Source organism: Zhongshania sp. R06B22, assembly GCF_040892595.1.
Lineage (GTDB): Bacteria > Pseudomonadota > Gammaproteobacteria > Pseudomonadales > Spongiibacteraceae > Spongiibacter > Spongiibacter arctica.
Map to the genome: position 1 here is coordinate 1 of NZ_JBFRYB010000002.1, position 54,801 is coordinate 54,801.

General features: G+C 49.9%; 66 protein-coding genes (1 of these 66 only partly in view). 56 read left to right on the plus strand and 10 right to left on the minus strand.

Annotated features, from left to right (window positions below; all coding sequences use genetic code 11):
- From AB4875_RS15875 to rplQ, 29 genes are all read left to right on the plus strand, one after another.
- A partial coding sequence (locus AB4875_RS15875) for an EF-Tu C-terminal domain-related protein (RefSeq protein WP_497023482.1) occupies positions 1-383 on the plus strand: 383 nt, incomplete at its 5' end.
- A gap of 239 nt (positions 384-622) precedes the next feature.
- Positions 623-934 carry a 30S ribosomal protein S10 gene (rpsJ, locus tag AB4875_RS15880; RefSeq protein WP_008248372.1) on the plus strand — a complete coding sequence of 104 codons (312 nt, stop codon included), beginning with the start codon at positions 623-625 and terminating at the stop codon, positions 932-934.
- 123 nt (positions 935-1,057) lie between these two features.
- Positions 1,058-1,702 carry a 50S ribosomal protein L3 gene (gene rplC, locus AB4875_RS15885; protein ID WP_368377099.1) on the plus strand — a complete coding sequence of 215 codons (645 nt, stop codon included), beginning with the start codon at positions 1,058-1,060 and terminating at the stop codon, positions 1,700-1,702.
- Positions 1,703-1,713: 11 nt separating this feature from the next.
- The gene (rplD, locus tag AB4875_RS15890; protein ID WP_368377100.1) at positions 1,714-2,334 is read left to right on the plus strand and encodes a 50S ribosomal protein L4; all 621 of its coding nucleotides are present in this window, start codon (positions 1,714-1,716) and stop codon (positions 2,332-2,334) included.
- The gene (gene rplW, locus AB4875_RS15895) at positions 2,331-2,627 is read left to right on the plus strand and encodes a 50S ribosomal protein L23 (RefSeq protein ID WP_368377101.1); all 297 of its coding nucleotides are present in this window, start codon (positions 2,331-2,333) and stop codon (positions 2,625-2,627) included. The genes rplD and rplW overlap by 4 nt, the downstream gene beginning before the upstream one ends.
- A gap of 17 nt (positions 2,628-2,644) precedes the next feature.
- A complete protein-coding gene (gene rplB, locus AB4875_RS15900; protein WP_368377102.1) occupies positions 2,645-3,469 on the plus strand; it encodes a 50S ribosomal protein L2 in 825 nt (274 codons plus the stop codon).
- Positions 3,470-3,507: 38 nt separating this feature from the next.
- Positions 3,508-3,783, plus strand: a complete 276-nt coding sequence (gene rpsS / locus AB4875_RS15905; protein WP_008248348.1) for a 30S ribosomal protein S19 — start codon at positions 3,508-3,510, stop codon at positions 3,781-3,783.
- Between the two features lie 25 nt (positions 3,784-3,808).
- A complete protein-coding gene (gene rplV / locus AB4875_RS15910; RefSeq protein ID WP_368377358.1) occupies positions 3,809-4,147 on the plus strand; it encodes a 50S ribosomal protein L22 in 339 nt (112 codons plus the stop codon).
- 14 nt (positions 4,148-4,161) lie between these two features.
- The gene (gene rpsC / locus AB4875_RS15915; RefSeq protein ID WP_368377103.1) at positions 4,162-4,836 is read left to right on the plus strand and encodes a 30S ribosomal protein S3; all 675 of its coding nucleotides are present in this window, start codon (positions 4,162-4,164) and stop codon (positions 4,834-4,836) included.
- A gap of 11 nt (positions 4,837-4,847) precedes the next feature.
- A complete protein-coding gene (rplP, locus tag AB4875_RS15920; RefSeq protein WP_368377104.1) occupies positions 4,848-5,261 on the plus strand; it encodes a 50S ribosomal protein L16 in 414 nt (137 codons plus the stop codon).
- Positions 5,261-5,452, plus strand: a complete 192-nt coding sequence (gene rpmC, locus AB4875_RS15925; RefSeq protein WP_368377105.1) for a 50S ribosomal protein L29 — start codon at positions 5,261-5,263, stop codon at positions 5,450-5,452. Before rplP ends, rpmC begins: the two co-directional genes overlap by 1 nt.
- A 1-nt stretch (position 5,453) precedes the next feature.
- Positions 5,454-5,720: a 30S ribosomal protein S17 gene (gene rpsQ / locus AB4875_RS15930; protein ID WP_368377106.1), complete on the plus strand. Its 267-nt coding sequence runs from the start codon at positions 5,454-5,456 to the stop codon at positions 5,718-5,720.
- A 59-nt stretch (positions 5,721-5,779) separates the two neighbouring features.
- Positions 5,780-6,148 carry a 50S ribosomal protein L14 gene (gene rplN, locus AB4875_RS15935; protein ID WP_368377107.1) on the plus strand — a complete coding sequence of 123 codons (369 nt, stop codon included), beginning with the start codon at positions 5,780-5,782 and terminating at the stop codon, positions 6,146-6,148.
- Positions 6,149-6,183: 35 nt separating this feature from the next.
- The gene (gene rplX / locus AB4875_RS15940) at positions 6,184-6,501 is read left to right on the plus strand and encodes a 50S ribosomal protein L24 (RefSeq protein ID WP_368377108.1); all 318 of its coding nucleotides are present in this window, start codon (positions 6,184-6,186) and stop codon (positions 6,499-6,501) included.
- Positions 6,502-6,514: 13 nt separating this feature from the next.
- Positions 6,515-7,054, plus strand: coding sequence for a 50S ribosomal protein L5 (rplE, locus tag AB4875_RS15945; RefSeq protein ID WP_368377109.1), 540 nt, complete (start codon positions 6,515-6,517; stop codon positions 7,052-7,054).
- A 13-nt stretch (positions 7,055-7,067) separates the two neighbouring features.
- Entirely contained in the window at positions 7,068-7,373 is a 306-nt protein-coding gene (rpsN, locus tag AB4875_RS15950) for a 30S ribosomal protein S14 (protein WP_368377110.1), read from the plus strand.
- Positions 7,374-7,428: 55 nt separating this feature from the next.
- A complete protein-coding gene (rpsH, locus tag AB4875_RS15955) occupies positions 7,429-7,824 on the plus strand; it encodes a 30S ribosomal protein S8 (RefSeq protein ID WP_368377111.1) in 396 nt (131 codons plus the stop codon).
- 25 nt (positions 7,825-7,849) lie between these two features.
- The gene (rplF, locus tag AB4875_RS15960; protein WP_368377112.1) at positions 7,850-8,383 is read left to right on the plus strand and encodes a 50S ribosomal protein L6; all 534 of its coding nucleotides are present in this window, start codon (positions 7,850-7,852) and stop codon (positions 8,381-8,383) included.
- Positions 8,384-8,393: 10 nt separating this feature from the next.
- A complete protein-coding gene (rplR, locus tag AB4875_RS15965; RefSeq protein ID WP_103684242.1) occupies positions 8,394-8,744 on the plus strand; it encodes a 50S ribosomal protein L18 in 351 nt (116 codons plus the stop codon).
- An 11-nt stretch (positions 8,745-8,755) separates the two neighbouring features.
- Complete coding sequence (gene rpsE / locus AB4875_RS15970; protein ID WP_103684241.1) at positions 8,756-9,268, plus strand: 30S ribosomal protein S5; 513 nt, start codon at positions 8,756-8,758, stop codon at positions 9,266-9,268.
- A gap of 19 nt (positions 9,269-9,287) precedes the next feature.
- Complete coding sequence (gene rpmD / locus AB4875_RS15975; RefSeq protein WP_159240990.1) at positions 9,288-9,464, plus strand: 50S ribosomal protein L30; 177 nt, start codon at positions 9,288-9,290, stop codon at positions 9,462-9,464.
- A 12-nt stretch (positions 9,465-9,476) separates the two neighbouring features.
- On the plus strand, positions 9,477-9,911 hold the full coding sequence (rplO, locus tag AB4875_RS15980) for a 50S ribosomal protein L15 (RefSeq protein WP_368377359.1): 435 nt from the start codon (positions 9,477-9,479) through the stop codon (positions 9,909-9,911).
- Between the two features lie 11 nt (positions 9,912-9,922).
- Positions 9,923-11,251, plus strand: coding sequence for a preprotein translocase subunit SecY (gene secY / locus AB4875_RS15985; RefSeq protein WP_368377114.1), 1,329 nt, complete (start codon positions 9,923-9,925; stop codon positions 11,249-11,251).
- Positions 11,252-11,287: 36 nt separating this feature from the next.
- On the plus strand, positions 11,288-11,404 hold the full coding sequence (rpmJ, locus tag AB4875_RS15990) for a 50S ribosomal protein L36 (protein ID WP_008248307.1): 117 nt from the start codon (positions 11,288-11,290) through the stop codon (positions 11,402-11,404).
- 129 nt (positions 11,405-11,533) lie between these two features.
- Positions 11,534-11,890, plus strand: coding sequence for a 30S ribosomal protein S13 (gene rpsM, locus AB4875_RS15995; protein WP_368377115.1), 357 nt, complete (start codon positions 11,534-11,536; stop codon positions 11,888-11,890).
- Between the two features lie 71 nt (positions 11,891-11,961).
- Positions 11,962-12,354 carry a 30S ribosomal protein S11 gene (gene rpsK / locus AB4875_RS16000; RefSeq protein ID WP_368377116.1) on the plus strand — a complete coding sequence of 131 codons (393 nt, stop codon included), beginning with the start codon at positions 11,962-11,964 and terminating at the stop codon, positions 12,352-12,354.
- A gap of 23 nt (positions 12,355-12,377) precedes the next feature.
- A complete protein-coding gene (rpsD, locus tag AB4875_RS16005) occupies positions 12,378-12,998 on the plus strand; it encodes a 30S ribosomal protein S4 (protein WP_368377117.1) in 621 nt (206 codons plus the stop codon).
- 33 nt (positions 12,999-13,031) lie between these two features.
- Positions 13,032-14,033, plus strand: a complete 1,002-nt coding sequence (locus tag AB4875_RS16010; RefSeq protein WP_368377118.1) for a DNA-directed RNA polymerase subunit alpha — start codon at positions 13,032-13,034, stop codon at positions 14,031-14,033.
- Between the two features lie 60 nt (positions 14,034-14,093).
- Positions 14,094-14,477, plus strand: a complete 384-nt coding sequence (rplQ, locus tag AB4875_RS16015; RefSeq protein ID WP_368377119.1) for a 50S ribosomal protein L17 — start codon at positions 14,094-14,096, stop codon at positions 14,475-14,477.
- A gap of 79 nt (positions 14,478-14,556) precedes the next feature.
- Here the strand turns inward: rplQ and uvrA are convergent, their stop codons facing one another.
- Positions 14,557-17,415, minus strand: coding sequence for an excinuclease ABC subunit UvrA (gene uvrA, locus AB4875_RS16020; protein WP_368377120.1), 2,859 nt, complete (start codon positions 17,413-17,415; stop codon positions 14,557-14,559).
- A 147-nt stretch (positions 17,416-17,562) separates the two neighbouring features.
- Here uvrA and AB4875_RS16025 point away from each other — a divergent pair, with 147 nt between their 5' ends.
- From AB4875_RS16025 to AB4875_RS16045, 5 genes are all read left to right on the plus strand, one after another.
- Positions 17,563-18,927 (plus strand): MFS transporter, encoded by a 1,365-nt coding sequence (locus tag AB4875_RS16025; RefSeq protein WP_368377121.1) that lies wholly within the window; start codon positions 17,563-17,565, stop codon positions 18,925-18,927.
- Positions 18,928-19,000: 73 nt separating this feature from the next.
- Positions 19,001-19,528: a single-stranded DNA-binding protein gene (ssb, locus tag AB4875_RS16030; protein WP_368377122.1), complete on the plus strand. Its 528-nt coding sequence runs from the start codon at positions 19,001-19,003 to the stop codon at positions 19,526-19,528.
- A 297-nt stretch (positions 19,529-19,825) separates the two neighbouring features.
- The gene (locus tag AB4875_RS16035; RefSeq protein ID WP_368377123.1) at positions 19,826-20,599 is read left to right on the plus strand and encodes a sugar nucleotide-binding protein; all 774 of its coding nucleotides are present in this window, start codon (positions 19,826-19,828) and stop codon (positions 20,597-20,599) included.
- Positions 20,596-21,123, plus strand: a complete 528-nt coding sequence (moaB, locus tag AB4875_RS16040; RefSeq protein ID WP_368377124.1) for a molybdenum cofactor biosynthesis protein B — start codon at positions 20,596-20,598, stop codon at positions 21,121-21,123. The genes AB4875_RS16035 and moaB overlap by 4 nt, the downstream gene beginning before the upstream one ends.
- A 2-nt stretch (positions 21,124-21,125) precedes the next feature.
- Positions 21,126-22,325 carry a molybdopterin molybdotransferase MoeA gene (locus AB4875_RS16045; protein ID WP_368377125.1) on the plus strand — a complete coding sequence of 400 codons (1,200 nt, stop codon included), beginning with the start codon at positions 21,126-21,128 and terminating at the stop codon, positions 22,323-22,325.
- Positions 22,326-22,382: 57 nt separating this feature from the next.
- Here the strand turns inward: AB4875_RS16045 and fabB are convergent, their stop codons facing one another.
- On the minus strand, positions 22,383-23,606 hold the full coding sequence (gene fabB / locus AB4875_RS16050) for a beta-ketoacyl-ACP synthase I (protein ID WP_368377126.1): 1,224 nt from the start codon (positions 23,604-23,606) through the stop codon (positions 22,383-22,385).
- A gap of 53 nt (positions 23,607-23,659) precedes the next feature.
- A complete protein-coding gene (gene fabA / locus AB4875_RS16055; RefSeq protein ID WP_368377127.1) occupies positions 23,660-24,181 on the minus strand; it encodes a 3-hydroxyacyl-[acyl-carrier-protein] dehydratase FabA in 522 nt (173 codons plus the stop codon).
- A gap of 229 nt (positions 24,182-24,410) precedes the next feature.
- Here fabA and galU point away from each other — a divergent pair, with 229 nt between their 5' ends.
- Together galU and AB4875_RS16065 are read left to right on the plus strand one after the other, a co-directional pair.
- The gene (galU, locus tag AB4875_RS16060; protein WP_368377128.1) at positions 24,411-25,247 is read left to right on the plus strand and encodes a UTP--glucose-1-phosphate uridylyltransferase GalU; all 837 of its coding nucleotides are present in this window, start codon (positions 24,411-24,413) and stop codon (positions 25,245-25,247) included.
- Positions 25,244-26,593, plus strand: a complete 1,350-nt coding sequence (locus AB4875_RS16065; RefSeq protein WP_368377129.1) for a phosphohexomutase domain-containing protein — start codon at positions 25,244-25,246, stop codon at positions 26,591-26,593. Before galU ends, AB4875_RS16065 begins: the two co-directional genes overlap by 4 nt.
- A gap of 72 nt (positions 26,594-26,665) precedes the next feature.
- Here the strand turns inward: AB4875_RS16065 and pgi are convergent, their stop codons facing one another.
- Both pgi and AB4875_RS16075 read right to left on the minus strand, forming a co-directional pair.
- The gene (gene pgi / locus AB4875_RS16070) at positions 26,666-28,315 is read right to left on the minus strand and encodes a glucose-6-phosphate isomerase (RefSeq protein WP_368377130.1); all 1,650 of its coding nucleotides are present in this window, start codon (positions 28,313-28,315) and stop codon (positions 26,666-26,668) included.
- Between the two features lie 105 nt (positions 28,316-28,420).
- Positions 28,421-29,380: a polyprenyl synthetase family protein gene (locus AB4875_RS16075; protein WP_368377360.1), complete on the minus strand. Its 960-nt coding sequence runs from the start codon at positions 29,378-29,380 to the stop codon at positions 28,421-28,423.
- Between the two features lie 266 nt (positions 29,381-29,646).
- Here AB4875_RS16075 and rplU point away from each other — a divergent pair, with 266 nt between their 5' ends.
- The 4 genes from rplU to proB all read left to right on the plus strand — a co-directional run bounded on the left by rplU (position 29,647) and on the right by proB (position 32,682).
- The gene (rplU, locus tag AB4875_RS16080) at positions 29,647-29,958 is read left to right on the plus strand and encodes a 50S ribosomal protein L21 (RefSeq protein WP_438273535.1); all 312 of its coding nucleotides are present in this window, start codon (positions 29,647-29,649) and stop codon (positions 29,956-29,958) included.
- Between the two features lie 18 nt (positions 29,959-29,976).
- Positions 29,977-30,234: a 50S ribosomal protein L27 gene (rpmA, locus tag AB4875_RS16085; RefSeq protein WP_368377132.1), complete on the plus strand. Its 258-nt coding sequence runs from the start codon at positions 29,977-29,979 to the stop codon at positions 30,232-30,234.
- Positions 30,235-30,330: 96 nt separating this feature from the next.
- Complete coding sequence (cgtA, locus tag AB4875_RS16090; RefSeq protein WP_368377133.1) at positions 30,331-31,539, plus strand: Obg family GTPase CgtA; 1,209 nt, start codon at positions 30,331-30,333, stop codon at positions 31,537-31,539.
- Between the two features lie 12 nt (positions 31,540-31,551).
- Entirely contained in the window at positions 31,552-32,682 is a 1,131-nt protein-coding gene (gene proB / locus AB4875_RS16095) for a glutamate 5-kinase (RefSeq protein ID WP_368377134.1), read from the plus strand.
- A gap of 79 nt (positions 32,683-32,761) precedes the next feature.
- Here the strand turns inward: proB and rpsT are convergent, their stop codons facing one another.
- Both rpsT and AB4875_RS16105 read right to left on the minus strand, forming a co-directional pair.
- Positions 32,762-33,034 (minus strand): 30S ribosomal protein S20, encoded by a 273-nt coding sequence (rpsT, locus tag AB4875_RS16100; RefSeq protein WP_368377135.1) that lies wholly within the window; start codon positions 33,032-33,034, stop codon positions 32,762-32,764.
- 117 nt (positions 33,035-33,151) lie between these two features.
- Positions 33,152-33,529, minus strand: a complete 378-nt coding sequence (locus AB4875_RS16105) for a diacylglycerol kinase (protein WP_438273536.1) — start codon at positions 33,527-33,529, stop codon at positions 33,152-33,154.
- 180 nt (positions 33,530-33,709) lie between these two features.
- Between AB4875_RS16105 and lpxL the strand changes: the two genes are divergently transcribed.
- The 5 genes from lpxL to AB4875_RS16130 are packed head-to-tail and all read left to right on the plus strand — an operon-like array spanning position 33,710 to position 38,449.
- The gene (lpxL, locus tag AB4875_RS16110; RefSeq protein ID WP_368377136.1) at positions 33,710-34,609 is read left to right on the plus strand and encodes an LpxL/LpxP family Kdo(2)-lipid IV(A) lauroyl/palmitoleoyl acyltransferase; all 900 of its coding nucleotides are present in this window, start codon (positions 33,710-33,712) and stop codon (positions 34,607-34,609) included.
- Positions 34,606-35,535 carry a mitochondrial fission ELM1 family protein gene (locus AB4875_RS16115; protein WP_368377137.1) on the plus strand — a complete coding sequence of 310 codons (930 nt, stop codon included), beginning with the start codon at positions 34,606-34,608 and terminating at the stop codon, positions 35,533-35,535. The genes lpxL and AB4875_RS16115 overlap by 4 nt, the downstream gene beginning before the upstream one ends.
- A 21-nt stretch (positions 35,536-35,556) precedes the next feature.
- Positions 35,557-36,699: a glycosyltransferase family 4 protein gene (locus AB4875_RS16120; RefSeq protein WP_368377138.1), complete on the plus strand. Its 1,143-nt coding sequence runs from the start codon at positions 35,557-35,559 to the stop codon at positions 36,697-36,699.
- 14 nt (positions 36,700-36,713) lie between these two features.
- Positions 36,714-37,757, plus strand: a complete 1,044-nt coding sequence (locus AB4875_RS16125) for a glycosyltransferase family protein (RefSeq protein WP_368377139.1) — start codon at positions 36,714-36,716, stop codon at positions 37,755-37,757.
- Positions 37,754-38,449 carry a YrbL family protein gene (locus AB4875_RS16130; RefSeq protein ID WP_368377140.1) on the plus strand — a complete coding sequence of 232 codons (696 nt, stop codon included), beginning with the start codon at positions 37,754-37,756 and terminating at the stop codon, positions 38,447-38,449. The genes AB4875_RS16125 and AB4875_RS16130 overlap by 4 nt, the downstream gene beginning before the upstream one ends.
- 26 nt (positions 38,450-38,475) lie before the next feature.
- On the opposite strand, the gene AB4875_RS16135 is transcribed toward AB4875_RS16130, so the two are convergent.
- Entirely contained in the window at positions 38,476-39,597 is a 1,122-nt protein-coding gene (locus AB4875_RS16135) for a glycosyltransferase family 4 protein (RefSeq protein ID WP_368377141.1), read from the minus strand.
- Between the two features lie 221 nt (positions 39,598-39,818).
- Here AB4875_RS16135 and AB4875_RS16140 point away from each other — a divergent pair, with 221 nt between their 5' ends.
- The 9 genes from AB4875_RS16140 to AB4875_RS16180 all read left to right on the plus strand — a co-directional run bounded on the left by AB4875_RS16140 (position 39,819) and on the right by AB4875_RS16180 (position 48,802).
- Entirely contained in the window at positions 39,819-40,619 is an 801-nt protein-coding gene (locus AB4875_RS16140; RefSeq protein WP_368377142.1) for a glycosyltransferase family 25 protein, read from the plus strand.
- 79 nt (positions 40,620-40,698) lie between these two features.
- Positions 40,699-41,775, plus strand: a complete 1,077-nt coding sequence (rfbB, locus tag AB4875_RS16145) for a dTDP-glucose 4,6-dehydratase (RefSeq protein ID WP_368377143.1) — start codon at positions 40,699-40,701, stop codon at positions 41,773-41,775.
- Between the two features lie 118 nt (positions 41,776-41,893).
- Positions 41,894-42,778: a glucose-1-phosphate thymidylyltransferase RfbA gene (rfbA, locus tag AB4875_RS16150; protein ID WP_368377144.1), complete on the plus strand. Its 885-nt coding sequence runs from the start codon at positions 41,894-41,896 to the stop codon at positions 42,776-42,778.
- Between the two features lie 14 nt (positions 42,779-42,792).
- Positions 42,793-43,332 (plus strand): dTDP-4-dehydrorhamnose 3,5-epimerase, encoded by a 540-nt coding sequence (gene rfbC, locus AB4875_RS16155; protein WP_368377145.1) that lies wholly within the window; start codon positions 42,793-42,795, stop codon positions 43,330-43,332.
- A complete protein-coding gene (gene rfbD, locus AB4875_RS16160) occupies positions 43,329-44,249 on the plus strand; it encodes a dTDP-4-dehydrorhamnose reductase (RefSeq protein WP_368377146.1) in 921 nt (306 codons plus the stop codon). Before rfbC ends, rfbD begins: the two co-directional genes overlap by 4 nt.
- 45 nt (positions 44,250-44,294) lie before the next feature.
- Positions 44,295-45,083, plus strand: a complete 789-nt coding sequence (locus tag AB4875_RS16165) for a glycosyltransferase family 2 protein (protein WP_368377147.1) — start codon at positions 44,295-44,297, stop codon at positions 45,081-45,083.
- The gene (locus AB4875_RS16170) at positions 45,083-46,030 is read left to right on the plus strand and encodes a rhamnan synthesis F family protein (protein WP_368377148.1); all 948 of its coding nucleotides are present in this window, start codon (positions 45,083-45,085) and stop codon (positions 46,028-46,030) included. Before AB4875_RS16165 ends, AB4875_RS16170 begins: the two co-directional genes overlap by 1 nt.
- A 427-nt stretch (positions 46,031-46,457) precedes the next feature.
- A complete protein-coding gene (locus tag AB4875_RS16175; RefSeq protein ID WP_368377149.1) occupies positions 46,458-47,951 on the plus strand; it encodes a SulP family inorganic anion transporter in 1,494 nt (497 codons plus the stop codon).
- On the plus strand, positions 47,951-48,802 hold the full coding sequence (locus tag AB4875_RS16180; RefSeq protein ID WP_368377150.1) for a universal stress protein: 852 nt from the start codon (positions 47,951-47,953) through the stop codon (positions 48,800-48,802). The genes AB4875_RS16175 and AB4875_RS16180 overlap by 1 nt, the downstream gene beginning before the upstream one ends.
- 93 nt (positions 48,803-48,895) lie before the next feature.
- Here AB4875_RS16180 and AB4875_RS16185 read toward each other — a convergent pair whose 3' ends face one another.
- Positions 48,896-49,684 (minus strand): enoyl-CoA hydratase/isomerase family protein, encoded by a 789-nt coding sequence (locus tag AB4875_RS16185; protein WP_368377151.1) that lies wholly within the window; start codon positions 49,682-49,684, stop codon positions 48,896-48,898.
- Between the two features lie 236 nt (positions 49,685-49,920).
- On the opposite strand from AB4875_RS16185, the gene AB4875_RS16190 reads away from it, so the two are divergent.
- Positions 49,921-50,460 (plus strand): MaoC family dehydratase, encoded by a 540-nt coding sequence (locus AB4875_RS16190; protein WP_438273537.1) that lies wholly within the window; start codon positions 49,921-49,923, stop codon positions 50,458-50,460.
- A 421-nt stretch (positions 50,461-50,881) separates the two neighbouring features.
- The gene (locus AB4875_RS16195; RefSeq protein WP_368377152.1) at positions 50,882-54,439 is read left to right on the plus strand and encodes a parallel beta-helix domain-containing protein; all 3,558 of its coding nucleotides are present in this window, start codon (positions 50,882-50,884) and stop codon (positions 54,437-54,439) included.
- 164 nt (positions 54,440-54,603) lie between these two features.
- Here AB4875_RS16195 and AB4875_RS16200 read toward each other — a convergent pair whose 3' ends face one another.
- Positions 54,604-54,801, minus strand: partial view of a styrene oxide isomerase gene (locus AB4875_RS16200; RefSeq protein ID WP_368377153.1) — the final stretch only. It continues 291 nt past the right edge of the window; only the last 198 of its 489 coding nucleotides appear in the window; the start codon falls outside the window, past its right edge; it ends in the stop codon at positions 54,604-54,606.

The window sequence follows — 54,801 nt, forward strand, 5'->3', positions numbered from 1 at the left end:
AAGGTCGCGCTGGCGAGAACGTTGGTGTGTTGCTGCGTGGTACTAAGCGCGACGACGTAGAGCGTGGTCAAGTACTGGCTAAGCCGGGCTCAATTACGCCACACACTCGTTTTGAAGCAGAAGTGTATGTGTTGTCGAAAGAAGAGGGTGGTCGTCACACGCCGTTCTTTAAAGGCTACCGTCCACAGTTCTACTTCCGTACCACAGATGTTACGGGCGCTTGTGAGCTGCCTGAAGGCACTGAGATGGTTATGCCTGGCGACAACGTAAAAATGGACGTGACCTTGATTGCGCCCATCGCGATGGAAGAAGGTTTGCGTTTTGCAATTCGTGAAGGTGGCCGTACTGTTGGCGCCGGCGTTGTTGCTAAAATCGTAGAATAAACCGTCACGCCATAGGTGTGATTAGGTTTGTAAAAGGGGAGGCCTTGGTCTCCCCTTTCTTAATTGCAGAATGTGTTTTTGGTTTTTGTTCGTGGTTGCTGTCTAAGTAATGAAATATCCGAGATTATTGGTTGACAACGTCTCGGGATATCATTAACATTCCGCTTCCTTTTTTCGGGTTACTTCACGCGGATTCGTCGCGCTGGGCTCGGATTTATTTGGGATGGGAGTTTGATCAAGTGCAAAATCAGCGGATTCGAATTCGTTTAAAGGCTTTTGATCACCGTCTCATTGATGCGTCTACGCAAGAGATTGTGGATACTGCAAAGCGTACTGGTGCGCAGGTAAGAGGTCCGATTCCTCTTCCTACTCGCAAAGAGCGCTTTACAATACTGGTCTCTCCGCATGTAAATAAGGATGCGCGTGATCAATATGAGATCCGCACCCATAAGCGCATGCTGGACATCGTAGAGCCTACAGAAAAAACTGTAGATGCATTGATGAAGTTAGATTTGGCGGCTGGTGTAGAAGTTCAAATTAGTCTTGGCTAATTAAAACATTTATTAATACTGAATTATATTCAGACCCGCTCGGGGGCTGGCCCTGGGTTGTGTAACGCGCTTTACCGCGCGGCCATAGAGGGTGTTAGCCCCGTACACTGAGAGGTTGGAGCAATGACTATTGGTTTAGTCGGTCGTAAAAGCGGCATGACGCGCGTTTTTACAGAAGACGGCATATCTATTCCGGTGACGGTGATTGAGGTTAATCCTAATCGCGTTACTCGTGTCAAGGCAGATGATGCTGATGGCTATAGCGCGATCCAGGTAACAACTGGTGCACGTAAAGCGTCACGTATCTCTAAAGCAGAAGCAGGGCATTTTGCTAAAACTGGTGTAGAAGCTGGTCGTGGCCTGTGGGAATTTCGTTTGGAGCAAGGTGAGGCGAGCCCGGAAATCGGTGCTGAGCTAACGGTTGCTATATTCGAAGCTGGTCAGAAGGTTGACGTGACTGGGCAGTCTAAGGGTAAGGGTTTTCAGGGCGGTATTAAGCGCTGGAATTTCCATATGCAAGACGCTACTCACGGTAACTCCTTATCGCATCGTGTACTTGGTTCTATCGGTCAATGTCAAACGCCAGGTCGCGTTTGGAAAGGCAAGAAGATGGCCGGTCACATGGGTGCAGAGCAGGTTACTGTTCAGACTCTTGAAGTTGTTCGAGTGGACGCTGAACGCAACTTGATCTTGGTCAAGGGTGCTGTTCCAGGTGCTCCAGGTGGTGACGTGTTTGTGCGTCCCGCTGTGAAAGCTAAAAAATCCTAGGGGGCGATGCAGTGGAATTAAGTATTGCGAAACCCGGTAACGGGGCTGCGGCGGGAACGGTTCAGGTATCTGACGTTACTTTTGCTCGTGAGTTTAACGAAGATCTAGTGCACCAAGTTGTTGTAGCCTTTATGGCCGGTGCGCGTCAGGGAACTCGTGCTCAGAAAACGCGCTCTGATGTTCGCGGTGGTGGTAAGAAGCCATGGCGTCAGAAGGGTACTGGTCGTGCTCGTGCAGGTACTATTCGTTCGCCAATATGGCGCGGTGGTGGTGTTACGTTTGCAGCGAGACCACAAGATCATAGTCAAAAAGTTAACCGCAAAATGTATCGTGCAGCAATTTGCACGATCCTGTCAGAACTGGCTCGTCAAGAGCGTCTGATTGTGGTTGAAGAGTTTACTTTGGAAGAGCCAAAAACCAAGTTGCTAGTGAAGTCGCTCGGTGAGTACGGTCTTAAGGGCGCTCTTGTAGTGACCGAAGAAGTAAACGGTAATTTGTATCTGGCGGCACGCAATCTCCATGATGTCGACGTTCGCGATGTAAGCGGCGTAGACCCCGTTAGCCTAATTGGCTACGAGAAGGTGGTTGTGACTGTGGCTGCATTGAAAAAGTTTGAGGAGCTGTTGGGATGAATACAGAGCGCATCTATAAGGTACTGCTCGGCCCGCACGTTTCTGAAAAAAGTGCAGCCAGTGCTGAGCTGAGCAATCAGGTGGTATTTAAAGTATTGCCGACGGCCAGCAAGCTTGAAATCAAAAAAGCGGTTGAAAAGCTTTTTAAAGTTGATGTGTTGAATGTTCGCACCGTCAACGTTAAGGGTAAAGTAAAGCGTAATCGTTTTGGTTTGAGCAAAAAATCGAACTGGAAAAAGGCGTATGTTAGCCTTGCGCAGGGTCAAGATATCGACTTTGCGGTCGCTGAATAAGTCTGGAGTTTAGTCAAATGGCAATTGTTAAAAGTAAACCGACTTCTCCCGGCCGTCGCTTTGTCGTCAGGGTTGTAAATCCTGATTTGCACAAAGGTGCGCCGCACAAGCCGCTGCTTGAGAGTCAGTCGCGCAATGGTGGCCGTAATAATAACGGTCGTATCACTACCCGTCATATTGGTGGTGGCCATAAGCAGCATTATCGTTTAATCGATTTTAAGCGTAATAAAGATGGTATTCCGGCGCGCGTAGAGCGTTTGGAGTATGATCCAAACCGCACAGCGTTCATCGCCTTGGTGATGTATGCAGACGGTGAGCGTCGTTATGTGATAGCGCCTAAGGGTGTGTCAGCAGGTGACGAGATTGTTTCCGGTGATGCGTCGCCGATCAAGCCAGGTAATGCTCTGCCTCTGCGCAACATTCCAGTGGGTAGTACTATCCACTGTGTTGAAATGAAGCCCGGTAAAGGCGCGCAGTTGGCGCGTAGTGCAGGTACTTCGGCTCAGCTGGTTGCACGTGACGGTCAATACGTAACAATTCGTTTGCGTAGCGGTGAGACCCGTAAGGTATTATCTGAGTGCAAAGCAACATTGGGTGAAGTATCCAACAGCGAGCACAGCTTGCGTAAGTTGGGTAAAGCTGGTGCATCGCGCTGGCGTGGTGTTCGTCCTACCGTTCGCGGTGTGGCAATGAACCCGGTTGATCACCCACATGGTGGTGGTGAAGGTCGTACTTCTGGTGGTCGTCATCCCGTATCTCCTTGGGGTATGCCGACTAAAGGGTATAAGACTCGTAAAAATAAGCGTACAGACAAACTAATCGTTCGTCGTCGCGGCAAATAAGCTGCTTAGATGATCATTAGAGTAAAGAGGATAAGCTTGTGCCACGTTCATTAAAAAAAGGTCCGTTTGTCGATCTTCATTTGTTGAAGAAGGTTGAAGTAGCGGTAGAAAAAAACGATCGTCGCCCCATTAAAACGTGGTCGCGTCGCTCCATGATTCTGCCTGAAATGGTAGCTCTGACCATCGCTGTTCATAACGGTCGTCAACATGTCCCAGTTATTATTTCTGAGGATATGGTAGGGCACAAATTGGGTGAATTTGCCGCGACTAGGACCTACAAGGGTCACGTGGCCGATAAAAAGGCCAAGCGTTAAGCTTGCGCCGGGAGAGGCTTTGAAGATGGAAGTAGCGGCACGTTTAAAAGGCGCAAGAATTTCTGCTCAGAAAGCTCGTTTGGTTGCTGACCAAATTCGCGGAAAGGGTGTTGAGGAATCGCTGGATCTGTTGACGTTCAGCTCTAAGAAAGCGGCGAGCATTATTAAGAAAGTGCTCAACTCCGCGATCGCCAACGCTGAGCACAATGAAGGCGCGGATGTTGATGAGTTAAAGGTTACAACGATTTTTGTAGATGAGGGCTCGACTATGAAGCGCCTTCGTCCACGTGCAAAAGGTCGTGCGGATCGGATTCTGAAAAGATCTTGTCATATTACGATTAAAGTTGCTGACAGCGAAGGCTAGCTAGGAGAGACCACATGGGTCAGAAAGTACACCCGACCGGCATCCGGCTGGGGATCGTTAAAGAACATAATTCCGTTTGGTACGCTAGTGGTAAGAACTACGCTGCGAACTTAATTACGGATCTAGAGGTTCGCGAGTTGCTTGAAAAGAAACTCGCGCATGCATCGGTAAGTCGAATTGTTATTGAGCGTCCGGCGCAAACCGCACGTATCACAATTCACACTGCGCGTCCTGGTATCGTTATCGGTAAAAAGGGCGAAGACGTCGACAAGCTTCGTAAAGAGTTGTCTGTCAAAATGGGTGTGCCGGTTCATATCAACATCGAGGAAATCCGCAAGCCGGATCTTGAGGCGAAGTTGGTAGCCATGAATGTCGCTCAGCAATTAGAGCGTCGCGTTATGTTCCGTCGTGCGATGAAGCGTGTTGTTCAAAACGCAATTCGTCAGGGCGCGGAAGGTATCAAAGTACAAGTAAGCGGTCGTGTCGGCGGAGCTGAAATAGCTCGTACCGAGTGGTATCGCGAAGGACGTGTGCCTTTACACACACTACGTGCTGATATCGATTATGCAGCGCACGAAGCAGCTACGACTTACGGCATCATTGGTGTCAAGGTCTGGATCTTCAAGGGTGAAATCTTGGGAACCAGAAAAGAGGCGGTCGAAGCTAAGGCTAAGAAAGGTTCAGAGTAAGGGTTACGCAAATGTTACAGCCGAAGCGCACAAAGTTTCGCAAGCAACACAAAGGTCGCAACCGTGGTCTGGCAGAGCGCGGTAGCCGGGTCAGCTTTGGTGATTTCGGCCTGAAGGCAGTTGGTCGCGGACGTATTACAGCTCGTCAGATAGAGGCGGCACGTCGTGCTATGACTCGCCATATCAAACGGGGTGGAAAGATCTGGATTCGAGTTTTCCCAGACAAGCCAATTACCGAAAAGCCTCTGGAAGTTCGTCAGGGTAAAGGTAAGGGTAATGTTGAGTACTGGGTTGCGCAGATTCAGCCAGGTAAGGTCTTGTACGAAGTAGAAGGCGTTACTGAAGAGTTGGCGCGTGAAGCATTCGCCTTGGCGGCAGCAAAAATTCCGCTGGCAACCACATTTGTTAAGAGGGTGGTGATGTGATGAATGCTATAGAGTTACGCGAAAAGTCAGTTGACGATCTGAATGCCCAACTGTTGCAGTTACTTGAAGAGCAATTCAAGTTGCGTATGCAAAAGAGTACGGGCCAGTTATCGCAGACGCATTTGCTGAAGAAAACTCGTCAGGAAATTGCACGCGTTAAAACTGTGCTCCAGGAAAAGGCAGGTAATTAAAATGTCAGAAGTAGCGAAAAGTGCTCGTACAGCCACTGGTAAGGTCGTCAGTGACAAGATGGATAAAACCATCACTGTACTGATTGAGCGTCGGGTTAAGCACCCTATTTATGGTAAGTACATTACGCGCTCGTCGAAAGTTCACGCTCATGATGAAAAGAATGAGTGCAAAATTGGTGACGTAGTGACAGTTTGCGAAACACGTCCAGTATCCAAGTTGAAAACTTGGGCATTGATTAGTGTAGATGTAACGGCTACCCAGGTTTAATTTCACCGGCGGCCCTTGTGCAATCGCTTGATGCACTGTTGACTGGTTTGGAGTAAGAAATGATTCAAACAGAAAGCTATTTAGAAGTTGCAGATAATAGTGGCGCACGCCGCGTTATGTGCATCAAGGTGCTTGGCGGCTCACATCGTCGCTATGCACGAGTCGGCGATCTGATCAAAGTCACTGTCAAAGAGGCTATTCCTCGTGGCAAAGTGAAAAAAGGTCAGGTAATGACAGCTGTTGTAGTTCGTACTAGGAAAGGTGTTCGTCGTGGTGACGGTTCGCTGATCAAGTTTGACGATAACGCTGCAGTGTTGCTAAACAATAACAACGCACCTATCGGCACCCGTATTTTTGGGCCGGTGACGCGTGAATTGCGTGGCGAGAAGTTCATGAAGATTATCTCTTTGGCACCGGAAGTACTTTAGTAACTGGGTGTAAAGAGAAGGCTGAGGTCAAGGTTATGCGTAAGATTAAGCGTGAAGACGAAATTATCGTCTTAACCGGTAAAGACAAAGGTAAGCGCGGCGTTGTCCAAAAAGTAATGGATAACAATAAGCTGATGGTTGCCGGTATTAATATGATTAAGAAACACCAGCGTCCAAACCCGCAGTTGGGTGTGGCCGGTGGTATCGTCGAGAAAGAAGCGCCGATTCAAGTTTCAAATGTAGCGATTTATAATCCGACCAGTAAAAAGGCGGATCGCGTGGGCTTTAAGGTGGCCGAAGACGGCAGCAAGACCCGTATCTTTAAATCCAGCGGCGAAGCGGTTGACGCGTAGGGGTTAGTGGAAAATGGCACGATTAGGTGAACTATACCAAAACGAGTTGCGGGCTAAGCTGATAGAGGAGCTTTCTTTAGCTAACCCTATGGAAGTTCCGCGCATCACCAAGATCACTCTAAATATGGGTGTTGGTGAGGCAGCTGGTGATAAGAAAGTTCTGGAAGCAGCGCTTACGGACCTGTCAAAGATTGCAGGCCAAAAGCCGGTGGTTACGTTGGCGCGCAAGTCAATTGCGGGCTTTAAAATTCGTGACGGTTGGCCGATTGGTTGTAAGGTGACCCTTCGTGGCGCCCAGATGTACGAATTTTTGGATCGCTTGGTCAGTGTTGCAATTCCGCGTGTTCGAGATTTTCGCGGCGTAAGCCCAAAATCGTTCGACGGTCGTGGTAACTTTGCAATGGGTGTGACCGAGCAGATCATATTTCCAGAAATTGATTACGATAAAGTTGATACACTGCGCGGTCTGGATATCACCATAACCACTACCGCTCGCAATGACGATGAAGGTCGCGCGCTGTTAAAAGCGTTTAACTTTCCGTTTAAAGGTTAAGGGGTAGGGGAATATGGCAAAGCAGTCTATGAAGGCGCGTGAATTAAAACGCACCCAAACTGTAAAAAAATTCGCTGCAAAGCGCGCTGAGCTAAAAGCTATTATTGTCAGCGTGTCTGCTAGCGATGAAGAAAAGTGGGATGCGCAGGTTAAACTGCAGAAGCTGCCACGTGACGCGAGTCCTTCTCGCCAGCGTCGTCGCTGCCAGATTACTGGCCGTCCACACGGTGTTTACCGCAAGTTTGGTCTTTGCCGTAACCAGCTCCGTCAAGCCGCAATGCGCGGTGATGTCCCCGGCTTAGTTAAGGCTAGCTGGTAAAATTGAGAATTTTGCTGTCGCTGGCATTAGCCGCGGCGTTTAACGGGAGCAAAACATGAGCATGCAAGACCCTTTAGCGGATATGCTGACACGCATCCGCAACGCTCAGATGGCAGGTAAAACTGCTGTTAAAATGCCGTCATCTAAATTGAAAGTATCTGTTGCTAAGGTGCTTGAAGATGAAGGTTATGTCGCCGGTTCACGGGTTGAAGAGCAAGGTGGCAAGGCAGAGCTGACGGTAGATTTAAAATACCATCAGGGTAAGCCAGTTATCGCTGAAATCAGTCGCGTAAGTCGCCCTGGTCTCCGCGCTTACGCAGGTAAAGATGAATTGCCATCAGTACGTGCAGGGCTGGGTATCGCTATAGTGTCAACCAGTCATGGTGTAATGACTGATCGCGCAGCAAGAGCTGCCGGTGTTGGCGGCGAAGTGCTTTGCACTGTTTTCTAAAGCGACAGTTTAAAGAGTTCTTAACATGTCAAGAGTAGCGAAAAGTCCGGTGACTATCCCCTCAGGGGTTGAAGTCAAACTCGACACCAGCAACATCTCTGTAAAGGGCAAGAACGGCACGTTGGTTATGCCGTTGCACAAGTCTGTAGAGATCAAGCAGGAAGGCGAGTTGTTAATATTTTCAGCGCGTGAAGGCGCGAAAGATGGTTGGGCAATGGCGGGTACCACTCGCTCACTGACTAACAATATGGTTGTTGGCGTGAGTCAAGGTTTTCAGCGTAAGCTGGTCCTTAACGGTGTTGGTTACCGTGCCAAGTCAAATGGCAAGTCTATAAATTTGGTGCTGGGTTTTTCGCATCCGATCGACTATGACTTACCAGAAGGTGTTACCGTCGAAACCCCAACACAGACTGAAATTGTGTTGAACGGTACAGACAAACAGATTTTGGGTAAGGTAGCGGCCGAAATCCGCGCGTTCCGTCCGCCAGAGCCTTATAAAGGCAAGGGTGTTCGTTACGCGGAAGAAAACGTCCGTCGTAAAGAAGCGAAGAAAAAGTAAAGGCAAGGTTATGAGCGATAAGAAAGTTTCAAGATTACGTCGTGCTCGCCGCGCTCGCTTTAAAATGCGTGAGCTACGCGCCGTACGTTTGAGCATTCACCGCACACCACGCCACATGTATGCGCAGCTTATTGCAGCATCCGGTGACGTTGTGTTGGCGAGTGCATCTACACTAGATAAAGATTTGCGTGCTGGAGCGACCGGTAATGTCGCGGCAGCCGCTAGTGTGGGCAAGTTGATCGCTGACCGTGCGAAAGCCGCAGGCGTGACAAAGGTCGCTTTTGACCGCAGTGGATTTAAATTCCACGGCCGTGTCAAAGCGCTGGCAGATGCTGCCCGTGAAGGTGGTTTGGAATTCTAAGGTTTTAGGCGATGGCGTATAACGATCAGAAAGACAAAGCAAACACAGAAGGCCTGCAAGAGAAGCTTGTCCAGGTAAACCGTGTTGCAAAAGTGGTCAAAGGTGGCCGCATTTTCAGCTTCACTGCCCTTACGGTAGTGGGTGATGGAAGTGGTAAAGTTGGCTTCGGTCGCGGTAAAGCGCGCGAAGTACCTGTTGCTATCCAGAAAGCGATGGAAGCAGCTCGCCGCAATATGGTTCAAGTAGATATCAAGGGTGACACCATCCAGTACGCCGTAAAAGGTCGTCATGGTGCGTCTAAGGTCTACATGCAGCCAGCATCTGAAGGTACGGGCGTTATCGCCGGTGGTGCGATGCGATCGGTGCTAGAAATTGCTGGTATTCATAACGTATTAGCCAAGTGCTACGGTTCTACAAACCCGGTAAACGTGGTTCGTGCAACTATTAAAGCACTGGAAAGTGTTTCCTCTCCAGAAGAAGTCGCAACAAAGCGCGGCAAAACTGTAGAAGAGATCTTGGGCTAAGACACAGGCAGGATTTGCTATGAACAAGATTAAAGTCACACTAGTTCGTTCTGTTACAGGACGACTTAAGTCGCACAAGGCCTGTGTTGCTGGTCTTGGCTTGCGCCGTATCCGCCACACTGTTGAAGTAGAAGATACTCCATCAGTCCGCGGCATGATCAATAAGGTCAACTATTTAGTACGTGTTGAGGGATAAGTGATGAGCGATATGCGTTTAAACACGCTGAGCCCGGCACCCGGCCGAGTTAAAGATGGCAAACGGGTAGGTCGTGGTATCGGTAGTGGCTTGGGTAAAACCGCAGGTCGTGGTCACAAAGGTCTGAAGTCTCGTTCAGGTGGCAGCGTGCGTCCAGGTTTTGAAGGCGGCCAAATGCCGTTGCAAAAGCGTTTGCCTAAGTACGGCTTCACCTCGCGTTTGTCTCGCGTTACTGCGCAAATCCGCACGGCGGAATTGATGGCAGTCGCTGACGATGTGATCGATTTGGATGCGCTTAAGCGTGCTGATTTAATTAACAGCAATATTGAGCGTGCCAAGATCTTTTTGTCAGGTGATCTGAACAAAGCAGTTACTGTGAAAGGTTTAGCGGTAACTAAAGGCGCTCGCGAAGCTATTGAAAAAGCTGGCGGCAAAGTCGAGGAATAAGGCGAACTTAAATGGCGAAGCCCAATCCACAAGTAGCTGGTAAACAATCCGGAATGGGCGAGCTTATGGCTCGCCTCCGTTTTTTACTGCTAGCGATAATTGTTTATCGTATCGGTACGCATATACCGGTGCCAGGTATTAATCCGGATCAGCTCGCCGCATTGTTCAATCAAAACCAAGGTACGGTTCTTGGTTTGTTTAATATGTTCTCCGGCGGTGCCTTAGAGCGTATGAGTATTCTGGCGCTGGGTATCATGCCCTATATCTCTGCATCGATTATTATGCAGTTGATGTCGGCGGTTAGCCCAACATTAGAAGCTTTGAAAAAAGAAGGCGAAGCTGGAAGGCGGCAGATTAGTCAATACACCCGTTACTTGACGGTGGTGCTTGCGCTGCTTCAGGGAACCGGGATGACAGTAGGCCTCGCAAACCAAGGCTTGGCTTATAGCCCAGATTTTACGTTTTATTTTGTTTCGGTAGTGTCATTGGTCACCGGCGCCATCTTTATGATGTGGTTGGGTGAGCAGTTAACGGAGCGTGGTGTAGGTAACGGCATATCAATGCTGATATTTGCAGGGATTGTTGCAGGGCTGCCGTCGGCAGTTGGCCAATCTTTAGAGCAGGCACGCCAGGGCGAATTAAATATTTTGGTTCTGCTGGCGGTGTTGGTTCTAGCGATAGCAGTTGTGTATTTGGTAGTGTTCATCGAGCGTGGGCAGCGGCGTATTACAGTCAATTATGCCAAGCAGCAGCGCGGAAATAAGATGTACCAAGCGCAGTCTAGCCATTTACCGATGAAAGTGAATATGGCCGGTGTTATACCAGCAATATTCGCGAGTTCTATTTTGTTATTCCCCGCGTCTATTGCGCAGTGGGTTGGGCAAAGTGGAGAAGGTATGGAGTGGTTGCAAGATGTTGCCTTGGCGATTGGGCCCGGTCAGCCTCTTAACATATTATTGTTTACCGCATTGATCGTATTTTTCTGTTTCTTCTATACCGCATTGATGTTTAATCCGGACGAAGTGGCAGATAACTTGAAGCGTTCGGGCGCGTTTTTACCAGGGATTCGTCCCGGTAAGCAAACGGCGAACTATATAGACGGCGTATTAACCCGTTTGACCATGTTTGGCTCTTTATATATTGCCGGCGTGTGTTTGTTACCGCAGTTTTTGGTTGTTATGTGGAATGTGCCATTTTATCTCGGTGGCACGTCACTGTTGATCGTTGTGGTTGTAGTGATGGATTTTATGGCTCAGGTTCAGTCTCACCTGATGTCCCAGCAATACGACTCAGTCTTGAAAAAGGCTAATTTGAAGAATTACGGCGGTGGTGCGCGTTAAAGCTCACTAACCTGATGGCTTGTTTGGAGTATCAAAATGAAAGTACGTGCATCGGTAAAGACAATTTGCCGCAACTGTAAAATCGTTCGTCGTAAAGGTGTGGTTCGGGTTATTTGTAGCGTTGAACCACGTCATAAACAGCGACAGGGCTAAGGAATTCGGGATCGGGGTTGTTTTTCAATCTCGGTGCGGGTAGACTACTGCGCCTTTCGTGCAGCCGTTAAACCGCTTCCCGGTCATTGCTAAGCGTTAAAAGAATTGGGCTTAATTGGAGTAACCTGAATGGCTCGTATTGCAGGTGTCAACATACCAGATAACAAGCATGCTGTTATTTCGTTGACGTATATATATGGCGTTGGCCTCACACGTGCTAAAGCACTGTGCGCTAAAACAACAATAGCTGAAGACGCGAAAATCAGTTCTTTGTCTGAAGAGCAGCTCGATGCACTTCGTGGCGAAGTCGCAAAACTGTCTGTAGAAGGCGACTTGCGTCGTACAGTTTCTATGAACATTAAGCGTTTACTAGATTTGGGCTGCTACCGCGGCATGCGTCATCGTAAAGGTCTGCCGCTTCGCGGTCAGCGTACTAAGACTAATGCGCGTACGCGTAAAGGTCCACGTAAGCCGATTCGTAAGTAATTTAAAGGCAGTAATCCTTTAGTGTAGCTACACCACTTGTGTAGTGTTGATATTAGAGTTGGATATAGAATATGGCCAAACCAGGCAAGCAAGCTCCACGGAAAAAGGTCAAAAAGACCGTCGTGGACGGTGTTGCGCATGTACATGCGTCGTTTAATAACACCATCATCACTATTACAGATCGTCAAGGTAACACGCTGAGCTGGGCAACAGCCGGTGGCAGTGGTTTCCGTGGCTCTCGTAAAAGTACTCCTTTCGCCGCACAGGTTGCTGCAGAACGCGCCGGTAACGCTGCGAAGGATTACGGTTTGAAAAATCTAGATGTTCAAGTTAAGGGTCCCGGTCCAGGACGTGAGTCTGCTGTGCGTGCCTTAAATAACTGTGGCTACAAGATTACAAACATCACTGACGTGACGCCTATTCCACATAATGGTTGCCGTCCTCCTAAGAAACGTCGCGTTTAATTAACAGTTGAGGAATACAGAAAATGGCTAGATATTTGGGCCCAAGCTGTAAATTATCCAGACGGGAAGGTACTGACCTTTTCTTGAAGAGTGGTGTTCGTCCGCTGGATTCTAAGTGTAAAGCTGAAACTGCACCCGGTATGCACGGTGCACGTCGTGGTCGTCTTTCTGACTACGGTGTTCAGTTGCGTGAAAAACAAAAAGTTCGTCGTATGTACGGCGTGTTAGAAAAGCAATTCCGTGCTTACTATACAAAAGCTGCTCGTCGTAAAGGCGCGACAGGTGAGAACCTGCTGCAACTTTTGGAAGGCCGTTTAGATAACGTGGTTTATCGTATCGGTTTTGGCTCTACACGTGCCGAGTCACGTCAGTTAGTGTCACATAAATCAGTATTGGTAAATGGCAAGACAGTTAACGTACCGTCTTACCAAGTGCAGGCTGGTGATGTTGTTAGTGTTCGTGAGAAATCCAAAGTCCAGTTGCGGATTCAATCTGCAATTGCTCTTGCTGCGCAGCGTGGCGATGTTTCTTGGATTGATATAAATGCCACCAAAATGGAAGGTGTTTTCAAGAATGCTCCAGATCGTAGCGACTTGTCTTCTGAGATCAACGAGCAACTGATCGTTGAGCTTTACTCGAAGTAAGTTAAACTCCGGACAAATCACGATAGGTGACCTATGCAAAGTGCTGTCAATGAATTTCTAACTCCACGTGTTATCCAAGTTGAAGAATTTGGACAAACTCGTGCGAAGGTGACCCTTGAGCCACTAGAGCGTGGATTTGGTCACACCTTGGGTAATGCTTTGCGCCGTATTTTGCTTTCTTCTATGCCGGGATGTGCGGTAACTGAAGTAGAGATCGACGGTGTGTTGCACGAATACAGTGCTATGGAAGGTGTACAGGAAGACGTTATCGAAATCCTGCTTAACCTGAAAGAAGTTGCTGTGATCATGCACGGTAAAGATCAAGCTACCTTAGTTCTTAACAAAAAAGGCCCTGGCGTAGTCACTGCCGGCGATATTCAAACTGATCATGAGATTGAAATCGTTAATACTGACCACGTTATAGCGAATCTGAACGATGATGGCGAGATTAATATGCGCCTTACCATCGCTCGCGGTCGCGGTTATGTGCCAGCTGATGCTCGGGATAACGCTGAAGAAGAGTCTCGTTCAATTGGTCGCCTGCAGCTAGATGCTAGTTACAGCCCGATCAGCCGTGTTAGCTACGTAGTAGAGAGCGCGCGTGTTGAACAGCGTACCGACCTTGATAAATTGGTCTTGGATCTTGAGACCAATGGCACTATCGATCCTGAAGAAGCAATTCGTCGTGCAGCAACAATTCTGCAGCAGCAGCTCGCAGTGTTTGTTGATCTGGAAAGCGAAGGTGAGAACGAGCCTTCACGCGAAGAGAACGAGGTAGATCCTATTCTGCTGCGTCCGGTTGATGATCTTGAATTGACTGTGCGTTCAGCTAACTGCTTGAAAGCAGAAAATATCTACTACATCGGTGACTTGGTGCAGCGTACAGAAGTTGAACTTCTCAAGACGCCAAACCTTGGTAAGAAATCACTGACAGAAATTAAAGATGTATTGGCGTCACGCGGGTTGTCTTTGGGTTTACGCCTAGATAACTGGCCGCCAGCAAGTCTTAGAAACGACGACCGAGTTCTTGCGTAATTTCGCCGGATCTTTCGAATATTTTTGCTGAGATAGCAACGTTTATTAAAGGAAAAAGCCATGCGTCATCGTCATAGTGGCCGTCAATTAAACCGTAATAGCTCTCATCGTAAAGCGATGTTCCGCAACATGACGGCGTCGTTGGTTGAGCACGAAATGATTAAAACAACCCTGCCAAAAGCAAAGGAACTGCGTGGTTATGCAGAACCTTTGATTACACTTTCTAAGGTAGATAGTGTAGCTAATCGCCGTCTTGCGTTCGCGCGTTTACGTTGCAATGCTGCGGTAGGTAAATTATTTACTGATCTTGGTCCTCGTTACGAAGGTCGTCCCGGCGGCTATATCCGTATTATGAAATGCGGTCTGCGTACTGGCGACAAGGCACCAATGGCTTACGTAGAGTTGGTTGATCGTCCAGTGGTAGAAGAAGCTGACGACGAGTAAGTAGATAGATCTAAAAAAGCCGGCTTTTAAGCCGGCTTTTTTTTGTCTGCATTTTAGTGAAAAAAGTGTTGCGGGGCTATCAGCCCCCCGCTGCGACCTTGCGTGCGGCCGCAAGATTAAGAACGTCTGCGAGAAAGTGTCCGGTGTGAGATTGCGGCATTGAGGCGACATCCTCCGGCGTGCCTTCGGCAATAATTAAGCCGCCACCGCTGCCGCCTTCCGGGCCCAAGTCGACGATCCAGTCGGCAGTTTTAATAACATCCAGATTATGCTCGATAACGACGACCGTATTGCCATGGTCGCGTAAGCGATGTAGCACGGTGAGGAGTAATTGAATGTCTTCAAAGTGCAAACCCGTGGTGGGCTCGTCGAGAATATAAAGGGTTTTACCGGTGTCGCGTTTCGAGAGCTCGCGGGCCAGTTTGACACGCTGCGCTTCACCGCCGGATAAGGTGGTTGCGGCTTGTCCTAGGCGTATATAGCTTAAGCCAACGTCCATAAGGGTCTGGAGCTTTTTACTGATCGAGGGCACGTTCTCGAAGAACTGGTTGGCATCCTCCACGGTCATATCTAGGACTTCATGGATGTTCTTTGCTTTGTATAATATTTCCAGTGTTTCGCGATTGTAGCGTTGGCTACTACATACCTCGCAGGCGACATAAATATCAGGTAGGAAGTGCATTTCCACTTTGGTAACGCCGTCGCCTTGGCAGGCTTCGCAGCGGCCGCCTTTTACGTTAAAGCTAAAGCGGCCGACTTTGTATCCGCGTGAGCGTGCTTCTTGGGTTCCGGCAAATAATTCGCGGATTGGTGTGAAAATGCCAGTGTAGGTGGCGGGATTTGATCTTGGCGTACGACCGATGGGGCTCTGGTCGATGTCGATACATTTGTCGACGTTGTTAAGCCCGGTGACGGACTCGTGGGCCGCTGGCGTTAATGTTGTTGCGCCGTTGAGCTCGGTTGCGGCAACAGGGTATAGGGTGTGATTGATCAGTGTCGACTTCCCTGACCCCGAGACCCCGGTGATGCAAGTCATTAGTCCAAGCGGCAGAGTAAGGTCAACATTTTGGAGGTTGTTTCCGGTGGCACCTTTTATGTGCAGCGTTTTTTCTGGATTAAACGGATTACGTTTTTCTGGAATGGCAATGGCCTTTTTACCTGATAGGTATTGGCCTGTCAGCGACTCGGGGCTATTCAAGATATCGTCGATTTTACCCTGCGCGATGACTCTACCGCCATGCACGCCCGCGCCGGGACCGATGTCGATAATGTGGTCAGCAGTGCGGATGGCGTCTTCGTCGTGTTCAACCACAATAACGGTATTGCCAATATCACGAAGATGCCGGAGGGTTTTCAACAGTCTTTCGTTGTCGCGTTGATGTAGCCCAATTGACGGTTCGTCTAGGATATACATTACGCCCACCAGCCCTGCGCCAATTTGGCTTGCTAGCCTGATTCTTTGGGCTTCGCCGCCCGATAGAGTGTCAGCGCTGCGGTCTAGGGTGAGATAGTTCAGCCCCACATCGACCAAGAAGCGCAGGCGGTCGTTAATTTCTTTTAGTATTTTCTCGGCAATTTGAGCTTGTCGGCCCTCTAGCCTTAGCGTGGTGAAATACTCGCGTGCTGCGCCGACAGGCATAGCGGCGATTTCAGGAAGGGTGTGGTCGAGAATAAATACGTTGCGCGCTTCCTTTCTTAAGCGTGTGCCGGAGCAATCTGGGCAAGACTGGGTGTTTAGGAATTTACTTAGTTCCTCGCGCACCGTTTGAGATTCAGTATCTTTATAGCGTCTATCCATATTGGGGATGACGCCTTCAAAAGGGTGTTTGCGTTGAAAGTTATCGCCGCGGTCGTTGATATAGGTAAAGCTAATTTCTTCGGCGTCGCTGCCAAATAGAATTCGACTGCGGTGTTCTTCGCTTAGTGATTCAAATGGGGCGTCCACGTCGAAGCCGTAGTGATCTGCGAGCGAGGTTAGCATGTGAAAATAATATACGCTGCGACGATCCCAGCCGCGAATCGCGCCAGTGGAAAGACTGGCCTCCGGGTGTTGGATAATTCTGCTGGCGTCAAAAAACTGCTTCACACCCAGGCCATCGCAGCTGCTGCATGCGCCGAGAGGGCTGTTAAACGAAAATAGTCGTGGTTCTAATTCTGCCAAGCTATAGCCACATTGTGGGCAGGCAAATTTAGAAGAGAAAACTAATTCCGGGGCTTTGGTGTCGTCCATATCGGCAACACCTGCCACGCCATCGGTCAGTTCGAGTGCGGTTTCAAATGACTCAGCGAGGCGTTGGCCAATATCGTCACGAACTTTAAATCGATCTACGACCACTTCAATGGAATGTTTTTTGTTCTTGTCTAAGGTAGGTAGATCATCCAGATCTGTGACGATGCCATTAATGCGCGCTCGAACAAATCCTTGGCTCCTAAGTTTTTCAAAGGTATGTAAGTGCTCTCCCTTGCGATTTTGCACAACGGGGGCGAGTAGCATCATCTTGCTGCCTTCCGGCAGGGCCAGCACCGTATCGACCATTTGGCTAACGGTTTGCGCCGACAGTGCGGTGTTGTGGTCTGGGCAGCGTGGCTCGCCTGCGCGGGCAAACAATAAGCGCAGGTAGTCGTATATTTCCGTGATTGTGCCAACAGTAGAGCGCGGGTTGTGCGAGGTCGATTTCTGTTCTATGGATATCGCGGGAGATAAGCCTTCAATGTGATCGACGTCGGGCTTTTCCATCATCGACAAAAATTGCCGTGCATAGGTAGATAGCGATTCTACGTAGCGCCGCTGGCCTTCCGCGTAAAGGGTGTCGAAGGCGAGGGAAGATTTCCCTGACCCGGACAAGCCGGTAATAACCACCAGTTTGTCGCGGGGAATATCGATATCAATATTTTTTAAATTGTGGGTGCGGGCACCGCGAACGATAATCCGATCCATAGTATTCCCCAGCGTGGTAAACCAGACATTATACTGCGGGGGCGGAGTGGGGCGCAAAATAAGCTGGTGATATTTTATAGCGGTTTTTCATGTGCGGTTAAGCTGGTAGAATCGGAGGATATTTATTCTTGTTGTAGGATCCCTCCCTTGAATCATCACACGATGAGCGCAGCTGAGCGTCGTTCTGTCGCTTCTCTGGCGACATTGTATGCGTTTAGAATGCTCGGCTTATTTATGCTGTTGCCGGTATTGAGCTTGTACGCAGGTGAATATGACCATAGTACGCCGGTGCTAGTCGGTTTGGCACTGGGGATTTATGGCTTGGGGCAAGCGGCGCTGCAAGTACCCTTGGGCATGCTGTCGGACCGGATTGGTCGCAAGCCGGTCATTATTGCCGGCCTACTACTTTTCGCCGCCGGTGGTATTGTGGCCGCGAGTGCTGACAATATTATTACCGTTATTCTTGGCCGCTTGCTGCAGGGCACTGGGGCAATTGCTAGTACCTTGACCGCATTACTTGCCGACTTAACCCGTGAGCAGCACCGAACCAAGGCAATGGCGGCGATTGGGGTTAGCATTGGGGTGTCTTTTGCGCTAGCGATGGTCATAGGGCCATTAGCTGCGGCAGCGGTTGGAGTGTCGGGTTTATTTTTACTCACTTCATTGTTAGCTGTGATTGGTGTGTTTATTACCCTGTGGTTGGTGCCAACCCCGGACGTCGGTGGTTTGAATGCCGATAGCCAATCATTGCGTGGCTTACTGGGTCGCTGCTTGCATGATAGTGATTTAATGCGCCTGAATCTTGGTATTTTTTCTTTGCATGCGATGTTGATGGCGATATTTGTGGCAGTGCCAGGGCTGCTTGAGGAGCAAGGCCTGATTCGGGATGACCATTGGAAGATGTATTTGCCGGTTATGTTGGTGGCCTTTATCGCGATGGTCCCACTTATTATTCTTGCCGAAAAATACAATCGTATGAAGCAGATATTCCTGTCAGCGATTACGGCAATTATTGTAGTGCTATCTGCGGCGATATGGTTTGCCCATGACTATTGGTATTTAATTGTCATGATTACGATATTTTTTGTCGCCTTCAACCTGCTTGAAGCGTCGCTGCCATCTCTAGTAAGTAAAACGGTTTATCCCGGCGGCAAGGGCACCGCTATGGGGGTGTATTCTACCTTTCAGTTTTTAGGCGCTTTTTTTGGTGGTGCCTTGGGTGGTGGTTTGTTGGGTCTTTGGGGTGGTTCGGCCCTATTTATAGGCGCCGCGATTTTAGCCGGAGTTTGGTTGCTGGTGGCTTGGGGTATGGCGGTTCCTGCCAAAGCAGATAATTTAGTTTTGGCTTGGAAGTTTGGGACATGGGATGCGGCGGCATTGCGTCAAGAGGTATTACTTATGCCGGGCGCCCTTGATATAACCGTGCTAGAAAGTGAACAGTTAGCCTACTTGCGTGTTAGCCAGGACTTTGACCCTGCGTCACTGCCTGCGGGCATACGGCTCGGCAGCTAAAAGCGGCAGAATCCGGTATAGTAAATGTTTAGCGGTAGATGTCCGCATTTATAGAAATAATAGGAGGTGGCGCATGGCGCGTGGAGTGAATAAAGTTATTCTGGTTGGGAACTTAGGCCAGGATCCTGAAACCCGTTATATGCCATCTGGCGGCGCGGTAACTAATATTACTGTTGCGACCAGTGAAACGTGGAAAGATAAGCAAAGCGGTCAGCCCCAAGAGCGCACTGAGTGGCACCGAGTGGTATTTTTTAACCGCATCGCCGAGATTGCTGGTGAGTTTCTAAAAAAAGGCTCAAAGGTTTATATTGAGGGCTCATTGCGCACCCGGAAATGGCAGGATCAGGGTGGACAAGATCGTTATACCACTGAGATTGTTGCTGCAGAAATGCAGATGCTCGATGGTCGCGGCGGCTCTGGCGGTGGCGATAACTATAATGAGGGTGGTGGCTATCCCTCTCAGGCTCCTGCGCAGGCAAAGGCAGCACCGTCTCAGGCTCCGCGTCGGGCGGCGCCTGCGCCACAGCAAAATCAGGCGCCGGCACCAAGCGCGCCACCAGCCGGTGGCTTTGATGATTTTGATGATGATATTCCGTTCTAAAAAAACACCGTAGATCATAATGTAAAGAATGTAGTTAAAAGCCCCGCTAGTCGGGGCATTTTTTTGTTGGGGTTTATGTCTTGCTGGCTTGAATGCCTTGCGGACTTTGAGGGCTTTGAGTAATGTTGTTGGCTCCCAGTCTATTTGATGCTGTGGAGGTATATGCAGTATCTGGCGCACTTGGTGCGATTTTTCTTATAACGTGTGAATGTTTCTGTGAATGTAGTTTTAATTTCCCCTCCGGGTCCATTGAGTGAAGCCATCCGCAGTCAACTAGCCCTGCGGGAGAGGTCTCTCGTGGTTATTGATATAGATGATTTACATACCTTTGATACGGCGTTGCTGCGCGACGCGATAGTGATTGACGCGGATGTTCTTGCGCGCTGCCAGCTTATTGATGGGGTGTCTGATGATTGTCATACCCGAAGGCTGACTGCGCGTGAAAGTGTGCTGCAATCGTGCCGGGCGTTGGAAGCTCCCTATCTCTTTCTCAGTGACGGCAGGGTGTTCGATGGTATTGAGCAGTCCCATGATTACTTGGAGGCCGACGACCTTGTGCCGGCAAGCTCGGCGGGAAAGCAATTTGCGGAGATTGAGGATTTGGTGATGAGTGTTGCTGGGCAGGGGGTAATACTGCGCACCGGTCCTTTAATTGCTGAAGAAGAAGGTAATTTTCTCGGCGACTGCCTGGTCACAATGCGAGAAGGTAAGGTGCTAGCGCTAAATGATTCTTTAATGAGTTGTCCTACACCGGTGGCTGATATAGCGCGAGTTGTGTCGGGCATGGTTGATCAGTTGAGTTGCGGTGCGCCCTGTTGTGGGGTTTATCATTACAATAGCAGTGGTGTGGCCAGTGCTTACGAGTTTGCCGAGGTCGTTTGCGCGTTTGCTTCTCAGTTTGTGGCGCCTGTCGCCGATATTGCGGTGGACGATGCGGGTGTCACTTGGACGCCTAGTGTACCGGTGCTGTCTTGCGGTAAGGTCTTGCAACATTTTGGTATAAAGCAGTTGCCTTGGCGGGCCTACCTGCCGCGTATGGTGCGAGCAGTATGTGAAGGGGTGAGTAAATGAGTAGTGATAGCGAGTTTGTGCCGCTGAATATTGCGGTATTAACGGTTTCAGATACCCGCGATGAAAACAGTGATAGCTCAGGTAAGTTTTTACTTGAGGCGCTGACGGGTGCAGGTCATTCACTTGCTGACAAACAGATAGTAAAAGACGATATTTATCAAATTCGAGCGGTGATGTCTGCGTGGATCTACCGTGAAGATGTTCAAGTAGTATTGGTGACGGGTGGCACGGGCTTCTCCGGTCGGGATTCGACACCAGAGGCGGTTTCGGTGTTATTTGACAAGCAGATTGACGGCTTTGGCGAAGTGTTCCGTGCTAGGTCTTTACAGGAAATTGGATCTTCTACGATTCAGTCCCGCGCCTTAGCTGGTCTGGCAAATAATACCGTTATATTTTGTGTGCCGGGCTCCACTGGTGCGTGTAAAACGGCTTGGCATGGCGTTATTTGTGAGCAGTTAGATAGCAGGCACCGTCCATGTAACTTCGTAGGTGTTCTAAAAACCCGCCAAGATATGGAGGCTTAAGCGTGGCCCTACGTTCTGTTGATGAGACTCTGCACTATCTTTTGGCGGACGCCCAAAAAAGGGGCGGCGAGTCGCGAGATTTAGCACAGTGCTTGGGCGCAGTGTTGGCGGCGGATGTGCTGGCCGAAAGTAATGTTCCGCCGGCTGATAATAGTGCGATGGACGGCTACGTGCTTCGTTTTCAAGATTTGGTGCAAGGTGTCGCCATGCCGGTGAGTCAGCGTATTCCCGCAGGTATGGTTGGTGAGCCCTTGCTCCCGGGCACCGCTGCGCGGATTTTCACCGGTGCATTTATTCCAGCGGGCGCTGATACGGTTGTGGCTCAGGAGGACTGTGAGCAAGGCGACGGTGTGGTAACGGTAAATATCCCTGCAAGGAAAGGGCAGCATATTCGCCCTCGCGGACAAGATATATCATCCGGGCAGTTGTTGTTGAGGGCGGGGCATCGTCTTCAGGCTGCCGACTTAGGTCTGTTGGCCTCTCTAGGTCTTTCCCATGTCGCAGTTTCTGCGCCCATTAAGGTCGCACTGATGTCGACTGGCGATGAATTGCGCGAGCCTGGTGACTCGCTGGAGCCGGGTCAGATATATAATTCTAATCGTCCAATGCTCGCCGCAATGATTCGCGCCCTGGGTTGTGAGGTGATTGATCTCGGAATTGTGGCTGATGATCCGGGCGTGACAAAAGCGGTATTATTACAGGCGCGTGATAGTGCTGATGTGGTTGTCAGTAGTGGCGGCGTGTCGGTGGGTGAAGAGGATCATGTGAAGGCACAGGTCGAGGCCTTGGGCGAGTTACAGCTTTGGAAGCTAGCTATAAAGCCCGGTAAGCCACTGGCGTATGGGCGCTTGGGTAGTGTGCCTTTCTTTGGCTTGCCTGGGAATCCGGTGTCGGGCTTTGTTACATTCTGTTTGTTGGTTCGGCCCTACTTACTGGCAATGCAGGGGCTCGTTGATCCGGTAGCGCCGCAATGGCCGGCGTGTGCCAATTTTGACTGGCCTAAAGCGGGCAGTCGCCAAGAATATTTGCGAGCGCGAGTCACACCGAGTGCGACGGGTTTGCTGGTTGATATTCATCCGCAGCAAAGCTCCGGCGCTTTAACGTCGGTGTCTTGGTGTAATGCTTTGGCTGTTATTCCGATAGGTAAGACTTTGCAGCGCGGTGATTGCGTCGAGATAATATTTTTGCGGGATTTAAGCTAGAAAATAAAAGATTTGTTTGAGCTTGCCATGAGCAGGTTCACGGCAAGCTCAGCGTATTTAAGCGGTGTAGCGCTTAAATACTAGGCTGGCGTTGGTGCCGCCAAAACCAAAGCTATTAGACATAATGGTATTGAGTGTGACGTTTTCTTGTTTGCTTGTCACAATTGGCACACCTGCGGCTTCATCGTCTAGCGTGTCGATATTGGCAGATGCCGCGATAAAGTTATGCTTCATCATCAGCAATGAGAATATCGCCTCTTGAACCCCTGTTGCGCCAAGCGAGTGGCCGGCTAGGGATTTAGTCGAGCCGATGGCGGGGATCTTTTTGCCTTCATAGGCCTGCTTAACGGCTTTGAGTTCTTGCATGTCACCGGCGGGGGTGGACGTGCCGTGAGAGTTGATATAGTCAATTTCAGTGTCCACGCCCAGTAGTGCTTGGTGCATGCAGCGCGCAGCGCCTTCACCGCTGGGAGCAACCATGTCATAGCCGTCTGAGGTGGCGCCGTAGCCAACCAGCTCGCCGTATATTGTTGCGCCGCGTGCTTTGGCGTGCTCGAGTTCTTCAAGGACCACCATGCCCGCACCGCCGGCAATAACAAAGCCATCACGGTTGGCATCATAGGGGCGCGAGGCGCATTCAGGGGTGTCGTTATACTTTGTAGACAGCGCACCCATTGCATCAAATAAGCAGCTCAGAGACCAATGCTCTTCTTCGCCGCCCCCAGCAAAGACGATGTCTTGCTTGCCGAGTTGGATTAGCTCTGCGGCGTTGCCGATGCAGTGCGCGCTCGTTGCGCAGGCGGACGATATTGAGTAGTTCACACCTTTGATTTTGAATGGTGTGGCAAGACAGGCAGATACAGTGCTGCCCATGGTCTGGGTGACACGATAGGGCCCAATACGCTTTACGCCGCGGGTGCGCAGGATATCTGCTGAGTCAATCAGGTTAGCTGAAGACGCGCCGCCTGAGCCGGCGATAATGCCAGTGCGCACATTGCTTACTTGGTCTTCTTCTAAGCCTGAGTCAGCTATCGCTTCTTGCATGGCAAGGAAGGAATAGGCCGCGGCATCACCCATAAACCGAAATTGCTTGCGGTCGATGAGTTCTTTTAGGTTGAGGTTTTTTATAGAGCCGGAAACTTGGCTGCGAAAGCCCATTTCTTTATAGGTTTCGTTGAAGGCTATACCCGATTTGCCTTCCTGTAGTGAGCTTAATACTTCGGCTAGATTATTGCCGATGCTGGAAACAATACCCATGCCGGTTACGACAACACGTCTCATCGAATACCTCGTCTTATTAGCTTGTGATAAATTTATTAGATTAAATTAAATAGTTAGAAGCTAGCGTCGTCTTTGAACAAGCCCACGCGTAGATCTTTTGCTGTGTAAATGACTTTGCCATCGACAGCGACTTCGCCATCGGCAATACCCAGTACCAGTTTGCGCTCAATCAGGCGTTTGTAATTGAGAGTGTAGGTAACGAGTTTAGCGTCAGGTAGTATTTGGCCGGTGAATTTTACTTCTCCAGCTCCTAGCGCGCGGCCTTTACCGCTATTGCCGCGCCAGCCTAAGTAGAAGCCGACTAACTGCCACATGGCATCAAGACCGAGGCAGCCGGGCATGACCGGATCGCCGATAAAGTGGCAGTCGAAAAACCATAAATCAGGATTTATATCTAATTCGGCAACCAGCACACCCTTGTCGTAGGTGCCGCCCTCGGTGCTAATATGTGTGATACGATCCACCATTAGCATCTTGTCAACTGGGAGTTTCGGATTGCCGGGGCCAAAAAGCTTGCCGTTCCCGCAATCGATGAGTTCTTGTTTGGTAAAGCTGTTTTGATGAATTAAAGACATGAGGTCGAATTATCACCTTAAAAAATGTTGCGCTTATCTTAGCACGAAGGATTTAGATGGCACATTAAAATGTCAACATTGGCGTGAACATTGCTGTCATACCTATGTCATTATTTATAAGTAAAAGAATGATTCTTGCTTAGTGAAGTGGCTGTATGGAGAATGACAGGTAGTCTATCTACAGCCTCAAGGATCCGGGCGGTGTCCGGAATGTATTAAAGGAAATATTATGATTAGAAAATGTCTTTTCCCCGTGGCGGGTTACGGTACTCGCTTTTTACCAGCAACCAAATCAATGCCCAAAGAAATGCTGCCCATCGTAAATAAGCCCTTGGTGCAATATGGTGTTGAAGAGGCGATCGATGCCGGCTTAAAAGAAATTGCTCTGGTAACCGGCCGCGGTAAACGTGCCATTGCCGATCATTTCGATATCAGTTACGAGCTGGAAAGTCAGATTGCCGGCACTAGTAAAGAGCGGTATCTGGATTGTATTCGCAATGTGCTTGATAAGGGCACATTTATGATGACCCGCCAGCGCCAAATGAAGGGCTTGGGTCATGCGATTTTAACCGGTGAATGCCTGATTGGTAACGAAGCATTTGGCGTTATTTTGTCCGATGATTTGTGTCTTAACCACGACGATGAAGGCGTGATGGCGCAAATGGTTAAACTCTATAATCAGTTCCGCTGCAGTATTGTCGCCATCCAAGAAGTACCTTTGGAAGACATAGAAAAATACGGTGTGATCGCTGGTGAGGAAATGGGCGATGGCTTATATCGCGTGAGTTCTATGGTTGAAAAACCCAAGCCAGAAGATGCGCCGACTAATATGGCCGTCATTGGGCGGTATATTTTAACACCGGATATTTTTGATATTTTGCGTGATACCCCACCCGGTAAAAATGGTGAAGTGCAATTGACCGATGCGCTGATGACACAGGCAAAAAATGGCTGTGTCTTAGCCTATAAATTCCGTGGAAAGCGGTTTGACTGTGGCAGTGTGCCTGGCTTTATCGAGGCCACAAACTATGTTTACGAAAACATTTACTCAGAGGGTTCAGCGTGAGCAGTAGTGAAATAACATGCTTTAAGGCCTACGACGTTCGCGGTCGAATTCCGGATCAACTAAATGAAGATATCGCCTACCGTATAGGCCGCGCTTTCGCTGAGGTCATTCAGCCTAAAAAAGTGGTAGTAGGTCACGATATTCGTCTTAGCAGTGAATCGATTAAAGCGGCGCTGACAAATGGCTTGCTCGATGCTGGTGTGGACGTTTATGACATCGGTTTGTGTGGCACCGAGGAGATCTATTTTGCGACTTCTCACGCCGGCATGGATGGTGGTATTGCGGTAACGGCTAGTCATAATCCCAAAGACTATAACGGCATGAAATTTGTGCGTGAAGAGTCTAAGCCGATCAGTGGTGATACCGGTCTGTTTGATATTAAAAAGCTGGCTGAGAAAAATGATTTTGCAGTATCTGGCGTGCGCGGTAGTTTGCAGGCATTGGATACCTCTACGGCCTATGTCGAACATTTGCTGAGCTATGTCGATGTGGCTGCGCTGAAGCCGCTAAAAATCGTGGTTAATGCGGGTAACGGCGGCGCTGGTCGGGTTGTCGATTTATTAGAGCAGCGTCTGCCATTTGAATTTATTCGGGTGCACCACGAAGCAGATGGTAATTTCCCCAATGGCGTTCCCAACCCCTTGCTGGTGGAAAATCGCCAGCCGAGCATCGATGCGATTAAAGCCCATGGCGCTGATTTAGGTGTGGCTTGGGATGGTGATTTTGATCGCTGCTTCTTCTTTGATGAAACAGGTGATTTTATTGAGGGTTATTATGTTGTCGGTTTATTGGCCGAAGCATTTCTGCTGAAAAATCCCGGAGCGAATATCGTTCACGACCCGCGGCTAACCTGGAATACCATCGCTATTGTTGAAGAGGCCGGCGGCAAGGCCGTGCAGTGCAAAACTGGTCATGCCTTTATCAAAGAGCGTATGCGCATTGAAAATGCGGTGTATGGTGGCGAGATGAGCGCCCATCACTATTTTCGCGACTTCGCTTTTTGCGATAGCGGCATGATTCCCTGGTTGCTGGTAACACAGCTGATGTCGATTAAGTCAGCGAGTTTGTCGTCACTGGTTGAAGAGCGCGTTGCGCTATTTCCCTGCAGTGGTGAAATTAACCGTGAGGTTGAGGATGCCAAGGCAGTAATCGCATTGATTGAAGAGAAGTATAAGCCCGCTGCGGCGGCCGTTGATTTTACTGATGGCTTGAGCATGAGCTTTGAGGGCTGGCGCTTTAATGTGCGCATGTCAAATACTGAGCCGGTAGTGCGCTTGAACGTTGAAAGTGATGGCGACTTTGCGCTGATGGAAGCTAAGACGGCTGAGCTTTTGGCTATGTTGTAATTTTTTATTAGCGATAAAAAAAGCGCCTTCGGGCGCTTTTTTTTCGAGACATTTTTGTGTTGTTAGCCGTATCTAGGTGGCTTGGGCTTTTTTATAGCGGGCAATCAGTTGCGCTGTAGAGCTGTCTAGTGAGCTGGTGTCATCGCCCGATAGTGCGCCCATCAGGGTTTGACTGATTTGCTTGCCTAGCTCAACGCCCCATTGATCAAAGGGATTTATGCCCCACACAAAACTGGCGGTAAATAAACGATACTCGTAAAGGGCAAGCAGGGCGCCAAGTGCGCCGGCGTCCAGCTGATCCATTAGGATAGTGGTGCTGGGTCTATTGCCCAGCATCGCTTTGTGTTGGGCTAACGGCTTGGCTTCGTCCGTTGCCATGCCGCCACTGACAAGTGCGTCTTCAATCTCGGCGGCGCTTTGGCCTTGCATTAACACTAGGCTTTGGCTGAAGCAATTGGCCACGAGGGTTTGGTGCTGCTCGCCAATAGGATTGTGGGATTGCAGGCTGGCGATAAAATCGCAGGGAATGGTGTCGCTGCCTTGGTGTAAAAGCTGGTGGAAGGAATGCTGGCCATTGGTGCCCTCGGTTCCCCAAATAACGCCACCGGTAGTGTATTCAAGTACCTCGCCATCGCAGCTAACAGATTTACCTGCGCTCTCCATAAATAACTGCTGGAGATAGATTGGCAATAATTTCAGGTGATGTTCGTAGGGTAAAACGGCCTGTGAGCTGATGCCCCATGCATTTCGGTACCAGACATCCAATAGTCCTAGGATCACGGGTACATTTTGTTCTAGCGGCGCTTGTTCAACGTGTTGATCGACGTCGTGGCCACCTGCTAGCAGCGCTCTGAAACTGTCCATGCCTGAAGATAAAGCAACCGCGACGCCAAAGGCCGACCATACTGAAAACCGGCCGCCGACCCATTCCGGTACTTTGAGAATTAAGTCATCTCGAATACCGAAGGCCTTGGCAGATTCCGGTTTTGAGGTGACGGCCACAAAGTGCGAGTCGACATTATTGAGCTCTAGTTCGCTGCGCAGCCATGCGCGTGCGCTATTGGCGTTGCTGCGGGTTTCTTGGGTGCCGAAGGATTTGGATGCCACAATAAAGAGCGTGGTTTCTGCGGGCACGGCTGCTAGGATTTCAGTAATGACGCTGGGGTCAATATTGGCGGCGAAATGGGTTTTTAACAATGGCGCAGTTTGGTTCGAGAGTGCGTCGCAGACTAGGCGTGGGCCAAAGTCGGAGCCGCCTATGCCGATATTAACAACATCGGTAAAGGCTTTGCCACTTGCCCCGGTCAGCTTGCCGCCGTGCACGGCGGCGACTAAATCTGCCATGCCGGCATACATTGAGTCGATAGCCTCGTCATCGCTTTGGCCCGTGACCGCCCAGCGGCGCAGACTTGGATAATTTGTTGCGCGGTTTTCGGTATTATTGAGATGAGCGCCCGCTCTTAAGGCAGTAAATTGCTCGGGTATTCCTCGGTCGCTAGCCAATTTGCAGAGGGTTGCGAGTATATCGCTGTCGATATGATGTTTGGAGTAATCGACAAATAGAGGTCCAAGGTCAGCGCTGTAGTTTGCGGCGCGATTGGGGTCGTCTTGAAAGCGCTGCGCTAAGGGGGTGCTGATGCTGTGCTGGGCAAGAGTCTGTAGCGTTGATCTGATGTTGGCGTTGTAAGCCAGTTTGGCTCCTTGGTCTGACGTGCTACTCACAGTGTTCCCTCTGAAAGATCTGTTTACGCAGGGCTAGTCTCACCCTCCCCGTAATATCGTACAAATTGTAGCGGCTTCGGGGGTGGATTGTAATGCGCTGGGGGCTTAACTGCGCCTAGAAAGCGCTATTGCGGTGAGTTTTTCTAGTGCGTCGCGATAGGGTGAATCTGCAAATGGTGCCAGTGCGGCTAAGGCGGCTTTAGTATAGCGCTGCGCTGCGCTATGGCAGTAGGCTAAAGCGCCGCTAGTGCTAACGGCGGCTACGATGTCGTCAAGTTGTTCGGCGGTTTTGTTGCTGATGGCGTTACGCACCAACTGCTGCTGGTATTCATTGCCATGTTGCAGAACGTAAATGAGCGGTAGGGTTGGTTTGCCTTCGGCAAGATCATCGCCCACATTCTTGCCGGTTTCTTCCGGGTCGCCCTCGTAGTCGAGAATGTCGTCAATGAGTTGGAATGCGATGCCGAGGTTTAGGCCGTACTCATACAGCGCATCTTGGTGCTGGCTTGCGTTGCTAATAATCGCCGCGCCGCCGCAGGCAGCGCCAAAAAGGACGGCCGTTTTGCTGCGAATAACGTCGAAATAGGTCGCTTCACTGGTGTCGGCGTTGCCTGCCCGGCTCAGCTGCAATACCTCGCCTTCGGCAACGGTATTAGTGGTACTGGAGAGCAGCCCCATTAGGGGTAGGCTGCCAATCTCGACTAGGATTTCAAACGCTCGCGAGTACAGGAAGTCACCGACTAATACGCTGGGCGCGTTGCCCCAGTTGGCGTTCGCCGTTGGCCGCCCGCGACGCAGAGCGGAAATGTCGACAACGTCATCGTGAAGCAATGTTGCGGTATGGATGAACTCGATGACCGCCGCTAAACGAACGTGTTGCTGGTCAATCTTGCCAATTGCGCCGGCGCAAAGAAGCGTGAGCAAGGGGCGCAGGCGTTTGCCTCCCGCATCGACGATATAGTGGCCGATGTTCTCTACGAGTGGCACTTTGGAGTGCAATTGTTCGATGATGAAGTCGTTGACCGCGGCAAATTCGCTGTCAACGATCTTGCGGATCTGTTGCATGGTTACGACAATACGTATGGCGGAGTCGGTTGGCATCGTATGAGCGAAGCCGCGGGCTGTCAAGGTTTCTGCAACAGTCCGTTTTGGGGGTGTTGTTATATTTTCTAAAACTGCGTACAATTCGCGCCCCTGAAAGCAAAACCGTGCAGCCCCTTAATGGTTAAGTGGCAGTGACGGTGCCTGGACTTGTCCCGGTGTGTTGTGCGACAGCACAAAACACTCGGCCGAAACAAATTATTGCAAGCAGGCTCTTGGAGATTATGCTCATGTACGCAGTTATTGAAAGTGGTGGTAAGCAGCACCGTGTTATCGAGGGCGAAACCCTCAAGCTCGAAAAAATTGAAGTTGCCACTGGTGAAAGTATAACTTTTGACAAAGTGTTGATGGTTAAAACTGGTGAAGAACTGAAAATTGGCGCACCTTTTGTTGAGGGTGGCAAAGTGACCGCGGAAGTAATTTCGCAGGGTCGTCACGCCAAGGTAAAAATTGTTAAGTTTCGCCGTCGGAAGCACAGCATGAAGCAGGCTGGTCACCGTCAGTGGTTCACCGAAGTGAAAATCACTGGTATCAGTGCTTAAGGAATTTAGGAGAGACTCATGGCTCACAAGAAAGCTGGTGGTAGTACTCGTAACGGACGCGACTCGCAGAGTAAGCGTCTAGGTGTAAAACGTTTTGGTGGTCAAACTGTTAGCGCGGGCAGTATTATTGTTCGTCAGCGCGGCACACGCTTTCACGCTGGTGAAAACGTAGGTTGTGGCACCGATCACACTTTGTTTGCTAAGGCAGACGGTGTGGTAAAGTTCGAAGTTAAAGGTCCAAAGAGTCGCAAATACATTCGTATTGTTGCGGCCTAAGCCTTTTTCGTGACGTTTAAAGCCTCGTCTGTTGACGGGGCTTTTTTGTTTCTGTAGATAAGTTTTAAGCATATTCCTTTTTAGGTTGGCATAATCATGAAGTTTGTTGATGAGGCGGTAATCCGGGTTGAGGCGGGGCGAGGCGGCAATGGCTGCATGAGTTTCCGTCGCGAAAAATTTATACCCTGGGGTGGTCCGGATGGTGGTGACGGTGGTGACGGCGGCAGCGTCATTTTGCGGGCCGAAGCATCGATGAACACTTTGGTTGATTTCCGCTTTGTTAAGGCCTACAACGCCCGTGTCGGTGAGGCTGGTCGGGGCGCAAATTGCCGTGGTAAAAGTGCGGAAGACTTAATATTGGATGTGCCGGTGGGTACCACCGTTATTGATGAAGACACCCAGGAAGTGCTTGGGGATTTGGTTGCTGCGGACGACACCCTCAAGGTTGTTCAGGGTGGTTTCCATGGTCTGGGGAATACCCGCTTTAAGTCCAGCACCAACCGGTCTCCGCGGCAGTTTACCCGTGGCAGTGACGGCGAAGTCCGCAACTTGCGTTTAGAGTTGAAAGTCTTGGCTGATGTCGGTTTATTGGGTATGCCCAATGCTGGTAAGTCCACTTTCATTCGCGCGGTGTCCGCGGCCAAGCCAAAAGTTGCGGACTATCCGTTCACTACCTTGGTGCCCAATTTGGGTGTGGTGCGAGTGGAGCAGCATCGAAGCTTTGTATTGGCTGACATTCCTGGTTTGGTGGAGGGGGCGTCAGACGGCGCGGGCTTGGGGATTCGCTTTCTCAAGCATTTAACGCGTACTCGCTTATTGTTGCACTTGGTTGATATGGTGCCTTATGACGGCGTAACGCCCCAGGAATCGGTTGCCATTATCTCTAAGGAGTTGTCTCGTTTTAGTCCAACATTGGCGGGCCGTGAGCGCTGGTTGGTGTTAAATAAATTGGATATGCTGCCAAAGGACGAGCGTGCGGCGCGCTGCCAGGAGGTGGTCGATGCTTTGGGTTGGACTGGGCCGGTTTATAGGGTGTCAGCCTTAACGGGTGAGAATACCAAGGCCTTATGCCGAGATGTCTTGCAGTTTGTTGAGGAGCAGCAGGTTCTGCTTGCCACCGATAGCGACGCGGCTGATCGCGAGCGCGATATTCAAGACGCGATGCAGAGTGAGGCCCGCGACCGTATTCAGGCCTTGGCAGATCAGCGCCGCTCTGAGCGTCGCGCAGCCGATGATGCTGATGACTACGATGACGATGACGATGAAGATGATGATCATGATGTTGAAGTGGTCTATCGACCTTGAGGTGAATTGATCTTGTCTGAGAATAGGCGGGGGCTAAAAGCCAGTAAGCGAATAGTGGTAAAGATTGGCTCGGCCCTGCTAACCAATGACGGGCGCGGTCTTTACGCTGAGGGTCTGGATGCGTGGGTGGCGCAATTGGCCGCGCTTAGGGCGTCGGGTCGTGAGGTTGTGCTGGTCTCATCTGGTGCGGTTGCTGAAGGTATGAATCGACTCGGTTGGCGTGAGCGCCCCGATGATTTGCATAAGTTGCAGGCGGCGGCGGCGGTAGGTCAAATGGGTTTGGTGCATGCCTATGAGACTCGGTTCCGTACCCATGGCTTGCAGACCGCTCAGATACTGTTGGGGCATGATGATATTTCGGCGCGAGATCGCTATCTAAACGCGCGCGGTACTTTGCTCACCTTGCTTGAGTTGGGTGTGGTGCCGGTGGTGAACGAAAATGACACCGTAGTTACTGACGAGATCCGCTTTGGTGATAACGATACGCTTGCCGCGCTAGTTGCTAATTTAATTGATGCTGACACTTTGGTTATTTTGACTGATCAGCGCGGTTTGTTTGAAGAGGATCCCCGTTCAAATCCCGCTGCAAAATTAATTTCTGAGGCCTCAGTAGAGGATCGCTCTCTTGATGTCATGGTGGCTGGTGCTGCTGGGCTTCTTGGTCGTGGGGGCATGCTGACTAAGTTGCGTGCTGCGCGATTGGCGTCTCGCTCCGGTGCCAATACCGTTATTGTTGGCGGCCGAGAAGAGCGAGTTTTGGATCGAATCTTTGCGGCTGAAGACTTGGGTACGCTCTTGCTTTCAAAAGAGCCGCCTATTGCTGCACGGAAAAAGTGGCTGGCCGGGCAGCTGCAGCTTCGGGGTACGGTACAAATAGATGATGGCGCGGCGCGTGTATTGCGGCAGCAGGGTCGCAGTCTATTACCTGTGGGGGTGGTGGCGGTTACGGGTCAGTTTTCGCGTGGCGACCTTGTTAAGTGTATAGATGGGCAGGGCAATGAGGTGGCGCGGGGTCTGGTTAATTACTGCGCGGATGACGCAAGGCGTTTACAGGGCATGGCCAGTGGTAAGATTGCAGAGCTGCTTGGCTTTGTTGGCGAGCCGGAGTTGATCCATCGCGATAATTTAGTGCTGAGTGGCTGAGTGGCGGGCAAAAAGTTCTAGTAATAAAAAAACCCGCCGTGAGCGGGTTTTTTTATTACGGCAAAATTAAAGCACTAAATTAAGCGGCTACGCCCATTGCTTTGATTTTGCTGTTTAGGCGGCTCTTATGTCGAGCAGCTTTGTTCTTTGTCACGATGCCTTTATCGGCCATGCGATCAAGAACGGGTACGGCAGCAACGAATGCAGCGTTTGCTGCTTGTTGATCGCCTGAATCAATGGCAGTCACAACTTTCTTCAAGTATGTGCGAACCATGGAGCGCAGACTGGCGTTGTGCGTACGACGTTTTTCCGCCTGGCGCGCGCGTTTTTTAGCTTGTGGAGAATTCGCCACCCTTATAACTCCTTGAAACCTAGCACTGAAAATTTAGGCCGGGAATTATTCCCGTTTGGCGCGCCATTGTCAAGCGGGCAGCCCGCTCATTGTGATAATTATTCGGCGATAGCCAATTTATAGAAAGCGCTCGACCGCAATCATTGTCCAGCAGCTGGCGCAAAGCAGTAGGCTTAGCATAACGGCGGCAGAGCCGATGTCCTTAGCTTGGCCGGATAATGGGTGATGGGAGGTGCTAATACGGTCGACTACCGCCTCAATTGCCGAATTGATAAGTTCTACGATAACGACCAAGACCACAGTGATAATTAAAATTGAGCGCTGGCTGGCGTTGGTTCCCAGCCAGATGGCGACCGGTAGCATGATGAGTGCAAGCATGCTTTCTTGGCGAAAGGCTTCTTCGTGGCGCCATGCGGCGCGCAAGCCCTTGAGCGAGTATTTGTAAGCGTCCAGAATGCGCGCGGGGCCGGTGCGGCCAGGTTTGTTCATCTTCATGGGGTTATCCATCTCCGCGCCTGCAGCTAGTAGCTATCGTTATTGAGCGAGGGTGATGTAAAAAACGCCAAACACCCAGCTAACCGCATGTGGCAAACAGTGTACAATGCTGCACGTCCCGCCGTGCAAAGTCGGCACGGCACCAGCATTTAAATTGTAGCGATAGTGTAATCCAATCTAATGACAATTGAGAGACAGCTCCTTCACCCCCGTCATTGGCCTGCCTGGTGCAGCGTGGGCTTGCTTTGGTTGCTTGCGCATTTGCCGCAGCGGCTTAGCTATGCCCTGGGCGCCGGAATAGGTAATGTATTTTACTTTCTTGCTAAAGATCGCCGCCATATCTGTGAGACAAATTTACGGCTATGCTTTCCTGAACTGAGTGATATTGAACACAAAATATTAGTCAAAAAGACCATGCGCAATCAAGGTGTGGGGCTGATGGAAACGCTGCGAGTATGGTTTATTGCACCTGACAAGCTAGGTGTGGAATTTGAGCTCTTGGGTAAGGAGCACCTTGAGGTCGCTAATGGCGATCCTGGCATCATTATCATTGGCACTCATTTTACTACGCTCGATGTCTCTGGCGCCTTGATTGGACGGCAGTATCCCGCGGATTCATTTTATCGCAAACATAAAAATCCCGTCTTCGAATATATTCTCAGTCGCTCCCGCGGTCGCTATGGCGAGCCGATACACCGGCGCGATATAAAGCGTGCGCTGAAACGTCTTCGGGAAGGGCGGCGCCTATACTATTTGCCAGATCAGGACTATGGCCGCAAGTCGGCGGAATTTGTGTCGTTTTTTGGAATACCCACGGCGACGACCATCGGTACTAGCACCTTAGCCAAAGGCGGCCGGGCAAAGGTGGTTTATGCCAATCAGCGACGCTTAGATAGTGGTCGTCGCTACCGAGTTGAAATAATACCTATGGCTAATTTTCCCAGCGGTGACCCGGTCGCGGATGCGCGTGCTGTTAATGCGATTCTTGAAGAAAATATTCGCGCGGTGCCGGAGCAATACATGTGGGTGCATCGCCGCTTTAAGACTAGGCCGGATGGCGACGCTGGGTTTTACGAATGACTGCTCGCCGCATTTGGATTATTACCGATGGTCGCTTGGGGCATCTAAATCAATTGCGGGGGCTGATCGGCCGAGTCCAGGACAAAGCCGACGTAGAACTACATTGGCTTGACCTATCTTTGCGGCCTTTTTCTTATGCGGGGCGCCGGGGTTTACTGCGGCAGTTTGATGCCCAGGAAAAGCCCGATTGGGTGATTGCCGCAGGCAGTAAAACCCATTTGCCAATGCTGTGGTGTAAGTGGCTAGTGGGCGCCAAAGCGTTTTTGCTGATGCGGCCGTCTTTGCCTCTGTGGCTGTTTGATGCAGTGTGTATGCCGTATCACGACTCGCCACCCAAGCGTCATACCGTGCTCGGTACTTATGGCGTTATTAATCATATTATCCCCAGTTATCAGGGACGAAATCAGCATCAAGGCCTGATCTTATTGGGCGGCATAAATACTCATTTTTGTTGGGATAATGCCGTGATTATCGAACAGTTAAGACAAATCGCGGCGTCATCGCCTAATACGGAGTGGCTGGTGTCGGACTCACCGCGAACGCCGGTGGGCTTGCTGCAAGAGTTGGCGAATTTAGCGTTAGGGAATGTAAAAATACTACCTTACGCAGAGACTGGATCTGGGTGGTTGCCGAAAATTTTATCTGCGGTCGGCCAAGTTTGGGTGAGCTGTGACAGTGTGTCTATGGTTTATGAAAGCGTGAGTTCGGGTGCACCGACGGGCTTGCTGGATTTGGAGCCGCTGCGTGAGTCTCGGGTGACAAAAAGTATGGCGCAACTGGCGACTAGCGGGCTTGCGACTGCATTTGTTAGCGCTGATTTAACAAGGCCGCTAGCACCTGCCGAGCGCCCCCTTTGGGAGGCTGATAGAGTGGCGGATTGGTGGCTGAAAATTGATGGTTGTATGCTTGATGGCAGTCATCTTTAATTATTTGTATTTGGAAAATATATGGCCGATGTAGAGAGCGTAAAAGCCGATATGGCAAGACCGCTTAAGATAGTTCAAGTGCTACCTGCCTTGAATTCTGGTGGGGTAGAGCGCGGTACGGTAGAGCTAGCGCGCGAGTTGGTGCGTGGCGGTCATACTTCCGTGGTGATTTCTTTTGGTGGTCGCATGGTGGATGGTCTTATTGCCGAGGGCAGTGAGCACATTACTTTTCCGGTGCATCGCAAATCGCTGTGGTCATTATTGCAAGTGCGACCCATGCGAAGATTGCTTGAGTCTCTGGCTGCCGATGTGGTCCACGTGCGCTCGCGGGCACCAGCGTGGATAGTGTGGCTGGCGTGGCGGCGCATGAATCCGGCGACGCGACCGCGCTTGGTCAGCACGTTTCACGGAATGTATTCGGTGAACTTTTACAGCGCTGTGATGGCGCGGGCAGAGCATCTTATTGCTATTTCTAACTGCGTAAAAAGTTATATTACAACTAACTACAAAGTCGATGAGAGTCGTATCACCTTAATTCCCCGGGGTTTAGATCCGGCGGCATTTAATCATGATGCTTGCACGCCGGCATGGAAAAAAACGCTATTCCAGCAATATCCGCAGTTAAAAAATAAGCACATTATTTTAATGCCCGGGCGCTTAACCCGCTGGAAGGGGCAGGAAGCATACTTGCAAATGATGTCTCGCTTAATTCAGCTTCGTCAGGATTGTCACGGTGTTGTTGTGGGTGACGCAGAGCCAGGCAAACAGCATTATTTTGATGAGTTATTGGCTATGCGCTCAGCGTTAGGCTTAGATGAAGTTGTAACTTTTGTTGGCCATCGCAGCGACATCGCACCATTCTATGGTTTGGCCGCAGTGACCTGCCATATGTCAAACAAAGCGGAGCCGTTTGGTCGCACCGTGCCTGAGTCCTTGGCTAGCGGTACACCGGTTGTGGCTTATGATCGCGGCGGCGCGAGTGAGTCGCTCAATGCGGGTTATCCTCAGGGCTTAGTGGCGCCGGACGACGTGGTGGGTTTCGCCGCGCGGGTCCATGATTTGATCGACGCCGATGCGGTTATTAAATTGCCGGAAAATTATTATTTAAGTAGTCAGCTGGCCAGTACCCTCGATGTGTACCGGCGATTGCTTGGCCGAGTTTAAAACGAGAAAGCGTAATGAAAATACTTCATGTGGATTACGATCGACTGCGCAGCTACGGAGCAATTCGCAGCAGTTGGGCCGAGAAAATGCGCTTTGGTTTTATCCGTAATAATCATTATGTGCGCAGTTTTTCGGATCGCGATGTTGCGGCATTTGAAGCGCCGTTTGGGCTTAGGGCCTTAGGTGAAAAAGCGGCTAATAAGCGTCTACTTGAAGTTGTAGAAGGTAATGAGCCGGATCTGATTGTGATTGGCCACACCGATATCATTACGGTAGATACCCTAAAGTTAATTCGTCAACGCCGCCCTGACTGCCTACTTATCCATTGCAACTGTGACCCCTTGTTTGTGCCGGATAACAGCAAGCGCATCGCTGCATTTGCGAGTGTTGTCGACGCGGTATTTGTCACCACCGGACTGCGTGATTTACGCCGTTTTGACGGTTTAGGCGCGCGGCTGTATTACATTCCCAACCCTGTCGAACCGACAGTTGAGGTTTTGGATAATTCTGTTAAAACGGACTTACCTATAGATTTACTGTTTTGCAGCAATGCGACCAAATTTACTAAACGGCTGGAGATGGTCAAAAGTATCAAGGACGCCGTTGACGATGAAATGAACTTTAAAACCTACGGCAGTTTTGGTGAGGCTCCGGTGTGGGGTCCTGATTATGATCTGGTGCTGTCAAAAACTCGAATGGCCTTGAACCTGAATCGGCAGGAAGGTGATCACTGGTATACCTCAGATCGAATGTCGCAGCTCGGCGGTAATGGTGTGCTGCAGTTTGCTCATAGCAGTGGTGGCTTTGATGAATATGTCCCGCCGGAAACCTTGGTTTACTTTGATGATGAGCAGGATCTGATCGCTAATATTCGTGACTTCCATCACGATGATGCTAAGCGTCAGCATTGGGCTGCACGCGCGCGCGCGTTTTTTCATAGCGAACTAAACTCCAGTTTGTATTCTCGCTATATTATTGAAGCCACATTGGCCCAGCCCTTTAGTTACGATTATGTTTGGGCTCGCAATATTAATCCTGACGGCAGTGATAAGTTGTGATTGCACTTAAGGGTCTTGAGCCATTTGCTGCGGGTGGCAACCGCTGGTGCTATGTCGACCCCGAAGATGACAGTCGCTGCATCAAGGTTCGGCGGCCTGACTTTAGTATAGAAGAGCGTCGTCGCAGTAAAGGTTTCCCTAAAAACCTTAAGCCGCTATCGAGCTTTGACGATAGCTTGGATGAATTTAAGGTGATGGCTGCCTTGGAACGTTATTACCCTGACGAGGTTTTTGACCATGTTAGCCGCTGCTATGGCTTTTTCGAGACCGATATGGGGCGGGGATTAAGTTCTGAGTTGATCAGAGATGATAGCGGTGCTGTGTCGATCTCTTTAAAGCAATATCTTTGGGAGTATGAATACAGCGATGATTGTCGCGAGGCGGTAATGGCGTTATGCGCGCACTGGTTGAAGTTTCGGGTGCCTTCCAGAGATTTGATTTTGCACAATCTTGTGGTGCAGCGCGAGCTCTGTGATTTAGATGAGCCCAGAATAAAGCGCCTGGTAGTCATTGACGGTTTGGGCAGTGCTGGGCTTATACCCGGTCACCGTATGCCTGACTTTGTGCAATTGAAAAAAGCCCAGCGCAAGGTGAACAACTTACACGAACGGATTGATGATCTGTTAGGTGATAAAGCGGCGGGAAGAGGACGCGGAATGCACGGCTTCTTGTTTCACCGTGGACAGTCATAAGGCCAAACGACCTTCTTTCGGTCTTCTTATTTCGCCGCGGTGTAAGCGAGCAGTTGCAGGGCTATTTGTCCCCACTGAAATTCATTTTCCGCCCGGCTCTGTGCTTTTTTGCCCATGTTTTGTAGGCTACTTGGGTCGTTCAGCATTTTTTTTATGCTGAGATAGACGTCATTTTCATCGTCACCGTTGCAAAGTAAGCCGGTCTCACCGTCAACAACTGCGTCACCTGCTCCTCCAGCTCGGCCAGCAAGACTTGGCACGCCAAACATCGCTGCTTCCAAGTACACAATACCGAAGCCCTCAACAGATTTACCTTCAATGCGGCAGGGCATAGCGAATAAGGTGGCTTTGCTTAGAAGTGCCGCGCGCTCCCCGTTGCTAACCCGCCCGCAGAATTTCAGCTTGTCTTCGACTCCTAGATCAATAGCCTGCTGGCTTAACTGTTCTTGGAGCGGGCCAGAGCCAGCGACCATGTAAATTAGATTAGGAAAGTCAGCTAGTAGGCGTGGCAGGATATTGATTATCTTATCTTGTCCCTTGCGTTCTTCTAAGCGCCCTACAGTGACCAGTACTGGGTGGTGGCCGCCGGTCCATGCGGCAACAGTTTCAATATCTTTAGCCGTGGCTTGGCATGGTAGATTCACCCCGGGATGCAGTATTTGCAGCGTATCAGTCTGCGTCAAATAGGGTTTTAGTCTGTCGGCTGTGAATTGTGAGTTGGCTAATACAAGCTGTGCGCGGGACAGGGTCTTAGCGATGCGCTGGCGTTTCTTTGTACTGCTTTGCTCTGGGAACTCCATGCCGTGAGCGATGCACGCGGTAATGGTGTTTTTGCCGGCAGCGACGAGCTCCAGGCTTTTCCAGCTGTCACAAATTAGCAGGGAATCGCTGGGCCCCTTGAGCACCTTTTGGACTCGCTTCGCTTTCAGGTAGCGGCGGAGTATTTTTGGTCCGCCAATTCGCTCTATCGCAAAGGGCAATGTAGTGTCGAATTGGGCTTGGTCTTTCTCTGTAGGCGCGTCGCAAATAACTCGAACAGTTTGGCCAATATTGTGAAGTGCGAGGGCCAATTCATACATATAGTTTTGAATGCCACCCGCCGCAGGTGGAAAGTTCTGAGTACTGATAATAATGTTATTACTGTGCATTGGTATTATTCCGGTGCCCGCATGTCATTGTCAGGACCTTGCAGCAGTTGATTGCTCAGCTCCTTAAATTCTGCGATAAGGGGTTTGAGTGTTAAGATAGCGGCCCCTTGGGGCTAGCCTTGTGCCGATGTTTCTTGAGGGGACAGAATATAAAGGTCCCGCTGGGTACTTACAAGACGTTGATGTGCCTGCTAGATATTGCGTAATGTTAAAGAGGGCGTATGCCAAATAATTGCTTGTGCTGGGTGATAAGCCTAAACCCCAAGGCGGAAAATACCGAAAAACTCATTAAGGACCTGCATGCTCAGGGGATTAATGCAGAGGTCTTTCCTGCGATTGACGGCCGAGGCAATGCACCTGTTTTAGAGGGTGGTGAGCGTCTTAGAAATAGCTTGGCAATGGTTCGGCATGGAAAATGCCTAACGGGTAGCGAGCTAGGTTGCTATTTATCCCACTTGCGAGCAGTTAAAAAGGCCTATGCTCAGGGCAGTGAGTATGTATGTTTGCTTGAAGATGATGTGATTATAGAGCCGAAATTTGCAGAGGTACTCCACTCATTATTAAGCAAGCAGTTGGACATGGTCAGGCTGATGTCCTTGCGCCTGCGTCGGCGTAGAGTGCTCGAGCCCCTCGCTGAGGGGCATTATTTGGTGCGACCGGACCGAGGTGGGCTTGGTACGCAGTCTTATTTGCTAAATCGGCTTGGCATGAAGAAGTTTATTGATCATGCCGAGGGAATTTACGAGCCCATTGATAAAGTATTTGATCACTTTTTCCTGTTTGATTTGCGCGTTTTTTCAGTTGAGCCGCATGTCGCTCAGGAGTTGGTGCATGAGAGTAGTGTTGCCAAACTTTGGTCGGAGCCAGCAAGTGATATGAAGCTCTGGCATCGCTTGGCGTACCACCCGGTCAAGTTGTGGTTTAGTTTGCGCAGGCATGTTTACCGACTTCGTCATCGAGCCGAATTTGCAGGTGCGTTCATGCCGGATAAGCATATCGGTAAGACTGGGCGCTTGCGTTAGGATATTGTTCACGTGTTTTCGACACATTTGACGGCGATCATTAGATTTAAAATCGCCGGCTGTTAACATTAGGTTTGTTATGAAGGTATTAGTCACCGGCGGTGCCGGCTTTATAGGTAGTGCGGTCGTCCGACATATTCTCGAAGATACTGATGCGTCGGTGATCAATGTTGATGCCCTGACCTACGCGGGTAATTTAGAGTCCATACCCGGCGCGGAAGGCAGTGGTCGTTACGCGTTTGCCCAAGTCGATATCTGCGATTTTGCTGCTTTAAGTGCCGTCTTTACTGAATATCAGCCTGACTTAGTCATGCACCTCGCGGCAGAGAGCCACGTTGATCGTTCAATTGATGGGCCTGGCGCTTTTATCCAAACCAATATTGTCGGCACATACAATATGCTCGAAGTTGCTCGCAGCTATTGTCATAGTTTGAGCGGAGACAAGAAAGCAAATTTTCGTTTTCATCATATCTCCACCGATGAAGTTTACGGCGATCTGCACGGCACCACTGACCTGTTTACCGAAACCACGTCCTACGAACCTAGCTCACCCTATTCGGCCAGTAAGGCAGGGTCAGATCATTTAGTTCGGGCATGGGGTCGCACCTTCGGCTTGCCGATTGTTGTCACTAATTGTTCAAACAATTATGGCCCCTACCATTTCCCCGAAAAGCTTGTCCCCCACATTATTTTGAATGCCCTGCACGGCAAACCCCTGCCGGTGTATGGCGATGGCAGTCAGATTCGTGATTGGTTGTATGTGGAGGACCATGCTCGCGCGCTCTATAAAGTCGTTACCGAAGGCAAGTTGGGCGAGACCTACAATATCGGCGGCCACAATGAGAAGCGCAATATTGAGGTGGTACACACCATCTGCGAGTTATTAGAAGAGCTGGCGCCGAGCAATGAAAATTCCCGCGCCAGTGGTAAAGGCTTCAAAGACTTAATCACCTTTGTGAAAGACCGTCCCGGCCACGACGCTCGCTATGCCATCGACGCTAGCAAGATACAGCGCGAGCTGGGCTGGACGCCGCAGGAAACCTTTGAGTCGGGCATTCGTAAAACCGTGCAATGGTATCTCGATAATCCACAATGGTGGCAGCGGGTATTATCTGGGGATTACAAGTTGGACCGGATTGGTGGTGCGGATGAATAAAGATTGAGTGATCTAAAGTACGTCATACCCGACCCCGATCGGGTATCCAGGTGAGCGCAGCGAATGCGTTTGTAGAACAAGAACACTAGGCACGCTAAAAGAGTTTTAGGGATAGGCAATGAGCAAGAAATACAAAGGCATTATTCTCGCGGGCGGCTCCGGCACTCGGCTGCACCCGATTACTATGGGTTGCTCTAAGCAGTTGCTGCCTATCTACGATAAGCCGATGATTTACTATCCCTTGTCAGTGCTGATGTTGTCAGGTATTCGGGATATTTTGGTTATTTCTACGCCAACTGATTTGCCTGGCTTTCAGCGCCTATTAGGCGACGGTAGTAGGTTCGGTATTAATATCTGCTACGAAGAGCAGCCTAGCCCCGATGGGCTGGCACAGGCCTTCACCATTGGCGCCGACTTTATTGGCAATGACAATGTCAGCTTGGTGCTGGGTGATAATATATTTTACGGCCAGCACTTCTCAGATAATCTCAAAAGCGCCGTTTCCAAAGACACGGGTGCCACCGTGTTTGGTTACCACGTTACCGACCCTGAGCGCTTTGGAGTGGTTGAGTTTGGTGATGACGGTAAAGCGATCAGCATCGAAGAAAAGCCGGCCAAGCCAAAGTCCGCCTACGCGGTAACGGGTCTGTATTTTTACGATAATGACGTGATTGAGATCGCTCGCAGCATTAAACCCAGTCCCCGTGGCGAGCTAGAAATCACTGATGTCAATCTCGCCTACCTCCATCGTGGCGACCTAAACGTGGAAGTGCTCGGTCGAGGCTTTGCATGGTTAGACACGGGGACCCACGATTCCCTTATCGATGCAGGGCAATTTGTACAAACCGTTGAGCATCGTCAGGGGCTTAAAGTGGCGTGTTTAGAAGAAATTGCTTATCGTCAGGGCTGGGTAAGCGCCGATGAATTGATACAACAGGGCGAGCTTCTAAAGAAAACCGGTTACGGTCAATACCTGCTGCGTGTTGCCGCTGGCTACAAATAATATAAAGGCAAAGAATGAACGTTATCCAAACCAAGCTCAAAGACTGTGTGATTATCGAACCCAAGGTGTTTGGTGATCATCGCGGTTTCTTCTTAGAGACCTTTCAGGCTGATCGCTACCGCGAGCAGGCGGGAATAACGCTGCCCTTTGTGCAAGATAACCACTCCCGCTCGGCCAAAGGCGTGCTGCGCGGACTACACTTCCAAAAGACCAAGCCGCAGGGCAAATTAGTGCGGGTGGTGAGTGGCGAAGTCTATGATGTTGCAGTAGACATTCGTCAGGGCTCACCCAGCTTTGGGCTGTGGGAAGGTGTGATTCTCTCTGAAGAAAACAAGCGCCAGTTCTGGGTGCCGCCGGGTTTTGCCCATGGCTTTTTGGTGCTCAGCGATACCGCTGATTTTGAATATAAGTGTACGGACTATTACGATCCCAGCGATGAAGGTAGTCTGGTTTGGAATGACCCCGCGATGGCTATTACTTGGCCCTTGGATAAGCCCACCCTGTCAGACAAAGACAGCAAGGCCCCGACCTTTGCCGAGTTATTTGAAGCATGAGCCAAGCCAGTAATGATATGCATCTACTTGTTACCGGCGCCAACGGCCAATTGGGTCAATGCTTGGCTGATCAGCTTAAAGCCCAGGGCATAGCCCATACGCTGCTAAGCCGACAAGACGCAGACATTAACGACACAGTGGTTTTGGAAAAAATCGTTGCCGATAAAGGCGTCACCGCCATTGTTAACGCGGCAGCTTATACCGCCGTAGACAAAGCTGAATCCGAACCGGAGTTGGCGAAACGCATTAACGAAGACGGCCCTGCGGCGCTGGCCAAGTTGTGCAGCCGCTTTGATATTCCCTTGCTGCATGTTTCAACGGACTATGTGTTTGACGGCAACAGTCAAACACCCTACGTCGAAACCGACCAAACGAATCCTAGCGGTGTGTACGGACACACCAAGCTCAATGGCGAAATCGCCGTGCAGCGCCACTGCCCGAAACACATTATATTACGCACGGCCTGGGTCTTTAGTGAGTACGGTAATAACTTCCTTAAGACTATGCTGCGCCTTGCAAAAGAGCGCGACACCTTGGGCGTTGTGGCAGACCAGTTTGGTTGCCCGACCTATGCCGGTGATATCGCGAAAGCGCTGATTAGTATCGCCCAGCAAATACACGCGGCAGAGCAAGACAAAAGCGGGGCGCAAGCCCGCTATGGGGTTTACCACTATGCAGGTGATGAGGCGGTAAGCTGGCATGGCTTCGCAATGGCCATTTTTGAAGAAGCCCACCAGCAAGGTGTGCTTAAAAACATACCCACAGTCAATGCGATAGCGACTGAGGCCTACCCGACGCCGGCTAAGCGCCCGGCGTACTCGGTCTTAAGTACGGCTAAGATTCAGGGTGATTATGGTGTGCAGCCTAGTGAGTGGCGAAAGGCCTGTGCAGTTTTGAGCGCCAGCGATCCTCGATAGCAAAGTGCTCGCTGAATGAATAATAGTTTGGAGTAAGTTGTACTAATGCAGGATTTGTTGAACGAATTGACCTTGGTCACGATTACATATAATAGCGCAGAGGTGTTGCCAGCTCACATTGCGTCGCTGCGTAATAGCGCCAGTGCTGCTCTGCCGCGCTGGATAGTGGTCGATAACGCCAGCACTGACGCGACAGATGCGATCGTTGAAGCTAATAGCGATTGCGTTGAGATGCTAAAGAGCAGCAAAAATGTCGGTTTTGGTAGTGCCTGTAACCTTGGCATTCAAGCAAGTAATACCCGCTATGTGATGGTCTTGAATCCAGATACCGAGCTGTCTGAGTCGGCGATTGATCAACTCCTAACTGAGTTGAAAAACCGTTGTGCAGCGATAGCTGGACCGGCCTTAGAGCCTGAAAAAGACCAGTCGGTGATATCGGCACCTTGGCTGGTTGGCGCAGTTTTGTTGTTTGATACCCAGCTTATGAATCCCGTGGGCTATTTTGATGAGCAGTTCTTTTTATATGAAGAAGATAAGGATATTTGTAAATGCGCCAATGATGCCGGTCTAAAGGTAATCCACTGTCGCAACGTTAGTATTCCCCATGTTGGTGGTGGGTCGACGCTAAGAACGAAAACGGTGAACCAGTTTATTCATTTTCATAAAGGCAGGTCTTATGTGCTTTATGCGCGAAAACACGGCTTGGGTGAAAAGCATATTCAGGCATATTTAAAGAAGAATGCGAAACGTCGCTTGATTGCGCTATTCACTTTTGGGGGACGACGCTATCGTCGCGCTCAAGCAAAAATTGCAGGCGTTAAGTCGGTGATCTAATGGGATTTATATCTTCCTTGCTAGCGCGCGTAAATATTGCAAAGCCAGACCCAGAGTGGCGTGATGAGTTTCGCAACAGCATTATTACTTGTCACATGGGTCTCGAACGAGACCAAACTAAGCTTTGTTTTTTCGCAAGTTTTCATCCGCAAGGTCTCATTTCGCCGTTTGTGTTGGCTTATCTTCGCGCGCTGCGAGAAAACGGATTCGATATCGTCCTGTGTAAGACTAGTCCGGTTTTAGATGCCGGAACCTTAGAATCTGCTTTAAGCCTTTGTCATAAAATTATTCACCGTGAAAACATTGGCTACGATTTTGCGTCTTTCCGTACATGTTTCGATGTGGTCGATGATTGGCAGCAGGCCACGGCCATACTCTTTACCAATGACAGTATTCTTGGGCCACTGTGTTCATTGTCGCCGCTATTTGCGGAAATGGATAATCGGCCCGAGGTGTTTTGGGGCTTGAATGATAACTACCAAGGTAAATATCATTTTCAGTCTTTTTTCCTGTATTGCAAAGCACCGGTGTTGGAGTCCAAGGCCTTTCTGCGTTTCTGGATGGATTTGGAGATATTGGACGACAAGAAGGAAATCATAGCGCAGTATGAGGTGGGCTTTTCGAGACGAATGATTCGGGCGGGATTATCCCACGCGGTATTATTTCCGATAGGTGCGACGCTTGACTGTTGTAAGCGTCTTGGCAGTGCCTTTCAGTATCCTGAAATATTTAAGAAGAAAACAGTAAATACCACTCGCTATTGTTGGTATGAGCTCATTGAATATTTGAACTACCCCTTTCTCAAATCTGAAATTCCTCGCGACAATCATTATAAATCGCAACAGATTAATAAAGTCTCTGATATTTTAAAGCGAGCATTACCTGAATCTAGCTGGGCGTATTTAGAGGATGTTATTGCGCCTCTGGACGATGATCTAAACCACTAGCTGGCGATGCTCGGCTTGCCCATAAAGCAATGGTCTTCTGGCGAGCTGGAATTTCATGGTGATGTTTTATGTAAATATTACCTTCTATACGCACGCGCGTTCTGACAACTAATGCCTGAGCACTGCGATGTTAGCCGGCTCGATCAGAGGGTAGGGCAGACGTGATTGTCTGTGTCAGCTAGCCGTAGGTGGCTGATTTACCATAGGATCTGTCAGTTTTTGAGAACACATATAGCACTAGTTAAGTCGGTGTCATCCAGTATCTCTCTTACATAGCTTACAGGTGTTCTTGGTATTGCTGAAAGCGAGAGATTGTTAAACAGGGTATAATCTCGCTTTTGCGTTCAACTTAGCTGCGGTGATCACTGTGGTTAAATCCGCTGTAATTCCTTAGCGGCCTCGCTCTTTTAATATGGTAAATCTCGGTATGTTATTAGTTTCGAAAAAAGAAGATTGGTTCGGTAATGTCCGCGGCGATATTTTAGCCGGCCTAGTTGTCGCCTTGGCATTGATTCCCGAGGCTATCGCCTTCTCTATTATCGCTGGGGTCGATCCCAAAGTTGGTCTCTACGCCTCATTTTGTATAGCGGTAGTGACGGCGGTGGTGGGCGGACGGCCCGGTATGATCTCAGCGGCAACCGGCGCCATGGCGCTATTGATGGTGTTGCTGGTGAAGGAGCATGGCTTGCAGTATTTGTTAGCGGCCACGCTGTTAACCGGGTTTTTGCAGATTATTGCCGGTTATCTCAAGCTGGGGCAGTTAATGAGCTTTGTCTCTCGCTCTGTTGTCACTGGTTTTGTGAATGCCCTGGCTATCCTGATTTTTATGGCCCAACTGCCTGAATTAACGAATGTGACCTGGCATGTTTACGCCATGACCGCAGCGGGCTTGGGTGTTATCTATCTGTTTCCATTATTACCTGTAGTCGGAAAAGTTATTCCCTCACCATTGGTTTGTATCCTTAGCCTAACCGCTTTTAGTTTGATGATGGGTTTGGATATTCGCACTGTCGGAGATATGGGCGCACTACCCGATACCCTGCCGATATTCCTGTGGCCAGACGTGCCCTTAAATTTTGAAACCCTGAGCATTATTTTCCCCTATGCTGCCGCTTTAGCCGTAGTAGGTTTGTTGGAGTCATTGATGACGGCCACTATCGTCGACGACCTAACTGATACAGGCAGTGATAAAAATCGTGAGTGCAAAGGGCAGGGTATAGCCAATATTTTTTCTGGTTTACTGGGCGGTATGGCTGGTTGTGCGATGATTGGCCAGTCGGTTATCAATATTAAATCCGGTGGTCGTGGCCGCTTATCCACACTGTTTGCCGGTGTGATGTTGTTGACTATGGTGGTGTTTCTCAGTGACTGGGTGTCGTTGATCCCCATGGCGGCATTGGTGGCAGTCATGATTATGGTCTCTATAGGAACCTTTAATTGGGCCTCTGTTACCGGACTAAAAACCAACCCACTGTCGGCTAACATCATTATGTTGGCTACCGTGGCGGTGGTGGTGTGGACGCATAACCTAGCCTATGGCGTGTTTGTTGGTGTATTGCTAGGTGCTCTATTTTTTGCCAACAAAGTCAGCCACTTTATGTATATCGCTAAAGATCTCAGTGACGATGGCAATACTCGGACCTATCGTGTGGTCGGACAGGTGTTTTTCAACTCTGCGGAGCGATTTAACGCCGGCTTCGATTTTAAAGAAGTCGTAGAGAAGGTGGTTATTGATTTAAGCCGAGCGCATTTTTGGGATATCTCTGCTGTTGGTGCTTTAGATAAAGTCGTTATGAAATTTCGGCGCGAAGGTGCTGAGGTCGAGTTGATTGATTTGAATGAGGCCAGTGAAACCATAGTTGATCGTTTCGGTATTCACGACAAACCAGAAGAAATTGAAAAAGTCTTGGGAGGCCACTAATGAATAATAATTATGTATTGGCATGTATTGATGGAGCAAGTTTGACTACTGCAGTCTGTGACTATGCTGCTTGGATTTCGCTTAGAAGCGGAGCGCCTTTGAAGTTGCTGCATAATATTGAGCATCGCCCACAGGCCGCTGTTGCAGATTTAAGCGGCAGTATTGGGCTTGGTAGTCAGGAAGAGTTGCTAGAGGAGCTGATCCAAGTAGAGCAGCAGCGCAATCGGTTATTGATGCAGAAAGGTAAGTTGATGCTCGATGCTGCCTCCCGGCGGGTAGCGGAAGCGGGCGTGGCTGAGGCGGAAGCCTTGCAACAGCATGGTAGCCTGCAAGAGTCACTGGTAGAGCGTGAGGAAGATATCCGCGTATTGGTGATGGGCGTTCGCGGTGAAGAGCATAGAGAAGGAAAGCTGGGTGCGCATTTGGAAACCGTCATTCGCGCTTTGCATAAACCCGTTTTAGTTGTGAATACTGAGTTTTCAGAACCTAAGAAAATTATGCTGGCTTACGATGGTCACGATGCGTCTCGAAAAGCTTTAGATATGGTGGCTTCAAGTTCGGTATTTAAAGACATTCCCTGCCATTTGGTCTATGTTGGTGATGAGTCAGCAGCGACCACGGTATTGAATGAGGCGGCGACCGTGTTGCAGGCGGCGGATGTTAGTTATGAACTTGTTAATTTGCCAAAAGGTAAAAGTGATGAGCAGCTATGTCAGTATCAAGCTGAGAACGATATTGGTCTGACTGTCATGGGCGCTTATAGCCATCACCCTTTGCGAGATATGTTGCTGGGTAGTTTCACTGCAAAAATGCTTCACAAAACTAAGCGACCTTTGCTATTGCTGCGCTAAGGCAAGTTTATTTAAAAGCTGGGGACCTAGCGATATCATGTAAGCTCAGCTGTTAAAAATGGCGTGCTCAATAGAGTGCGCCATTTTTTTTTACTACTGAATCCAGTTAGGCTTACGTTTTTCTAAAAACGCAGATAAGCCTTCGCGGCCTTCTCCGGAACCGCGGGTTTCAGCAATGCGCTGGCTGGTGTCGGCAATCATATCGGCATCTATTTCACGGTCGGCAACATCCAAGACCAAGCGCTTGGCTTCGCCTATGCTGCGCGGGCCATTGCGAAGTATTTGCTTGGTGATAGCGGAAATGCAGCTGTCCAACTCATCGCTGGCGACCAGTTCTGATATCAAACCCAAAGCGAGTGCTTTTTCAGCAGTGATTAACTCAGCGGTTGTGAAGTAGCGTCGCGATGCGCGTTGGCCAATAGCGCGAACGACATAGGGGCCAATGGTCGCGGGAATCAGGCCGACTTTCACTTCGCTCAGGCAAAACACCGCATCGGGTGACGCCACGGCCATATCGCAGCAGGCGACCAAGCCCACGCCACCGCCGTAAGCCGCACCTTGTACTCTAGCTATAGTGGGTTTGGGTAGGTAATTAAGAGTGCGTAGCATTTCCGCGAGCAAGCTCGAGTCACGCAAATTCTCGTCAAAGGTATAGGTCGCCATCCGGCGCATCCAATTTAAATCTCCACCCGCGCAAAAACTTTTACCGTTTGCAGCTAGAATCATAAGGCGCACCGCTGGATCTTCGCCAACGTGTTTAAAGGCGGCGGTTAGCGCAGCAATGACGTTGTCGTCAAAGGCGTTGTGGATATGTGCTTGGTTCAAGGTAACGGTGGCGACGCCCTTGTCGCTCAAATGATACTGAATGATCTTATCGTTCATGCGCTGTCCTTAAAATATTCGAGTTGAGCCTTGGTAGTCGCTATTGCGGCGTGCGGTGATTATAGTGGTGCTGTCTAAATAATGAATAGAGTAGACGATATACATTAATTTCTATTGCGCATATCGCTATATTATTGGCATATCTTCACTAGTTTAAGCGTGGTTTCTAGCGAGATAAGCGGCAGGTCGCAGCCTATTGTCTAAGTTGTGCCGTGGCCTGTATTGATGCCTGTTCGATGAGTTTAATTGATCCCGACGCCAACTTATATGATATTGCTGGGCTGGGATTATTACCAATAATGAAGGGGATACCGGTGACGACGTTAATCGATAAGCAGAATATATCCGACTATATTGGATTTGAACCTGAGGCCACAGAGTGGCTGGCGATGGACCAAGATAGAATAAATCAGTTTGCCGATTGCACCATGGATCATCAGTTTATTCATGTTGACCCGGTGCGCGCAAAAGAGACCCCTTTTGGAACCACGATAGCGCATGGTTTTTTGAGCTTGTCGATGCTGTCGTATTTTTCAGAGCAGTACAGTGTTGTTATTAATGGCGTCTATATGGGTATTAACTATGGTTTTGACAAAGTGCGCTTTCTTGCTCCTGTAAAGGTGGGTAGTCGTATTAGAGCCAAAGCGAAAGTCCTAGCGATTGATGAAATAAAGCCCGGTAACTTTCGTATGAACACAGAGGTCACTATTGAAATTGAAGGTGAGGCCAAGCCTGCTTTGGTTGCCGAATGGATTAGTGTACAAATGGTGGCCTGAGTCCGCCGTTACTCGCGTGTACTAAACGAGAGTCCCAAAAAGGTGCGCTTATTGTTCGATCTGACCATTTTCAGTAAAGTTGCAGAGGTCTGGCCCATGACTCGCGGGGGCGGGTATCTGACGTTGAGAAAACGGTGGAGGATACTAGCTGATAAGACTATTACGAGCGCCATACTGCCAATTGGTTTGGATTAACTTGTCTTTGTTGTGAATTTTCACGTAACACAATTAATGCAATGCGGTTAAAGTGGCACGTTATAAGCATATAAGAATAATTAATTTAAGTGTCTGCAGCACACCTGCATTTAGGTGACGGCTCAAACGTAAATGTATGGATTTAGTTCCGTGAAACTTTGCATTTAGAGTCAAATGCTCAGATTTAATGACCGGTAGTTCCGGCCCTTAACTAGGAAACTCTTACGTGATCTATCTAAACTCTACTCGTATATTGGCTGCCATTTTGATCACTGCGCTAAGTGCCTGCGGCGGCAGTTCTTCAAACTCTTCTGGCGGCGGGTCCTCTCCCAATCCGCCAGCAGATAGTACAGAGTTAAGTGGTTATTTTATTGACGGCCCAATTAGCGGCGCGCACTACCAAATCCAAGGTTCTGATAGTGTTTTCCTCACCGCTAGCGATGGCGGCTTTAAATACTTTAGCGGCGATATCATCCAGTTCGCCATTGGCGGTATTGCCTTGGGCAAAAGCCTGGCGGCAGAATTCATTACCCCGGCGAATATTCAGTCTAGCGAACAAGCGGCGATCAATTTATCGCGCTTTCTGCTTACCTTAGATGAAGATAAAGATCCGGACAACGGCATTCAGATATCCTCAACCGTTCGCGATGCAGCCGCTGGTCTAAGCTTTAGTGCCAGTGAGTTTGAAGCGACCGACGGTGAGTTTGACGGCTCTGCGATGGCCGACTTTGCCCGCAGTGCCAATGGCGATTCCCGCGCGTTAATAGCTCGCCGCATCGCTGAAATTGAATTGGCTTGTAGCAGTCAAGATATCAGCGACGGTAGTTTTGATGGTGACTGTGATATTTGGTATATCGCCGACGATAACAGCCCTGCATCTGCGCCCAATGAAGATCAGACTCAGGAGCAAGTCGACACATTAACGGCACTCTTCGCCGCAAAAGCGGGGGATACCATAGAGTTTAGTGAGGGCGTTTTTGAATTCACCACCACCTTAGACATGGCCCATAAACAGGGTATTACCCTGAAAGGTCAGGGTATGGCGAAAACTATTCTAGACTTCGCCCAGTCGAAATCGCCGGAAGGCATTTCGATGAGCCATATGACGGGCATCACGATTGAAGAGATGACAGTGCTCGATACACCTGGCTTCTCGGTGAAGGTCTCGCATTCGAATTTCGTCACGCTGCGTAATTTGCGCGCCATGTGGTCAAGCGCCGGCGCTAATCGCGGTGGCATGGACCCCAAAATTCCATCAACCTTAGAAGTCACCTGTGAGCATCCGTGGCCAGACAGTTTTGCGCGTCCAGAGAATGTTCCCGCGCCGCGTCTCAATGGCTTGCCAATTGCATTCCCGCTGGCAACAGGTTTGTATACCGATGCCAACGGCTTGCCGCGCAACTACACCATCGACAACTCTAACGGTGGCTACGCCATATACCCGGTACTATCTAATAATGTACTGCTGGACAATGTGGTATCGCTGGGCGCATCAGATGCTGGTATTTACGTTGGTCAGTCCAACGACATTATCGTCAAAAATAGTGAAGCTCTGTTCAACGTTGCTGGCTATGAGATCGAAAACAGCGACCGCGCTGATATGCACGACAATGTCGCCCATTGTAATACCGCCGGTTTCTTGGTCTTCGATCTGCCCGGTTTGAATCAATACGGCGAGCAGACTCGTATTTTTAATAACTACGCCGGCTACAATAATTTGGCCAACTTCGCGCCCGGTGGCGTGGTGAGCGCTGTGCCGCAGGGCACCGGTTTGCTGCAACTGGGTTACGACAAAGTTGAATTTTTTAATAATGTGGTCGAGTTTAACCGCACCTTGGGATTTGTCAGCGCGAGCCACGAGTTGCTGGATGGCAACACCAACAACTCTGACAAGCGCATGGACCTCTATCCAGAAGGCATCCATATCCACAGTAATATATTCACCACCAATGGCACCCTGCCTCAGCTACCTGAAGAAGGCGTATTAATTTGCGCAGATGGCACAGGGGGCGATACCGTTATTCCGTGCATCCCCACTGGTATTGATGATGGGCATGACTCGCTGTTGCCGGTGTTAGTGCAGCTTCGTAGCTTACAAGCGAAAGATCCCTATCTGCTTCAAGGCGCTCATATTATTTGGGATGGTTACTATGACAAAACCGTTAATAGTAACGACGGTGTGCAGTGTACCGATGTCGATGGCGCGCCCCTGGATGCCGACGGTAAACCTGATTACAGCGGCCAGAGCCAGCCAAGCTGTCGCTACAACCGCTATAAATTTGACGAGCCAGACAACGCGGCAGATCCAAAGCGCAGACATCCCGATTACTGGCTGTGTATTGACCAAAGTGACGAGTACGGCAACACCTTCTCCCAAGATAGCCGCACCTTCATGAACTTTGATGGCATGGAACTCGACACCGCCCCCCAAACTGATCTCGCCGCTCACGACTGTCCGACGCGTTTTGGCAAGCAATTGCCGCGTTTAAATCCAGCCGTTGTGCAGCCGTATATACCTGGCAACAGCGCGGAGCAACCGCCCTCGGCCGCAGAAATTGCCGCCATTTGTGAGAGTGGCTCTGGCACTGCAGTCAATCGCGAAGCGCTGGCTTTCAACTGCAGTAAATTGTCCCACTACAATTTGTTTGCCGATCAAACCGATCCCCGCAGTGGTTTCCACGAAGATGGCGTGATCTATGACTTAGTCACGCCGCTGTTCTCTGACTACTCAGTAAAGTACCGGGTACTATTCCTGCCGCCTGGCGAGTCCGCCACGTGGGCAGAGGGTAATATTAATGAGCCAAACGCGACTCTGGATTTCCCAGTTGGCACCGTTATCGCCAAGACCTTCGCCTTCCGCGACCGTAATGCCGAAGATGAAAACCTGGTTGAAACCCGATTGCTGATTCATCGCGATGGCCAAGGCGGTAGCTCTTTTTGGGAGGGTATGGCCTATGTCTGGCGCGAAGACGGCAGCGACGCCGATATCGCCCTCGCTGGCGGCTCTAAAGCCGTGAGCTGGGATTACGACGATACCGACCCGGATGTCACTGCCACTTACAAAGGCAGCACCGACCGCTACGCCATTCCCACGCCGAATCAGTGTGGCAACTGTCACAACAACGAAGACCGCCAAGCTGGCGATGCGCCAATCGGTCCTAAAGTGCGCAATATGAACCGCGCCTTTGACTATGGCAACGGCCCGGAAAATCAGCTGCAGCATCTCATTGATATGGGCAAGCTCAGTGGCGCGCCAACCTTAGCGCTAGACAGTAAACAGATCGCGACCAATGCAAACCGCTTGCCGCGCTTTAATGTGCCCGGCGACAGCTACCAGATAAGTTCTGTAGAAGCCGAGCGCGTGGCAGCAAGTAGTGATGCTAATCTTGAGTATCGAGCTCGTGCATGGTTGGAAACTAACTGCGCTCACTGCCACAATCGCAAGGGGCAAGCACAAAGTACCGGTTTATATTTTGACGTGTTCCGCAAGGTCAATCTCAGCCACGGTATCTGTAAGGAACCCATCACTGCTGGTAGCTCTGGTGGTGGTAGGGATTACGATATTCTACCTGGCTTAGCTGGCGGTGCTACTGGCTCCGAGGGTTCGATTATTTCCTATCGCCTGCACTCTGTAGATCCTTCGGTGCAGATGCCGCCGATTGCTCGGAGCGTCAAGCACGGCGAAGCGGTTGGCGTAGTAGATGCGTGGATAAACACCGTCATAGACGGTAGCTATGAAAACGCTGACTGCGCAGGAGGTGGTGGCAGTCCACTGCCTTTCTAAAAGTCTGTGGTCTACCAATAGTGAATTAGTACCCTATTAAGCTAAAGCACTGAGCGCATAAAAAAGGGGTTCTCTTATGGAGAACCCCTTTTGTTTGCCTATTTCAAAACTCAGGTTTTAATATAGGAAATCCAGTCCAGTAAATTTCAGTAATAAGGGTGAGCTTAAAACGTTTTCTTAGAGTGTTTCCAAGCGGCAACAAGGATGCCGATCACCAATACAAAACACAGCACAACGCCGGGATAAAATACAAAAAACGAAATATCATTCATCATATTAGTGCTGGCATCGAATACTAAGCCGCGCGCTTCGGGGAATAAAGGGTCAAAACTAGCACCAATAACAATACTCCAGGAGATGAT

Bases quoted from the DNA above. Each gene is read 5' to 3' on its own strand.
- rpsE (WP_103684241.1), top strand. From the start codon at position 8,756: ATGGCGTATAACGATCAGAAAGACAAAGCAAACACAGAAGGCCTGCAA.
- lpxL (WP_368377136.1), top strand. From the start codon at position 33,710: ATGACAATTGAGAGACAGCTCCTTCACCCCCGTCATTGGCCTGCCTGG.
- rpsH (WP_368377111.1), top strand. From the start codon at position 7,429: ATGAGCATGCAAGACCCTTTAGCGGATATGCTGACACGCATCCGCAAC.
- AB4875_RS16170 (WP_368377148.1), top strand. From the start codon at position 45,083: ATGGGATTTATATCTTCCTTGCTAGCGCGCGTAAATATTGCAAAGCCA.
- rplN (WP_368377107.1), top strand. From the start codon at position 5,780: ATGATTCAAACAGAAAGCTATTTAGAAGTTGCAGATAATAGTGGCGCA.
- rplF (WP_368377112.1), top strand. From the start codon at position 7,850: ATGTCAAGAGTAGCGAAAAGTCCGGTGACTATCCCCTCAGGGGTTGAA.
- rplQ (WP_368377119.1), top strand. From the start codon at position 14,094: ATGCGTCATCGTCATAGTGGCCGTCAATTAAACCGTAATAGCTCTCAT.
- AB4875_RS16135 (WP_368377141.1), bottom strand. From the start codon at position 39,597: ATGCACAGTAATAACATTATTATCAGTACTCAGAACTTTCCACCTGCG.
- AB4875_RS16165 (WP_368377147.1), top strand. From the start codon at position 44,295: ATGCAGGATTTGTTGAACGAATTGACCTTGGTCACGATTACATATAAT.
- AB4875_RS16125 (WP_368377139.1), top strand. From the start codon at position 36,714: ATGAAAATACTTCATGTGGATTACGATCGACTGCGCAGCTACGGAGCA.
- rpmD (WP_159240990.1), top strand. From the start codon at position 9,288: ATGAACAAGATTAAAGTCACACTAGTTCGTTCTGTTACAGGACGACTT.
- rpsK (WP_368377116.1), top strand. From the start codon at position 11,962: ATGGCCAAACCAGGCAAGCAAGCTCCACGGAAAAAGGTCAAAAAGACC.
- rpsM (WP_368377115.1), top strand. From the start codon at position 11,534: ATGGCTCGTATTGCAGGTGTCAACATACCAGATAACAAGCATGCTGTT.
- AB4875_RS16185 (WP_368377151.1), bottom strand. From the start codon at position 49,684: ATGAACGATAAGATCATTCAGTATCATTTGAGCGACAAGGGCGTCGCC.
- rplV (WP_368377358.1), top strand. From the start codon at position 3,809: ATGGAAGTAGCGGCACGTTTAAAAGGCGCAAGAATTTCTGCTCAGAAA.
- AB4875_RS16105 (WP_438273536.1), bottom strand. From the start codon at position 33,529: ATGAAGATGAACAAACCTGGCCGCACCGGCCCCGCGCGCATTCTGGAC.
- AB4875_RS16140 (WP_368377142.1), top strand. From the start codon at position 39,819: ATGCCAAATAATTGCTTGTGCTGGGTGATAAGCCTAAACCCCAAGGCG.
- rpsQ (WP_368377106.1), top strand. From the start codon at position 5,454: ATGTCAGAAGTAGCGAAAAGTGCTCGTACAGCCACTGGTAAGGTCGTC.
- AB4875_RS16075 (WP_368377360.1), bottom strand. From the start codon at position 29,380: ATGCAACAGATCCGCAAGATCGTTGACAGCGAATTTGCCGCGGTCAAC.
- fabB (WP_368377126.1), bottom strand. From the start codon at position 23,606: ATGAGACGTGTTGTCGTAACCGGCATGGGTATTGTTTCCAGCATCGGC.
- rplC (WP_368377099.1), top strand. From the start codon at position 1,058: ATGACTATTGGTTTAGTCGGTCGTAAAAGCGGCATGACGCGCGTTTTT.
- AB4875_RS16120 (WP_368377138.1), top strand. From the start codon at position 35,557: ATGGCCGATGTAGAGAGCGTAAAAGCCGATATGGCAAGACCGCTTAAG.
- rplB (WP_368377102.1), top strand. From the start codon at position 2,645: ATGGCAATTGTTAAAAGTAAACCGACTTCTCCCGGCCGTCGCTTTGTC.
- rfbD (WP_368377146.1), top strand. From the start codon at position 43,329: ATGAGCCAAGCCAGTAATGATATGCATCTACTTGTTACCGGCGCCAAC.
- rplW (WP_368377101.1), top strand. From the start codon at position 2,331: ATGAATACAGAGCGCATCTATAAGGTACTGCTCGGCCCGCACGTTTCT.
- rpsD (WP_368377117.1), top strand. From the start codon at position 12,378: ATGGCTAGATATTTGGGCCCAAGCTGTAAATTATCCAGACGGGAAGGT.
- AB4875_RS16180 (WP_368377150.1), top strand. From the start codon at position 47,951: ATGAATAATAATTATGTATTGGCATGTATTGATGGAGCAAGTTTGACT.
- rfbA (WP_368377144.1), top strand. From the start codon at position 41,894: ATGAGCAAGAAATACAAAGGCATTATTCTCGCGGGCGGCTCCGGCACT.
- AB4875_RS16115 (WP_368377137.1), top strand. From the start codon at position 34,606: ATGACTGCTCGCCGCATTTGGATTATTACCGATGGTCGCTTGGGGCAT.
- AB4875_RS16190 (WP_438273537.1), top strand. From the start codon at position 49,921: ATGAGTTTAATTGATCCCGACGCCAACTTATATGATATTGCTGGGCTG.
- rplU (WP_438273535.1), top strand. From the start codon at position 29,647: ATGTACGCAGTTATTGAAAGTGGTGGTAAGCAGCACCGTGTTATCGAG.
- rplO (WP_368377359.1), top strand. From the start codon at position 9,477: ATGCGTTTAAACACGCTGAGCCCGGCACCCGGCCGAGTTAAAGATGGC.
- rpmC (WP_368377105.1), top strand. From the start codon at position 5,261: ATGAATGCTATAGAGTTACGCGAAAAGTCAGTTGACGATCTGAATGCC.
- rpsC (WP_368377103.1), top strand. From the start codon at position 4,162: ATGGGTCAGAAAGTACACCCGACCGGCATCCGGCTGGGGATCGTTAAA.
- moaB (WP_368377124.1), top strand. From the start codon at position 20,596: ATGAGTAGTGATAGCGAGTTTGTGCCGCTGAATATTGCGGTATTAACG.
- AB4875_RS16175 (WP_368377149.1), top strand. From the start codon at position 46,458: ATGTTATTAGTTTCGAAAAAAGAAGATTGGTTCGGTAATGTCCGCGGC.
- rplX (WP_368377108.1), top strand. From the start codon at position 6,184: ATGCGTAAGATTAAGCGTGAAGACGAAATTATCGTCTTAACCGGTAAA.
- cgtA (WP_368377133.1), top strand. From the start codon at position 30,331: ATGAAGTTTGTTGATGAGGCGGTAATCCGGGTTGAGGCGGGGCGAGGC.
- rplR (WP_103684242.1), top strand. From the start codon at position 8,394: ATGAGCGATAAGAAAGTTTCAAGATTACGTCGTGCTCGCCGCGCTCGC.
- rfbB (WP_368377143.1), top strand. From the start codon at position 40,699: ATGAAGGTATTAGTCACCGGCGGTGCCGGCTTTATAGGTAGTGCGGTC.
- rpmJ (WP_008248307.1), top strand. From the start codon at position 11,288: ATGAAAGTACGTGCATCGGTAAAGACAATTTGCCGCAACTGTAAAATC.
- galU (WP_368377128.1), top strand. From the start codon at position 24,411: ATGATTAGAAAATGTCTTTTCCCCGTGGCGGGTTACGGTACTCGCTTT.
- uvrA (WP_368377120.1), bottom strand. From the start codon at position 17,415: ATGGATCGGATTATCGTTCGCGGTGCCCGCACCCACAATTTAAAAAAT.
- rpsN (WP_368377110.1), top strand. From the start codon at position 7,068: ATGGCAAAGCAGTCTATGAAGGCGCGTGAATTAAAACGCACCCAAACT.
- rpmA (WP_368377132.1), top strand. From the start codon at position 29,977: ATGGCTCACAAGAAAGCTGGTGGTAGTACTCGTAACGGACGCGACTCG.
- rfbC (WP_368377145.1), top strand. From the start codon at position 42,793: ATGAACGTTATCCAAACCAAGCTCAAAGACTGTGTGATTATCGAACCC.
- fabA (WP_368377127.1), bottom strand. From the start codon at position 24,181: ATGTCTTTAATTCATCAAAACAGCTTTACCAAACAAGAACTCATCGAT.
- ssb (WP_368377122.1), top strand. From the start codon at position 19,001: ATGGCGCGTGGAGTGAATAAAGTTATTCTGGTTGGGAACTTAGGCCAG.
- rplE (WP_368377109.1), top strand. From the start codon at position 6,515: ATGGCACGATTAGGTGAACTATACCAAAACGAGTTGCGGGCTAAGCTG.
- rplP (WP_368377104.1), top strand. From the start codon at position 4,848: ATGTTACAGCCGAAGCGCACAAAGTTTCGCAAGCAACACAAAGGTCGC.
- secY (WP_368377114.1), top strand. From the start codon at position 9,923: ATGGCGAAGCCCAATCCACAAGTAGCTGGTAAACAATCCGGAATGGGC.
- AB4875_RS16010 (WP_368377118.1), top strand. From the start codon at position 13,032: ATGCAAAGTGCTGTCAATGAATTTCTAACTCCACGTGTTATCCAAGTT.